Origin of the sequence: Chachezhania sediminis (assembly GCF_009765275.1) — a bacterium.
Lineage (GTDB): Bacteria > Pseudomonadota > Alphaproteobacteria > Rhodobacterales > Rhodobacteraceae > Chachezhania > Chachezhania sediminis.
On sequence record NZ_VOPH01000006.1, the window covers coordinates 173014 to 230684 of the forward strand.

A 57671-nucleotide genomic window follows, 5' to 3' on the forward strand; every position below is an offset into this window, starting at 1 on the left:
TCCCGGGGGGTGCTGTCGCCACGCTGGTCGTTTCTGGTCGGGTCGATCCTGGCCTCGCTGGGCGCAGCCGTGGTGCTGGTAGAGACCGGTTTCGTGCCCCAGAACACGGTCTGGTGGGCGCTTGCGGGCGGAAGTCCGACGGACACCGCGGCACGGGTCGCGCTGGCGGTCTGCGTGGTGCTGGCGGCAATCCTGATCTTCACCGGTCTGCGGGTGGCCCGCGCCACCACAGTCGCCCCGGACGAGGAGGCGTTGCAGCGCGCCGCGGCGATCATCGGCCAATTCGGCGACGGGTCCGACATGATCAAGGTGACCGGCGACAAGACCCTGATGTTCGGTCCCGCCGGCCAGTCGGTCCTGGCCTACGGGGTCAAGGGCGGATCCTGGATCGCCATGGGCGCCCCCGTCGGCGCGGCCGAGGACGTGGAAGACCTGTCCTGGGAATTCCGCGATGCAGCTCGCGCGGCCGGCGCGCGGCCCGTCTTCTACGAGGTGCCCGCGAACTATGCGCCGCAGGCCATCGACATGGGCCTGTCCCTGCACAAGATGGGAGAGGAGGCACTGATCCCGCTGGCCCAGTTCTCGCTGGACGGGCCGGACCGCAAGCGACTGCGCACCACGCATAACCGCGCGCAGCGGGACGGCCTGACCTTCGAACTGGTGACGCTGGATCGTGCGCCGGAACTGATCGAGGATCTGAGGCGCCTGTCCGATGCCTGGCTGTCCGAACAATCCGCGCGCGAAAAGAGCTTTTCCGTCGGTCGCTTCGATCCCGCCTGGCTGAACCGGACGCGGATCGCCGTGGTGCGACTGAACGGGGCGATCTGCGCCTTTGCGAACATCATGGAATCCGACCGCAGCGCCGCCATCGACCTGATGCGCTATGGCTCGCCCGCACCCACGGGGGCAATGGAGTTCCTGTTCATCGAATTGTTGTTGGCCATGAAGGCCGAAGGCAAGGCAGAGTTCAGCCTGGGCATGGTGCCCTTCGCCGGGCTGCCGGGCCGCAAGGGGGCGACGTTGTGGGCGCGGTTCGGGAACCTGATCTATGCCCACGGGCACCGGTTCTACAGCTTTGAAGGGCTGCGCCGCTTCAAGTCGAAATTCGACCCGGAATGGCACCCGCGCTACTTCTGCTGTCGCAGCACGCTGCCGCCCGTGGGGCCGTTGTCGGAAGCCGCCCGGCTGATCGCCGGGTCGGCCCGCGGGGTAATCGGGAAGTAGATGCGGTCAGCGCCAGCCAAGTGCCGGCGCGACATGGGTCAGGATGCTTTCCATCACGTGGACGTTGTATTCGACACCCAGCATGTTCGGCACCGTCAGCAGCAGCGTATCGGCTTCGGCAATTGCCTCGTCCTCTTTCAGCTGCTCGATCAGGCGGTCGGGTTCGTCGGCATAGCTGCGGCCGAAGATCCCGCGGAAGTTGTCGATATGGCCGACCTGGTCGCTGTCCTTGCCACCGCGGCCGAAATACATCCGGTCGGTGTCGTTCATCAGCGCGAAGATCGACCGGCTGACCGACACGCGCGGTTCGTGGGCGTGCCCGGCTTCGGCCCAGGCCTTGCGGAAGGCGTGGATCTGCTTTGCCTGCTGGACGTGGAACGGCTCGCCGGATTCGTCCACCTTCAGGGTCGAACTTTGCAGGTTCATCCCCATCTGGCCGGCCCAGACCGCCGTCGCGTTCGAGGCAGAGCCCCACCAGATGCGGTTCCTGAGGCCCGGCGAATGCGGCTCCAGCCGCAGAAGGCCGGGGGGATTGGGGAACATCGGGCTGGGATTCGGCTGGGCGAAGCCTTTGCCATCCAGGTGCTGCAGAAAGATTTCCGCATGGCGGCGGGCCATGTCGGAAGGATCCTCGCCTTCGGCCGGGCCATAGCCGAAGTAGCGCCAGCCTTCGATCACCTGTTCGGGCGAGCCGCGGCTGATCCCCAGCTGCAGCCGGCCCCCCGCGATCAGGTCGGCCGAGCCCGCGTCCTCGATCATGTAGAGCGGGTTTTCATAGCGCATGTCGATGACGCCGGTGCCGATCTCGATCTTCGAGGTCCGCGCGCCCACCGCCGCCAGAAGCGGGAAGGGCGAGGCAAGCTGCCGCGCGAAGTGATGGACCCGGTAATAAGCGCCGTCGACGCCAAGTTCCTCGGCCGCGACGGCCAGCTCGATGGATTGCTTCAGCGTCTCGCCCGCGGTCTGCAGGGGCGAACCCGGTTCGGGGTTCCAGTGCCCGAAGGACAGAAAACCGATCTTTTTCATAAATGTATCTCCGGTGACGCGGACAAACTTCGTTTCTCGTTGCCTTCCAGCTAGTCACCCGGACCGCCCACGGCAATCTCCGCCATCGCGCAGGACCCGTTCTTTCAAGCGCAGAGCCTGCACGGTTTTCGCGGCTGAACGCGACTCCAAGATTGACATGTGATATATCGCATTGCACATATCGTGTATCGACAAGGCCTGCGCCTTCGTGACCGGGCATGGGCCGGACCACAGGTCACAACACAGTGAGGGTGAAACCATGAGAATGCGTCTTCTGACGACGATGGCCGCCGTGGTCGGGCTGACCGCCACCGGTGCCGCGGCCGCGGACCTGCTGGACGAGATCAAGGACCGGGGCGAGCTGACCTGCGGCACGCTGGATTACCTGGCGGGCGTCGGCTACCTGGACGACAACGGCAACTGGAGCGGCTTCGACGTCGACTTCTGCAAGGCTGCATCGGCCGCGATCTTCGGCACGCCGGACAAGGTCAAGTTCGTCGCCGTGACCGGTGCACAGAAATTTCCGGTGCTGGCCTCGGGCGAAATCGACATCCTGTCGCGCAGCGTCACGGCTACCATTTCCCGCGATACCACGCTGGGCTTCGACTACATCGGGCCGAACATGCTGTCGGGGCAGGGGCTGATGGTCCACAAGGAAACCGGCGCCACCGACTATGACCAGATGGACGGTGCCACGATCTGCGTCCTGGCGGGCACGGTGACCGAACGCTACCTGGCCGATTACTTCGCGGCCCACAACATGTCCTTCACGCCGGTCGCGGCGGAAAACGGCGACCAGCTTTTCGCCATGTATTTCGACAACCGCTGCGACGCCGTCACGATGGAGCCGCCCTACCTGGCGATCCGTCGCAACAAGATGGCCGAAAACCCCGAGGACCATGTCATCTTCGAGGACGTGATCGCGAAAAGCTTCGAGGCACCGTTCATCCGCGAAGGATCGCCCCGGTTCTACAAGCTGCTGCAGTGGATGCACTATGGCATGGTCACGGCCGAGGAACTGGGCGTGACGAAGGAGAACGTGGACGACATGGTCGCCAATTCGACCGATCCGCGGGTCCAGCGCCTGCTGGGCGTGGATGGCAATATCGGGGCCGACATGGGCGTCGCCAACGACTGGATGGTCAACGTGATCAAGGCGGTCGGGAACTATGGCGAGTTCTACGACAACAACCTTGGGGCCAACAGCCCCCTGCAGGTTCCGCGCGGCCTGAACGCGCTGGTGCGTGACGGCGGTGCCATGACCGCCCCCGGCTGGCAGTAATGAAGGCCGGGGCCCTTCTCCTGGGCGCATCCAACGGGATGCGCCTGACCGCCCTCTTGCGGCAGCGCGACGTCCAGGCGCAACTGGCCTTCGTCGCGCTGGTCGTGTTGGTGGTCTGGGGGATGGTTCAGAACGCGGCGTCCGTCGAAGGACGCGACGCCGTGCAATCCGGGTTCGGCTTCCTGTGGGACCGGGCCAGTTTTCAGCTGGGCGAAAGCCTGATCCCCTATGGCGCGGGCGACACCTATGGCCGCGCCTTCCTGGTCGGGATTCTGAACACGGTGAAGGTCGCGATCTGCGGGATCGTCCTGTCGACCGTGCTGGGGCTGATGATCGCGCTGGGTCAGCTGTCGCCCAGCGTCCTGACCGCGCGTCTTTGCCGGCTGTATATCGAAATCTTCCGCAACATGCCGTTGCTGCTGCAGCTGATCTTCTGGCACACCTTCCTGATCCGCGGCCTGCCCGTTGTGCGGCAGGCGCTGTCGCCGGTCGATGGCGTGTACCTGACAAATCGCGGCCTTTTCATTCCCGGCATCGTGGGTCACGTCGCCTATGGCTGGATGGCGCTGGCCCTGGCCCTTGGCGTCGCCGCGGCCGTGATCGTCTCGCGCATCGCCCGCCAGCGCGATACGCAAATCTCCGCCGGCTGGCGCGCCGCGCTGGTGCTGGTTCCGCCGCTTGCCGTGTTCCTGGCCTTCGGTGCGCCGCTGAGTGTCGATCTTCCGCATCTGGCGGGCTTTAACTTCAAGGGCGGCTGGACGCTCAGCCCCGAATTCGCCGCCATGGTGATCGGCCTGACGCTCTATACTGCGGCCTTCAACGCGGAAATCATCCGCGCCGGCATCCAGGGCATCCCGAAGGGCCAGACAGAGGCTGCGCTGGCCCTGGGCCTGCACCGTCGCCAGATCATGCGGCTGGTGATCATCCCGCAGACCCTGCGGATCATCACCCCGCCGATGACCAATTCCTACCTGAACATTACCAAGGAAAGCTCGCTCGCCGTGGCCATCGGCTATCCGGAGGTGGTCCGTGTCGCCAACATCACGCTGGCCGAAACCAACCGGTCGATCGAATGCATCGCGCTGATCATGATCATCTACCTGACGCTCAGCCTGATCATCTCGGCGCTCCTGAACCTCGCCAATGCGCGCGTCCAGCTGGAGCAGCGATGATGCAACAGGTCCGGACCCATCCGCCGCTGATCGCAGGCCTGAAGGAACTGGTGAAGACGCCGACCGCGGCGCTGATGAACCTCGTGGCGCTGGTGGCCTTCATCGCGATCCTGAAGCCAATCGTCGAATGGGGCCTGATCGACGCGGTCTGGAGCGGCACCGACGGCAGCGCCTGCCCGCAGGGGTCGGGGGCCTGCTGGGCCTTCATCCGGGACAAGAGCCGGCTGATCTTCTTCGGCCGCTTCCCGCTGGACCAGCAATGGCGCGCGGGCGTGGCCACGGCGCTTCTGGTCCTGCTGGTCGCGGCTTCGCTGACGCCGACGTTCTGGGGGCGCAAGCTGGGCGTGGCCTGGGCAGTGGGCCTTGCCACCTACTTCCTGCTGATGGCGGGCGGTGTGCCTGGGCTGACGCCGGTCCCCAGCGCCGAATGGGGCGGTCTGCCGCTGACCATCCTGCTGACCGTCTTCGGGGTGGGCTTCGGTCTGGTCCTGTCGGTTCCCGTGGCGCTGGCCAAGACGTCGAAACTGCCGGTCTTCAAGGTGGCCGCCACGATCTATGTCGAAGCGATCCGCGGCGTTCCGCTGATTTCCGTCCTCTTCATGGCGTCGATCCTGCTGCCGGTGATCCTGCCCGAAGGGCTGACCCCCGGGGGCATCGGCCGGGCGCTGGCCGGCATCGTCGTCTTCTTTGCCGCCTACATGGCCGAGGTCCTGCGCGGCGGGCTGCAATCGCTGCCCAAGGGCCAGTACGAGGCCTGCGCATCGCTGGGCCTGCGCTATTGGCCGATGATGCTGAAGGTGATCCTGCCGCAGGCCTTCGTGATCGTGCTGCCGGCCATCGTGAACATGATCATCGCGGCGCTGAAGGGCACGTCGCTGGTGGTCATCGTGGCGATGATGGACTTCCTGGGCACCACCAAGGCCTCTCTCGCCGACCCGGACTGGATCGGTTTCTATGTCGAAGCCTATGTCTTTGCCGGTCTGGTCTACGGGATCATGTGCGGGGCCATTTCATGGTACGGCCGCCGGATCGAAAAGCGCTTTGTCGGTGCGCGCGAACACAAGAACTGAAGAAAAGGGGGCAGGAGTGATGGCGGAAAATCTGGAACAGATGCTGCGGTCCGTGATCGAGACGCCGGGGATGCAGACGGTGGACCGGGCGGCGACGCTAACGGAACAGGTCTATGACCGGCTGCGGCAGGGTCTTTTGATCGGCATCTGGGAGCCGGGCGAGAAGATCACCGCCCGCGGCGTCTGCAAGGACCTGGGCGTCAGCCTGACACCTGCGCGCGAGGCGATGATGCGATTGGGCAACGAAGGCGCGCTGGATGTCTCGGCCCACCGGACCTACACGGCGGCCACGCTCACGCTGGAGGAATACCGAGAGATCGCAAAGATCCGTCTGGCGCTGGAACCCATGGCGGTCGAGGCGGCGGTGCCCCTGATCACCGACGCCCAGATCGATGTGTTGGAAGAGATCAACGAGACGCTGGCCGAGGCCATCCGCGAGGACCGTCTGCGCGACGCGCTGCGGATGGATTCCAAGATCCACCTGACGGTCTATCGCGCGTCGGGCCTGCCCACGCTGATGGGGATCATCGATCGGTTGTGGTTGCGGGCCGGCCCCACTCGGAACCGGCTGTCGCCCACCTATCGCCGGACGCTGGCGGGCTATGACAACCACGCTGCCCTGTTGAAGGCCCTGCGGGCCCGCAATGCCGCCCAGGCCCGCGCCATCATCACCCGCGACCTGCAGGACGGCACGCAGCGGATCATCGAATACCTTTCCGACCGCGCCTGACGCGCGCCTTTCCCAAAAGACCAAGGACGACCGGACATGACCGACCGCACCCCCTTTCCCGCCACCGGCCGCAGCTGGGACGATCTTCAGGCCGAAATCCGCAGCCGCTCGGCCGGGGATCTTGCCTGGAAAGACGGGCGTTCGCCGGTCTTCGTGTTCCGCAACGACGAGGAAACCTACAACGTCGGCCGCGACGCCTTCTTCGAATGTTTCAGCGAAAACGCCCTGGGCCGGACGCGCGCCTTCTTCGGCATCGCGTCGATGGAAAAGGACGTGCTGGATTTCGGCCTTGGCCTGTTCAGCGCGCCGGACGGCGCGGCGGGGGCCTTTACCTCGGGCGGCAGCGAAAGCATCTTCATCGCCATGAAGGCGGCACGCGACGCATTCCGCGCCCGGACGGGCAAGGGGCGCGAGGCGGCGCTGAACATGGTGGTCCCAATCACCGTGCACCCGGCCTTCGACAAGGCCGCGAATGCCATGGATATCGAGATGCGCCGCGCCCCCCTGCGCGAGGACAAGCGCGTCGACGTCGCCGCCATGGCCGACCTGATCGACGAGAATACGATGACGCTGGTGGGCTCCGCCCCGTGTTTCCCGCATGGCGTCATCGACCCGATCGACGAACTCAGCGCGCTGGCGCTGAAGGCGGGCACATGGCTGCATGTCGACGCCTGCGTTGGCGGATGGATCGCGCCTTTCTTCACCCGAAACGGCCGCCCGACCCCGGATTTCGACTTTCGTTTCGAAGGGGTGCGGTCGCTGTCGGCGGACCTGCACAAGTTCGGGTTCTGCCCCAAGCCGGCCTCGACCGTCTTCTATCGCCGGGCCGAGGATCTGGACCGCGCGACCTTCAGGGCTGACGCCTGGCCCAGCGGTGCCTTCGCGACCCAGACGCTGGCCGGCACGCGGCCCGGCGGCGCCGTGGCCGGGGCTTGGGCGGTGCTGAATTTCCTGGGCGAGGACGGATACCGCGATGCCGCCCGCCGGCTGGCCGAGATGGTCGACGGCTATGTCGCCGGGATCACGGCCATCGAGGGGCTGGAGATGTGGGCGAAGCCCGACGTTTCGATCATCAACTACGGATCGACCGGCCTGAACATCCTGGCGGTAGCCGAGCGGATGTATGACATGGGCTGGCTGCCGGGTCTGACCAAGGCGCCGCGCGGCATGCATGCGATGCTGTCGATGATCCACGGCGGCCAGGCGCAACAGGATTATCTGCGGGACCTGCGGGTCTGCGTGGAAGAGGTCCGGAAGGATCCGATGCAGGCGTCCAAGCTGGAAGCCGTCTACTGATCCGGCATCGACCGGATCGTCACGTCCCTTGCATCCCCCCGGCAAATGCACCTGCCGGGGGGTGTTTCATGCCCGATCAGTGCTTGAAGGCCCTGATTTCGCCGCTCTTCAGGCGGGCGGAGTAGCTGTCGAGTTCCGCTTTCACGAGCTTCATCAGCGGGTAAAGTGCCGCGATGTTGACCACCGCCATGGCAAAGATCGCCGCGTCCGAGAAATCGATGACCGGACCAAGGCTGGCCGCCGCGCCGATCACGACGAAGACGCAGAAGATGATCTTGAAGAGCAGCTCCGTCGTCTTCCCTTCGCCGAACAGGTAGGTCCACGCCTTCAGGCCATAATAGCTCCACGAGATCATGGTCGAGAAGGCGAAGAGGATCACCGCGACGGCCAGCAGGTACGGGAACCAGCTGATCGACGATCCGAACGCGGCCGAGGTCAGCGCCACGCCGGTATTGCCGCCGACGGTGGCGATGCCGGTTCCGGCCTCGTTCATCAGGTAGTGGCCCGATGTCTCCTCCATGATCAGCTGCTGCGAGATGATGATTACCAGCGCGGTCATGGTGCAGATGACGACGGTATCGATCAGCGGTTCCAGCAGGGACACGAAACCTTCGGTGATCGGCTCCTTCGTCTTGACGGCCGAGTGCGCGATGGCGGCGGAACCGACCCCCGCCTCGTTCGAGAAGGCGGCCCGCCGGAAGCCCTGGATCAGCGCGCCGACCATGCCGCCGGCCACGCCCAGCCCGGTAAAGGCGCCGGCGAAGACCTGGCCGATGGCCCAGCCGATCAGGTGATAGTTCACGATCAGGATGACCAGTGCGGACCCGACATAAAGGATGCCCATGAAGGGCACGATCTTTTCGGTCACGTTGGCGATGGATTTGATCCCGCCCACGATCACCGCATAGACGATGGCGGCAAAGACGATGCCGGTGATCCAGCCGGGATAGTCGCCGACGATATTGGCGATCTGCGCATGGGCCTGGTTGGACTGGAACATGTTGCCGCCGCCCAGCGATCCCAGGATGCAGAAGATCGCGAACAGGACCGCCAGGATCTTGCCGCCCGGCAGTCCCAGCTGGGTGAAGCCTTTCGAGATATAGTACATCGGCCCGCCCGAAACCGACCCGTCGGCATATTCGTTGCGGAACTTCACGCCCAGGGTGCATTCGGTGAACTTGGACGCCATGCCCAATAGGCCCGCAAGGATCATCCAGAAGGTGGCACCGGGACCGCCGATGCCGACAGCCACGGCGACGCCCGCGATATTGCCCAGGCCCACGGTGCCCGACAGGGCGGTGGCCAGGGCCTGGAAATGGCTGACCTCGCCCGCATCGTTGGGATCGGAATAGTCGCCCTTCACCAGCCGGATCGCATGGCCGAAGAAGCGGAATTGCACGAAACCGAAATAGATGGAAAAGATCGTGGCGGCGGCCACCAGCCACAGCACGATCCAGGGAAAGCTGGTCCCCGGGATCGGGGCGAAGATGAAGTTGACGAAGGGCCCGGTGACGGTGGCGAAGGCCTCGTTCACCTTGGCATCGATGCCCTGGGCCATGGCGGCGGGTGCAAGAAGGGTGGTGGCGGCTGCCGTCGAAAAGATCTTGAAATGGTTCATGAAAGTCCCCTTACACCACGACCGTGACCGGCACCGAGGCCATCACGACCAGGTTCTGCGATGCGCTTCCGAAGATCCGCTTGGTGATGCTGCCGCTGGAAGTGCGGCCCACGACGATCTGCGAGGCATTGTTGTCCGCCGCGATCCGGTTCAGCGTCTCGGCCACGTCGCCATGCTTGACGACGCCGCTGGCGTTGAACCCCGCCTCTTTCAGTGCATCCACGGCCGGGGCCACGATCCGCGTTGTCGCGATGGATATCTCCTCTTCCCGCCGCTTGTGACGCTTTTCGTTTTCTTCCGCGGTCTGGAAGGTGAAGGGGGACCATTCGATGACATAGGCGACGGTGATCTCGCAGGCCTCGTAGTGGGACGCGAGGTCCCGGGCAAAGGCCAGGGCGCGTTCACCCGTCTCCGTGCCATCCAGTCCGACTATAATCCTGACTGACATGACAGTGGCTCCGTTCTGGAAGGTCTTTTGTTCAACATCGCCGGCCGTGCGGGGGCCAGGCCGGCGCTTATGGGTTCAAGGCAACGATCTTTCGCCGCGGGCCGGGCACGCGGCCCGGGTGTAATTCCCGGGAAAGACAGTTGGGGGGTCGAAATCTGCGCATTTCATTTCATGATGATACGCATTCAGGGTTGTGATGCAAAACTTATGGGTCCGATTGGCGTAACCTTTCGGACGAGTGACCCTGAAATCACCCTATGGGCGAATATCTGTGCGGATGCTCACTTTGCGGACAGTGCATCGTATGTCGAGACAGGGCGTGGTGGTACCGTCCGCTTTACGGTCCAAGGAGGGTGAAATCGTTGGAAACAACAGGAAACAGGGACAATTTGCCCCGGGACGGTTTACATTCCGGGTCGGAGTTGCCAGCTTGTGGGCCGAAGCACCGAGCAACCCGTGCGCTGCGCGACCTCGGCAAATTCACGCTATTCCCGAAAGGACACCACTCTATGACCCAGGCAAAGCCGGGCGATACGCTGCATCTTCACTACAAGGGCTCTCTCGACGACGGGTCCGTCTTCGACAGTTCCGAAGGGCGCGATCCGCTGACGTTCCAGCTGGGATCGGGCCAGATCATTCCGGGGCTGGATTCCGGCGTGACCGGAATGACCGTGGGCGAAAAGCGCACTGTCCGGGTCGAGGCGACAGAGGCCTATGGCGCGCATCAGCCCGACCGTGTCCATGCCGTTCCCCGGGACAGCGTGCCCGATCACATCCCGACCGATCCGGGCACCCAGCTGCAGGTCCAGACGCAGGACGGTCAGGCCATGAACGTCGTCGTGGCCGATGTGACGGAACAGGAGGTCATCCTGGATGCCAACCATCCGCTGGCCGGCAAGGACCTGACCTTCGAGGTCGAACTGGTCGCGATCGCCTGACAGGCGACAGCTCCGGCCCGTTGGGGCCGGGGCCCTTCAGGCCGGGTGCCAGCCATCCGCATCCCGCGTGAAACGCACGGTGCGGTCCAGCTGGTAGCCGCTGCCATCCGGTCGGCTGGTGTGCCGGTCGATCCGCGCCTTGTTTCCGTCCAGCGTCAGCAGGTTGAAATCGTTCGGTTCGCCGCGCAGGCGGTCGGACAGGACGGTGCCGGCGTGCAGTTGCAGGACCGATCGGGGCCCCGGATCGTTATCAGCGTCCGCCCGGAAGATATCGGCGCGCCAGCTGTGCAGGTGACCCGACAGCACGACATCCGTCTTTAGATCCGCCAGTGCGGTCCGCGCGGCGCGCGCCCCGCGGGTCAGGGCCTTGTCGTCCTCGGGCCGCTGGTCCAGCGGGTGATGCGCCACGACGATGCGGAATGCATCCGGCGGGGTATCGGCAAAGCCCGCCTCCACCAGCTTGATCGCGTGATGGCCGAAGTGGCCCCGCTGCCAGCTGAGATGGTCGACCGAGTTCACACCGATCACGGACCAGTCCGCGTCATGCACCTGCGGTTCCAGGTCCCGCGCGATCCACTTGCGATAGCGGCGCCAGGGGCGGAAGACCCGTTCGACCAGGTGGTCCAGCGGTGTATCGTGGTTGCCGGGCACGATTAGGCAGGGCGCGGCGATCCGGTCGATCAGTTCGCGCGCGCGCATGAACTGCCAGTTCCGGGCGCGCTGGGTCAGGTCACCGGACACGGCGACAAGATCGGGGTCCAGGCCGTTGACTTCCTCGATCAGCGGGTCGAGCAATTCGGGCCTTGTGCGGCCGAAATGCAGGTCGGAAAGGTGCAGCAGTCGTTTCAACGTACGGTATTTCCGAAGTCCCCGGGCACGATCACGTCCAGCGGTTCCCGGCTTAGCGTCAGGCGGAACGGCCCCGGCATCCGTGTCCGTTCGCCGTCCCTCGCCACCAGAAGTTTCTTGCCGCCCGCGCGCAATTCGATGTCGTCGCCGCAGATCATGTGGAAATCGCGGTCGCGTTCGGCCTTGCCCGTCAGCACCGCCAGGGCGCTGCGGATCATGCCCAGCCGGCCGCAGTTGGGGGCGATCATCAGGACCATCTTGCCGTCCTCGATACAGTCCACGCCGTCCAGCCCCATTTCGTTCAGTTGGAAGGCATTGTTGATGGCGAAGACCAGCGGCGTCCGGACGGATGCGGGCTGGCCGTTCGCGATGATCTCCATTTCCAGCGGGCGGGGCCAGCGGAAAAGAACCTTGATCGCCGACCAGTAGGCGGCGGCGCGGCTGCGGCCCCAGAATTGATAGATCTCCTCGCGCGAGCGGAGGATGTGGGGGTAAAGTCCAAAATTCGCGTTGTTCAGGAAGACCTTGTCGTTCAGCATCGCGACCCGCAGGGCATGGGTGTGGCCCGCGGCGATGATTTCTGCGGCCTCTTCCACGTCTTGGGGGATGCCAAGCGACCGGGCGAAATAGTTGAAGGTCCCGCAGGGCAGGATACCCATGCGCGTCTTGGTCCCCTTCAGGGCCTGTGCCACGCCGCAGATCGTCCCGTCGCCGCCGGCCGCGACCACGGTATCGTACCCCTTTCCGACGACCTCGCGCACCGTGGCGGACAGGTCGATGTCGGGGTCCAGCTCCACCATGTCGGGGCTCAGGCCGCGGGCCTCGAACATCCGGGCCAGCCCGTCGCAGGCGGACCTGGCGTCCTTCTTGCCGGACTGCGGATTGCACAGGACGCACATGCTGGCAGTCCCGGGGTCGCTTGCGGTCGGGGTCTTGGCGTCGAACATCTGCTTCTTTTCCCAGTGGGGCGTACCATCGCGCCCATTCGGGACAACCGCCCCGCCCGGGGAAAGTTCCATCCGGTGAGGCGGATCAGGACCGCGCAGGCGGGGGCGGGCCGGCACTGCCGCCGGGGATGAACTCGACCTCGATCACCTCGGACGGGCCGGTGCGGGTGCCGGTTTCGATCATGGACAGCAGCAGTTCTGCCGCGCGGACACCGATATGGGTGCGCGGCTGGCGGATCGTGGTCAGCGCGGGGCTGAGGTGCTGGGCGATCTCGATATTGTCGAAGCCCACGATGGACAGGTCCTGTGGCACGCGAATGCCTGCCCGCTGCACTAGGCCCATGAACCCCGCCGCCATCTCGTCCGAGGCGAAGAAAAGGGCCGTCGGCCGATCCTCCATCGTCAGCCAGGCGCGGGCGGCGGCGGCGCCGGAATCCATGGTAAAGTCGCCTTCCAGGATCCACTCCTCGTGCAGGGGCAGGCCAATGGCTTCCATCGCACCGCGGAACCCCTTCAACCGGGTTTCGGCCAGAACATTGCCCTGCGGCCCGGTGACATGGCCGATGGCCCGGTGGCCGAGGCGTGCCAGGTGGCCCACGGCCATCGCGGCGCCCCGGCCGTTTTCCACGCGGACAGACGGCAGGTCGCGCCCCATCCATTCGCAAGCCATGACCACGGGGGGCCGGCCCGGGATCTCCAGCGCTTCGGGCGACAAGGTGCCGTCCAGCAGCACCAGCCCGTCCGCCTGGCCCGAGGTCAGGTAATGCGTCAGCCGTTCGTCCGGGTCGGGACCCGACTGGGTGTCGGCGATCAGCATCCCGTATTGCGCTGGCGTCAGGACCGAGGCGAGGCCCGCGAGGATCTGGGCAAAGAACGGGTTGGCGATGTTGGGCAGCAGCACGATCACCGATCCGGTCCGCTGCCGGCGCAGGTTCGATGCCGTCGCATTCACGCGATAGCCGGTTTCGGCCACGGCGGTCAGAACGGCTTCCCGAGTCGTCTTTGCAACCACGGATGGCTTTGCAAGGGTCCTGCTAACCGTAGCAGTTGAAACCCCCGCGGCCCGCGCAACATCCTGAATCGTAGTGACTTTCCGGTCCATGCAGCTCCCTTTCCGGGGCGCAGAATGGCCCGTGAAAAATTCCTTGTAAACGATTTCATTCTTTGCCACCTTCCCATGCAAACGATTACATGCTGGTCCGGCGCAGAAACGGGCACGCAGGGAGGATGCTGTGAAGACCATCAAGGGACCCGCGCTGTTCCTCGCGCAGTTTGTCGGTGCGGACGCTCCGTTCGACAGCTGGGACGGGATCACCGCCTGGGCCGCGCGGACCGGCTATGCCGGCGTGCAGGTGCCCAGCTGGGAATCCAGGCTGATCGACCTTCGGCAGGCTGCGGAAAGCCGGGATTATTGTCAGGACTGGGCCGGCCGCGCGGCGGAAAACGGTGTGGCTGTCACGGAACTGTCCTGCCACCTTCAGGGCCAGCTGGTCGCGGTCCACCCCGCCTATGACGCGGCCTTCGACGGGTTCGCAGACGCATCGGTCCGCGGCAATCCCGCGGCGCGGCAGGCCTGGGCTGTGGAACAGGTCCAGCTTGCCATCCGCGCTTCGGCCAATCTGGGTCTGACGGCGCTGCCGACCTTTTCGGGCGCGCTGGCCTGGCCCTATGTCTACCCCTGGCCGCAGCGCCCCGCGGGCCTTGTCGAAATGGCCTTCGACGAACTGGCGGCCCGCTGGCGGCCGCTCTTGGACATGGCGGACGCGCACGGTGTCGACCTCTGCTATGAAATCCACCCGGGCGAGGACCTGCACGACGGCGCCAGTTTCGAGATGTTCCTGGACCGCGTCGATCAACATGCGCGCGCCAGGATGCTTTACGATCCCAGCCACTATGTCCTGCAGTGCCTGGATTACCTTCAGAACCTCGACATTTATGCCGACCGGATCGGCGCCTTCCACGTGAAGGACGCGGAATTCAACCCGACGGGGCGGCAGGGTGTCTATGGCGGCTTCCAGTCCTGGGTCGACCGTGCTGGGCGGTTTCGGTCGCTGGGCGACGGGCAGGTGGATTTCGGGGCAATCTTCTCGAAACTTGCAGCGATGGATTTCGACGGCTGGGCCGTGGTCGAATGGGAATGTGCGCTGAAGCACCCCGAAGACGGCGCCCGCGAAGGCGCGGCTTTCGTCAAGGACCACATCATCCGCGTTACCCCCCATGCCTTCGACGATTTCGCCGATGGCGGCGCGGACGAGGCCGCCAACCGCCGGATGTTGGGGCTGGCGGGATGAGCCGGTTTGCCGACCGCACGGGGCCGATCCGCCTGGGCATGGTCGGCGGCGGGCAGGGGGCCATGATCGGGTCCGTCCACCGCATCGCCGCGCGACTGGACGGACAGTTCCGGCTGGTCGCGGGGGCGCTGTCCTCGACCCCGGACAGGGCGCAGGCCTCGGCCGCCGAGGTCGGGCTGGACCCGGACCGGACCTATTCCGACTTCGTCGAGATGGCGAAACGAGAGGCGCGGCTGAAGGACGGGATCGAGGCGGTATCGGTCGTGGTGCCGAACCACATGCATCTTCCGGTCGCGCGGGAATTCCTGAAGCGCGGGATCCACGTGATCTGCGACAAGCCGGTGACCGGCACGCTGGCCGATGCGAAGAAGATGAAGGCGGCGGTGGACAGGTCCGATGCACTGTTCTTCCTAACCCACAACTACACGGGCTATCCCTTGGTGCGCGAGGCGCGGGAAAGAGTCGCCCGCGGCGATCTGGGCGACATCCGCCTGGTCCAGGTCGAATATGCACAGGACTGGCTGGCCGAAGTGCCGGCCCGGGACAACAAGCAGGCCGCCTGGCGGACCGATCCGACGAAAAGCGGGGCAGGCGGTGCCACGGGCGACATCGGCACCCACGCCTGGAATCTGATGCGCTTCGTGACCGGTCTGGTGCCGCAGGCCATAGCTGCCGATCTCCAGAGCTTCGTTCTCGGCCGGGCGCTGGACGACAATGCCCATGTGATGATCCGCTTCGACGGGGGCGCGCGCGGGACGCTGTGGTGCAGCCAGGTGGCGGCGGGCGAAGAGAACGGGCTGCGGCTGCGGGTCTACGGCACCAAGGCCGGGCTGGAATGGCGGCAGGAAAATCCGAACCAGCTGTTCGTGACGCCGCTGGGCGGGGCGAAAGCCATCGTCACCCGCGCCTCGGCCGTGACAACCGATGTCGCGCGCGCCCTGACCCGGATGCCGCCGGGCCACCCCGAAGGGTTCTTCGAGGCCTTCGCCAATATCTATGGGGCGGCAGCGAAGGCGATCCGTGCCGCGCGCGCCGGCACGGGGGTCGCGGATTTTCTGGTTCCGGGCATCGATGACGGCGTCGAAGGCGTGGCCTTTGTCGAGGCCTGCGTCCGGTCGTCGTCGCGCAACGCCGCATGGGTGCAACTGTGACCGCGATTCTGGAAGCCCGCGGCGTCACCCGCAGCTTCGGCCCGATCGAGGTGTTGCACGGCATCGACTTCGCGCTGGTCCCCGGCGAGGTGCACGCCCTGATCGGCGAAAACGGTGCCGGCAAGTCGACGACGATGAAGATTCTGGCCGGCTATCTGCCGCCCTCGGGGGGCGAGTTGCTGCTGGACGGCCAACCTGTGACCTTTGCCGACCAGAGGCAGGCGGAAGAGGCCGGGATCCTGATGATACATCAGGAATTCAACCTGGCCCTGCAGCTGACGGTCGAGGAAAACCTGTTCCTGGGCCGCGAGAAGCGGCGCGGCCTGTTCCTGGATCGCAAGGCCATGGAGGCCGACGCGCGCGAATGGCTGGGCCGGCTGGATTGCCGTGTCGACCCGCGGGCGCGGATCCGCGACCTGTCGGTTCCGGATCGCCAGATGGTCGAAATCGCCCGGGCGCTGGGGCGGAAGGCACGGGTCCTGATCATGGATGAACCGACCGCTGTGCTGACGGGGCGCGAAACGGACGTGCTGCTGGACCAGATTGCCCGGCTGAAGGCACACGGGACCGCGATCCTTTATACCTCGCACAAGCTGGACGAGATCGCGCGGATCGCCGACCGCGTTACCGTCCTGCGCGACGGCAGCCATATCACCACCCGTCCGGCCAAAGGGTTCAGCGAACACGCGATGGCCGAGACGATGGTCGGCCGCGAACTGACCGACCTGTTCCCCGACAAGCCGCCCCATGCCGACGACGTGGTTCTGGAGGTCCGCGGCATGACCGTTCCGGGCAAGGTCCGCGATGCCAGCTTCACCCTTCGCAAGGGCGAGGTGCTGGGCTTTGCCGGGCTTGTGGGTGCGGGGCGGACCGAACTGATGGAAGGTGTCGTGGGCTTGCGCCCCGCATCGGGCACCGTGACGGTGAACGGCAAGGCCATCCGGACCGGATCGGTCCTGGCCGCGCGTCAGGCGGGGCTGGTCTATCTGACCGAGGATCGGAAGGACAAGGGCCTGCTTCTGGGCAAATCCCTGACGGAAAACCTGACCCTGCTGGCCTTGGACAAATTCGGAACCGTCACCATCGACAAACGGGCCGAAGACGACGCTCTGACCCAGGCCATCGAAGATTTCGACATCCGCGTGAAGGACCGGGACATGGTCGCGGGCTCGCTGTCGGGGGGCAACCAGCAGAAGCTGCTTCTGGCCAAGACCATGCTGGCGGACCCGCAGATCGTCATCATCGACGAACCGACCCGTGGCATCGACATCGGCACCAAGCAACAGATCTACGATTTCATCGCCGCCCTTGCCCGGGCCGGCAAGAGCGTCATCGTCATCTCTTCCGAACTGCCCGAAGTGATCGGCCTCGCCTCGCGCGTGGTGGTCATGGGGCGGGGCCATATCGCCGGCGAACTGACCGGGGACGAGATCACCGAAGACGCGATCCTGCGCCGCGCCATGGGCGTGGGCGAACTGACCGGAGCCAGTTCATGACCGACACCAGCGCCAATGCAACCCGAACCCGGGGGCGGCCGCGGATCAGCCTGCACGCGCTTGGCCCCGTGCTCGCGCTGATCGCGCTGGTCATCCTGGGCGCCTCGCTGAATTCGAACTTCCTGGGCTATGGCAACGTGACCAACGTGCTGGCCCGGTCGGCCTTCATCGGCATCATCGCCGTGGGCATGACTTTCGTCATCACGGCAGGCGGCATCGACCTGTCGGTCGGATCCATGGCGGCCTTCGTGGCCGGCGTCATGATCCTGGCCATGAACGCCCTGATCCCCGTCCTTGGCATCGGCGTGCCGCTGGTCCTGGCCGGCATGGCCGTGGCCCTTGTCGCGGGGCTGGCGGCGGGGATGATCAACGGCGTCCTGATCGCCAAGGTCGGGATCGAACCTTTCATCGTCACCCTCGGGTCCATGGGCATCTACCGTTCGCTGATCACATGGCTGGCGGATGGTGGCACCCTTTCCCTGAACTTCGAGGCGCGGGGCTTCTACCGACCGGTCTACTACGACGGGATCCTGGGCATCTCGTGGCCGATCATCGTCTTCGCGGCCGTTGCCATCCTGGGCGAGCTGGCCATGCGCAAGACGCCCTTCGGCCGTCACTGTTCCGCCCTGGGCGCGAACGAACAGGTGGCGAAGTATTCCGCCGTCAAGGTCGACCGGGTGCGCATTGCCACCTATGTCCTTCTGGGCATGCTGGTGGGTCTGGCGACCATCATGTACGTGCCGCGGCTGGGCTCTGCCTCGGGCTCCACCGGGGTCTTGTGGGAGCTGGAGGCCATCGCCGCGGTGATCATCGGCGGCACGGTCCTGAAGGGTGGCTTCGGCCGGGTCTGGGGCACCGTGATCGGCGTCCTGATCCTGAGCCTGATCGACAACATCCTGAACCTTGCCTCGATCGTGTCGCCCTATCTGAACGGCGCGATTCAGGGCGTCATCGTCATCCTGGCTGTGGTCCTGCAGCGGGAAGGCAAATCCGCCGACTAGGCGGCAATACCGGGAGGAACGTATCAAATGAAACGCAGAGACATCTTCAAGGGCGCAGCCCTGGCCGCCGGCATGGGCCTGACCCTGGCCGCCGCGCCCGCCGTTGCGCAGGAAAGCTATACCATCGGTGTGGCGATCCCTTCGGCCACCCATGGCTTCATGGGCGGGCTGAACTATCACGCGCAGGCCGCCATCGAGCGGCTGGAAAAGACCTATCCCCAGCTGTCCTTCGTCCTTGCCACGGCGGGTGACGCGGGCAAGATGGTCAATGACATCGAGGACATGGTCGCCACCCGCAACATCGACGCGCTGGTCGTCCTGCCCTTCGAGAGCGAGCCGCTGACCTCGCCCGTGATGGCGGTGAAAGAGGCCGGGATCTGGGTGACGGTCGTCGACCGCGGTCTGTCGGTTCCGGGGATCGAGGATCTGTACGTCGCCGGCGACAACACCGGGTTCGGCCGCGTGGCGGGCGAGTACTTTGCCGAAACGCTGAAGGAAGGCGACAATATCGTCGTCCTGCGGGGCATTCCCACGACGCTCGACAACGAACGGGTCGATGCCTTTCAGGCCGCGATCAAGGGGTCCGGCATCAACGTGCTGGACATGCAGCACGGCAACTGGAACCGCGACGACGCTTTCAACGTGATGCAGGACTATCTGTCCAAGTATCCGGATATCGACGCCGTCTGGGCCGCGGATGACGACATGGCCATCGGCGTGCTGGAGGCGATCAGCCAGGCCGGCCGCGAAAAGGAAATGTGGGTCGTCGGCGGCGCCGGTATGAAGGAAATCGTCAAGCGCATCATGGACGGCGACCCGCAGCTGCCGGTCAACGTCACCTACCCGCCCGCCCAGATTGCCACAGCGATCGAGCTGACGGCCCTGGGACTGGTGTCGCCGACCCCGGTGTCGGGCCGCTTCATCATCGGCAGCCAGCGCATCACCAGCGAAAACGCGGCGCAGTTCTATTTCCCCGAAAGCCCGTTCTAGGGGCATCCGCCACCCGGGTGCCGCTGTCGGTGGCGCCCCGGCCGGAATGTGCCGATGCAGGCACGGACCGTTCCACCCATGCCGGGGGCGAGAGATCGCCCCCGAACGCGTTCCGGGACCGCCCGTGCAAAGGCTCCGCGGGCGGTCCGGCGCTTCCTGTGCGTGGTGCTGGGACGGACGGGGTTCCAGGCAACCTTGCGGAAGCGCGAAGGGATCCGCCTGGTTTCCACCTTGACACGTAATTTGATCAGATGATCAAATGCCGGATGAAATCCGGAATAGCGGATCAGGTCGCCCCAATGGGTGACGCCCAACCCTGACAGAGAGGTCCACGTGATGTTCCATAGCCGTCTTCTGGCGAGTGCCGCCCTTGGTGCGCTGCTGCTGGGTGCCACGCCCGCAGTCACCTTTGCCGAAACCCCGCCCGACACCCTGATCCAGGCCTGGTCGATCGACGACATCATTTCTCTCGATCCCGCCGAGATCTTCGAATTCACCCCGGCCGAGATGGCCGGCAACAGCTATGAAACGCTGATCGGCTATGACCCGATGAACGTGTCCGACGTCTTCGGCAAGGCCGCCGAAAGCTGGACCGTGTCGGACGACGGCAAGACCCTGTCCTTCACCATGAAGCCCGACCGCACCTTTGCCTCCGGCAACCCGATCACGGCCGAAGACGCCGTGTTCTCGCTGGTGCGTGCGGTGAAGCTCGACAAGTCGCCGGCCTTCATCATCGGCCAACTGGGCATCACGCCCGACAATGTCGAGGACATGATCGTCCAGACCGGCCCGATGACCTTCGACTTCAAGATGGACAAGGCCTATTCGCCGTCGCTGGTCCTGTACTGCCTGACCGCGACCATCGCGTCGGTCGTCGACAAGCAACTGGTGATGCAGCACGAGGTCGACGGCGACTATGGCTATGGCTGGCTGAAGACGAACTATGCGGGATCCGGCCCCTTCACGATCAAGGACTGGCGCCCGAACGAAGCCGTCATCATGGAGCGGAACCCGAACTATTCCGGTGATGCCCCCGCGATGGCGCGGATCATCTATCGCCACATCCCGGAAACCGCGACCCAGCGCCTGCTGCTGGAAAAGGGCGACATCGACATCGCGCGGAACCTGACGGCCGTCGACATCGCGGCGCTGGAAGACAATGCCGACATCAAGATCGAGAACGGCGTCAAGGGTTCGCTCTATTACCTGGGTCTGAACCAGAAGAACGAATACCTGTCCAAGCCCGAAGTCCGTCAGGCGATGAAGTACCTGATCGACTATGACACCATTGCCAACACGATCATGGCCGGCAAGGTGAAGGTCCACCAGGCGTTCCTGCCCGAAGGTTTCCTGGGCGCGGTGAACGACAACCCGTTCTCGCTGGACGTGGAAAAGGCAAAGGCCCTGCTGGCCGAGGCCGGGCTGGCCGACGGTTTCACCGTCACGATGGACACCCGCAACACGCCGGAAATCACCGCCATGGCGCAGGCCATGCAGCAGACCCTGGCGCAGGCCGGCATCAAGCTGGAAATCATCCCCGGCGACGGCAAGCAGACGCTGACCAAGTACCGCGCGCGGAACCACGACATCTATATCGGCCGCTGGGGCCCGGATTTCCAGGACCCGCACACCAACGCGTCGACCTTTGCCTACAACCCGGACAACGCGGACGATGCCGCGTCCAAGCCGCTGGCCTGGCGGAACGCCTGGGATATCCCCGAGCTGACCGCGGAAACCGATGCGGCCATGCTGGAGGCAGATGCCGACAAGCGCGCGGACATGTACGTGGACGAACAGAAATACGTCATGGAAAACGGCCCCTTCGTGATCTACGCGCAAGAGATCGAGGTCGCGGGCCAGCGGGCGAACGTGAACGGCATGATCATCGGGCCGTCGTTCAACGACAACAACTTTGCCGGCGTGACAAAGTAAGGTGGCCGCGCAGACAATCAGGGGGCGCCGCGGCGCCCTCTGGACCCGCAAGGCAGCATCGGTCCTGGGAACGGTGGCGATCACCTTCCTGGGACTGCTGTTCGTGACGTTCCTGATCGGCCGCGTGGTCCCGGTGGACCCGGTCCTGTCGGTCGTGGGCGACCGCGCGACCCAGGCACAGTACGATGCCGCCTACAGGGCGCTGGGTCTGGACAAGTCGCTGATCGAACAGTTCTGGATCTGGCTGACCAAGGTCTTCCAGGGTGATCTCGGCACGTCCAACCTGACGACCCGTCCGATCACGCAAGACATCGCCCGCGTGTTCCCGGCGACGCTGGAACTGGCAACCGTGTCGATCATCATCGGCACCGTGGTCGGCATCCCGCTGGGCGTCTGGTCCGCCGTACGTCAGGGCCGGCCCATCGACCATATCGTCCGCGTCATCGGCCTGGTCGGCTATTCCGCGCCGGTCTTCTGGCTGGGGCTGATGGGCCTCTTGCTCTTCTACTTCAAGCTGGACCTGATCTCGGGCCCCGGGCGTGTCGATATCGCCTATGAATATTCCTTCACGCCGAAGACGGGCCTGTTTCTGATCGACACGGCGACACAGGGCGCATGGGATGCCTTCGGCAATGTCCTGTCCCACATCATCCTTCCCGCGTCCTTGCTGGGCTATCTGTCGCTGGCCTATATCAGCCGGATGACCCGCAGCTTCATGCTGAACGAACTGGCGCAGGAGTACATCACAACCGCCCGTGTGAAGGGTGTGCCGGAATGGCGGATCATCTGGGTTCAGGCGATGCGCAACGCCGCCGTGCCGCTGGTGACCGTCGTGGCGCTGAGTTACGCGAACCTTCTGGAAGGATCCGTCCTGACCGAAACCGTCTTTGCCTGGCCGGGGCTGGGTATGTACCTGACGAATTCGCTTCAGAACGCCGACATGAACGCGGTGCTGGGCGGCACGCTGGTCATCGGCGCGATCTTCGTCGGCCTGAACATGTTTTCGGACCTTCTCTATACCCTGCTCGACGCCCGCACGAGGAAACGGTCATGACCACCACGCGCGACTGGCTGCTAAGCGACCGACCGGCATCCCGCCGGCAGGCCAAACTGGGGCAAAGCTACCGGACATGGCTGGATTTCCGCACCAATGCGCTGGCCTTCCTGGGTCTTCTGATCGTGGTGGCGCTGGTGCTGATGGCGATCTTTGCACCCTGGCTGGCGCCGCACGATCCGCTGGTGGGCGACCTGAACCACACCCGCCTGCTGCCGCCGCTGACCGAAGGCTACTGGCTGGGGACCGACGATCAGGGGCGCGATATCCTTTCGCGGCTGATCTACGGGTCCCGCATCACGCTGGCGGTCGTGGCCCTTGTGGCCGTCATCGCGACGCCGGTGGGGCTGCTGGTCGGCACGACCGCGGGATATTTCGGCGGCTGGGTCGATACGGTCCTGATGCGGATCACCGATATCGTGCTGGCCTTCCCCAAGCTGATCCTGGCGCTGGCCTTCGTCGCGGCGCTTGGCCCGGGGATCGAGAACGCGATCATCGCGATTTCGATCACCGCCTGGCCGCCCTATGCCCGCCTTGCGCGGGCGGAAACGCTGACCATCCGCAATTCCGACTTCATCGCGGCGACGAAGCTTCAGGGCGCCTCGTCGCTTCGGATCATCTGGAAGCACATCGTGCCGCTTTGCATGTCGTCGGTGATCATCCGGGTGACGCTGGACATGGCGGGCATCATCCTGACGGCCGCGGGGTTGGGTTTCCTGGGCCTGGGCGCACAGCCGCCGCAACCCGAATGGGGCGCCATGATCGCGGGCGGGCGGAACTTCCTGGTCGATTACTGGTGGGTCGCCGCCATGCCGGGGATGGCGATCTTCATCGTGTCCCTTGGCTTCAACCTGCTGGGCGACGGCCTGCGCGACGTCCTTGATCCGAAGAGGCAGAAATGAGCCTGCTGGAAGTCGAGAACCTGCGCATCACCTTTCCGACCCGTACCGGTCCGGCCGAGGTCGTGCGCGGCGTGAACTTCACGCTGGGCCATGAACGGCTGGCCATCGTGGGCGAAAGCGGATCGGGCAAGTCCCAGACCGGCCGCGCGATCCTGGGCCTGACGCCCCAGCCGGGGCAGGCCACGGCCGACCGGCTGTCCTTCGACGGGACCGACCTGCGGTCGCTGTCGGCGCGCAACTGGCGCCGCCTGCGGGGCACCCGGATGTCGATGGTCATGCAGGACCCCAAGTTCTCGCTGAACCCGGTCATGCCCGTCGGCAAGCAGCTGATGGAGCCCCTGACCACCCACGGCACCCCCAAGCGCGAGGCGAAGCGCCGCGCGCTGGAGATGCTGGAGGCGGTGCAGATGCGCGACCCCGAACGCGTCTTCCGGGCCTATCCGCACGAACTGTCGGGCGGCATGGGCCAGAGGGCGATGATCGCCATGATGCTGGTGTCGGAACCCGACCTGCTGATCGCGGACGAGCCGACCTCGGCGCTGGACGTGACCATCCAGATCGAGGTGCTGCGCATCCTGGACCGGCTGGTGGCGGACCGGGGCATGGGGCTGATCTTCATCAGCCACGACCTTCGGCTGGTGTCGTCCTTCTGCGACCGGGTGCTGGTCATGTATGCGGGCCGCGTGGTCGAGGAACTGAATGCCGCCGACCTGCACAAGGCCCAGCATCCCTATACCCAGGGACTGCTGAACTGCCTGCCCCAGATCGACGAGGACCGCCACCCGCTGCCGACACTGGACCGCGACGCGGCATGGGCGGGGTAGGAACATGCTGAAAATCGAGAACCTCGAAGTTTCCTTCGACAACGGAGAGACCGTCGTGAACGCCGTCCGCGGCGTCAGCTTCGACGTGAAACAGGGCGAAAGCTACGGGATCGTGGGGGAGTCCGGGTCGGGCAAGTCCACCGTCCTGCGGGCGATCTGCGGCATGGCGCCGACCACCGGGGGCCGGATCCTGCTGGACGGCAAGCCCCTGCCGGACCCGCGCACGCCGGATTTCTATCGCCGGGTGCAGATGGTGTTCCAGGACCCCTATGCGTCCCTTCACCCCCGGCACACGATCGATTCCGTGCTGTCCGAACCGCTGTCGATCCAGCGCTTCGACCGGCGGGACCAGCGGATCGCGCAGGCGCTGGACGATGTCGGGCTGGGGCAGGGCTTCCGCTTCCGCTATCCGCACCAGCTGTCGGGCGGGCAGCGCCAGCGCGTCGCAGTGGCCCGCGCGCTGATCCTTGAACCGCAGATCATCCTTCTGGACGAACCGACCTCGGCCCTCGATGCCTCGATCCAGGCAGAGGTCCTGAACCTTCTGGAACGCCTTCGGTCGGAACGGGGCCTGACCTATGTCATGGTCTCGCACGATCTTGCCGTCATCTCGCACATGTGCGAGCGGTTGCTGGTGATGGAACAGGGTCTGGCGGTCGAGGAACTGACCCGCGCCGATCTTCGTGCCCGCCGCGCGCGCACCGACTATACCACCAAGCTTCTGAAGGCTTCGGCCGGCTATACAGCAACGGAATGAACGACATGACGGATCTGATCCCGGTTTTCGACGGGCACAACGACGTGCTTCTGCGCCTGCTGCGCGATCCCGACAATCGCGCCACCACCTGGCTGACCGATACCGGCAAGGGCCACCTGGACGTGCCGCGCATCAAGGCGGGCGGTTTCGCGGGCGGGTTCTTCGCGGTCTACATCCCCTCGCCGCAGGCGCATGACGATGCGGATTTCGAGGCGATGATGAGCAATCCGCCCTACACGCTGCCGCTGCCCGACCTGATCCCGTTCGAAGACGCGGTGCCCGTCGCCATGAAGATGGTGGGCCACCTGCAATGGATGGAACGGCAGGGGTCGCTGAAGATCTGCCGGTCGGTTGCAGACATCCGCACCGCGATGGCGGCCGGCCAGATCGCGGCGATCATGCATTTCGAAGGGGCCGAACCGATCGGTCCGGATCTGGATGCGCTTCATGTCTGGCACGCGGCGGGCCTTCGGTCGCTGGGGCCGGTCTGGTCGCGGCCGACGGCCTTCGGCAACGGCGTGCCCTTCGCCTTCCCGTCCTCGCCCGATACCGGCGACGGCCTGACCGAGGCCGGCAAGCGGCTGGTAGCCGAGTGCAACAAGCTGAAGATCATGATCGACCTCAGCCACCTGAACGAAAAGGGCTTCGACGATGTCGCGGCGCTGTCGGACGCGCCGCTGGTCGCGACCCATTCGAACGTCCACGCGATCTGTCCGTCGTCGCGGAACCTGACCGACCGGCAGCTGAAGGTAATCGCCGAAACCGGCGGGATGGTCGGCCTGAATTATGCCGTAGGCTTCCTGCGGGACGACGGTCAGAAGACCGATACCGGCGGTTTCGACCCGCTGATCCGCCATCTGGACCACATGATGGGCATCCTGGGCGAGGACGGCGTGGGCCTGGGGTCCGATTTCGACGGGGCCGAGATCCCGGAGGACCTGCACGACGCCGCGGGCCTGCCGCGCCTGATCGACGCGATGCGCAGCCATCAATATGGCGAGGCGCTGATCGCCAAGCTGGCGCAGGGCAACTGGCTGTCGGTGCTGGAACGGACCTGGGGCGGCTAGGCCACCCTTTCCCGTCGTCCGGACATGAAAACACCCCCGCGCCGCCGCGCGAGGGTGTCTTTTTCAGTCGATGCGCTCGGTTTCAGCGGTAGGGATAGCCCGCGGCTTCCATCGTGGCCGCGTACTTCTTGAACGCGTCGACGACCCGTTTCGGACGGTCGCCCTGTTCGGCGATCTGGTCCCAGAAGACCTGGGCATCCTTGACGACCTGGTTCCATTCCTCGGGCGGGATCGAGGTCAGCTCCATTTTCTCGCCTTCGACGCGCAGCTTGGCCTCGCCACCCCAGTACCAGCCGGCCCGGTAGTAATGCGACTGGTCGATGGACATCAGGTACAGCTCCTTCAGGTGGGGCGGCACCTTTTCCCAGCTTTCGGTGTTGGCGAAATAGGATCCGAACCATGCCCCGGTGACCGAGTTCGTCAGGGCATAGTTGCACAGGTCGGCCCAGCCCACCTCGTAGGCTTCGGTGAAGCCGCACCAGGCGACGCCGTCCAGTTCGCCGGTCTGCAGCGCGACTTCCACGTCGTCCCACGGGATGGTGACCGGGATCAGGCCGTATTGCGACAGGAATCGGCCGGCGGTCGGCACGCCGAAGACGCGCTTGCCCTTCATGTCGGCCAGCGACCGGATCGGATCCTTGGTGAAGATATGCAGCGGGTCCCACGCCCCGGCGGACAGCCAGGTCACGTTGTCGACTTCGCCATAGGCCTCTTCCCAGATTTCCTTCAGGCCGTAATAGCGGAACAGCGCCGGCACATCGAGAGAGTAGCGCGTAGCGAAGGGGAAGTAGCCGCCGAAGACCGCGATATCGACGGGTGAGGCCATGGTGGCTTCGTCCGACTGGACCGCGTCGATGGTGCCGTTCTGCAGCGCGCGGAACAGTTCCGCGGTCGGGACCAGCTGGTCGGCGTAATAGAGTTCAATCTCCATCTCGCCGTTCGCGGCCTCATTGAAGGCGTCGATCTGCGGCTTGATCACGTGGGCGCCCAGCGGTGCACCGGAATAGGACTGAAGGCGCCACTTGATCGGGCCCTGCTGGGCGATGGCGGCCGGGGCGGCCAGCGTGGATGCGGCACCGATGGCCGAACCCGCCAGGAATTTCCGGCGCGTGCTCAGGATCTTCTCGGAAGGTGTCTGTTTCTTGTCGTCCGTCATTGCTTACACTCTCTGCTGAATTTGTTTTTGGTTGGGTCGTCGGGTCATCGCGTGGCCTGCGGCAGCCACAGGGCGATCTGGGGGAAGAACATCACCAGCGCGATCGACAGCGCCATCATCGCCGCGAAGGGCCAGATGGAACGGTAGATGTCGGGCAGGGTGATGTCCTTCGGCGCCATCGAGCGCATGAGGAACAGGTTATAGCCGAAGGGCGGCGTGATATAGGCGATCTGGCAGGTCATCGTGTACAGCACGCCGAACCAGATCAGCTGGGCGCTGCCGCCGCCCATGCCAAGATCCAGCGTCTTGACCAGCGGCACGTAAAGCGGTGCGACGATCACCAGCATGGCGGTGTCGTCCAGGAACATGCCCATCACGATGAAGGACAGCTGCATCATGATGATGACCTGCCAGGGCGTCAGTTCCCACCGGGTGATGAAGAGGCTTTCAATGGCCCGGACCGCGCCGATCCCGTCGAAGACCGCGCCAAATGCCAGCGCCGCCAGGATCAGCCAAAGGAACATGCAGGACACGCCCAGCGTCTTGCGTGCCGTGTCGTGCATCATCCTGAAGGAAAACCGTCCCTTGACGATCGCAGCCAGCGTCGCCGCGGTGGCCCCCACGGCCGAACTTTCGACCAGGCTGGTATAGCCCATGATGAAAAGGCCGGTCATGGCAAAGAAGATCAGGAAGGGGATGATGCCGAAGCGCAGAAGCTTCAGCTTCTCGGACAGGGGCATGTTCAGCTCTTCTTCCGACACGGTCGGGGCCAGGCTGGGGTTCCGCCTGGTCCGGATCACGACGTAGATCACGAACATCGCCGCCATCATCAGCCCCGGCAGGACGCCCGCCAGCCACAGCTGCGACACCGGCTGGCGTGCGATCATGCCGTAAAGGACCATCACGACCGACGGCGGCACCAGGATGCCAAGCGACGACCCGCCCTGCACCACGCCGGTGATCAGCACCTTGTCGTAGCCCCGCCGAAGCATTTCCGGCAGGGCGATGGTGGCGCCGATGGCCATGCCCGCCACCGAAAGCCCGTTCATGGCCGAGATGATGACCATCAGAAAGATCGTGCCGATGGCCAGCCCGCCTGCTACGCGCCCGAAGAAAACGTGCAGCATCCTGTAGAGGTCTTCGGCGATCCCCGCCTCGGACAGGACATAGCCCATGTAGATGAACAGGGGCAGCGTCAGCATCGGGAACCAGTTGAACAGCTTGAACGCGGCCGAGAACGGGATTTCGATCCCGCCGGTGCCGTAGAGCGTCAGCACCATGGCCGCACCCACGGCGCCGATGGCGGCAAAGACCCGCTGGCCGGTCAGCAACAGCACCATCGTGGTGCCGAACATGGTCAGGGCGATCAGTTCGGGGTTCACGACCACACCTCCCCGCGGAGCGCGGCAATGTGCTTGAAGAACTCCGATACCGTCTGGGCGATCATCAGGAAGATGCAGCCCACCATCAGCGACTTGATCGGGATCATCGACGGATTCCACATGGAAAACCGGTGTTCGTTCGTCTGGATCGCGTATTCCAGGGACGAGATCGAACCGATCATCAGGACCACAAGGTAGAACATCAGGCAGGACAGGGTGACGATGTCCATCTTGTGCTTGCCGCGTTCCGACAGGCGGTCATACAGCAGGTCCATCCGGACATGGTCGCCGTCCTTCATCGTCTTGGCGCCGCCCATGAAGTAATAGGCGGCCAGCGTGAACTGGGCCGCCTCGATGCACCAATGCAGCGGGATGTCGATGACGTTCCGGGTGATGGCGTCCAGCAGCAGGATGCCGACCATCAGGAAGATCAGGTACATGGCGATCACGCCGATCCAATCGGCGATCCGGTCGATGACCTGGCAATAAAGGCGGATGGGCTTTGGCATGCGGTCCTTCGTAAATGCATTGGTGCGCCCCGATCCGGTCAGAGCAGCGTGACTCCGGCGGCTTTCAGGGCGGAATAGTGGGTCGACGGCGGCGTTCCTTCGGTCAGCACCACCGATACGTCCTCCAGGTCGCAAACATGGAAGCCCGCGCAGCGCCCGAATTTCGACGGAACGGTCAGGAAGCAGACGCTCTGCGCGCCCTTGATCATCGCACGCGCGACTTCTGCCTCGTCCGGGTCGGCATCGGTGACGCCCATTTCGGCATCGACGCCCGTGGGGGTCAGAATCGCATGGTCCGCCCGGAAGCGGCCGATCTGTTCGACGACCATGGGCCCGACGGTCTGGCTGTTGGACTGCCCATAGGCGCCGCCCAGCAGATAGACCCGGGTGTTGCCAGTTGTCGTCAGCGCATCGGCCGCCGCGACCGAATTGGTGATCACGGTCAGGCCCGGGATGCCTGTCAGCACGGAACAGGCGATCAGGGTGGTCGATCCGGTATCCAGAAAGATCGTCTCGCCCGGGGTGACGACCTGCGTCAACTTCTGCGCCAGGTGTTCCTTGGCCTCGCGTTCCTCGTCCATCCGGGCCTCGAACGGGGCCTCGACATGCAGGCGCTGGCGGCCGGGGATGTGGCGTGCGCCGCCGTGGACCTTTCGCAGGACGCCCTGTTCTTCCAGCTTGGTCAGGTCGCGCCGGATCGTCTCGACCGAGACCCCGGAACGCAGGGCAAGGTCGTCGACGCTGACGTCGCCCTCTGCCGCCACCAGATCGGCAATCTTTTCCCTGCGGACCGAGCCTTTCACGGAATCCTGCATCCCTTACGTCTGAATTTGCGCCATTTGCACAAGTGTGAAGCGGGTCTGTCAAACAAAATGTGACTGATCGGGCAAAAATGACGATCTAAATTGACTGATCAGGCATTTATTGGCTACAAAAGATGCAGAATGTGACCGCAACGGGCCGTCGGCGGCCGGGATCCCTTGATGAACCAGGACTATGATGCAGCCATCATCGGCGCCGGCGTGGTCGGCTGCGCGATCGCGCGCCGGCTGACGCTGGACGGCGCGCGGGTCGTGGTGCTGGAAAAGGGCGCCGACATCCTGGACGGCGCGTCCAAGGCCAACAGCGCCATCCTGCACACCGGCTTCGACGCGCCCGAAGGATCGCTGGAACTGGCCTGCGTGCAGGAAGGATACCGCGAATACGAGGCGCTGCATGCACAGATGAACCTGCCGCTGGACCGTTGCGGCGCGCTGGTTCTGGCCTGGACGGACGAGCAGGAGGCGCGCCTGCCCGCCCTGATCGCCCAGGCGCAGGCCAACGCGGTGACCGACGTGGAGCTGTTGTCCCGCGACCGGGTCCTGACGCTGGAGCCGAACCTGAACCCCGCCTTGCGTGCCGGGTTCCGGGTGCCCCGCGAAAGCCTGATCGACCCGTGGTCGGCGCCCCACGGTTACCTTCTGCAGGCGCTGCTGAACGGGGCAGAGTTGCGGCGGTCCTGCGAGGTGACGGGCGGCAGCTTCGACGGGTCGCAATGGACGCTGACGACCTCGCAGGGGCCGGTCAGCGCCGGCCGAGTGGTGAACGCCGCCGGCAACTACGGCGATCTGATCGACAAGATGCTGCTGGGCCGGACCGATTTCCGCATTCGTCCCCGCAAGGGGCAGTTCCTGGTCTATGACAAGACCGCCGCCGCGCTGGCCCGGCACATCCTGCTGCCAGTCCCGACCGACAAGACCAAGGGCATCGTCGTCTGCCGCACCATCTGGGGCAACCTGCTGGTCGGCCCCACGGCCGAGGATCAGGACGACCGTGTCACCGCCAGCCTGGAAGAAGCGACGCTTCGGATGCTGGAACAGAAGGGGGCAGAGATCCTGCCGGCGCTTGCGGGCGAGGAGATCACGACGATCTATGCGGGCCTGCGCCCTGCCTGCGAATTCAAGGACTACCAGATCCGCGAACACGCGGAGAACATGATCACCGTCGGCGCGATCCGGTCCACGGGGCTGAGCGCGGCGCTTGGCATCGCGGCCCATGTCGGGCGCATGATCGGCGCCACCGCGCCCTTGGCCAGCCCGGCAGTCCCCCGGATGGCCATGCTGGCCGAGGAACGGACACGCGACTGGCAACTTGCGGGCAACGAAGGGATGCTGTGTCACTGCGAACGTGTGACCTTGCGAGAGGCCAAGGCCGCCCTGACCGGCCCGCTGGCCCCGCATAGCTTTGCCGGTTTCAAGCGGCGGACGCGCGCGGCGATGGGCCGGTGCCAGGGCTTCTATTGTGGCCAGGCGGTGCAGGGCCTGCTGGACAAGGCGGGTGCGGACCGTGGCTGATGTCGATGTCATCATCGTCGGTGCGGGCCCTGCGGGCCTGTCGGCGGCAACCGAGCTGAAGCGCCTGGGCGTGGCCCGCGTGCTGGTCCTGGATCGCGAAGCCGCCGCCGGCGGCATTCCCCGCCACTGCCTGCATTCCCCCTATGGCATGCGCGAATGGCACCGCGTGATGTTCGGCCCCGCCTATGCGCGCCGCCTGACCGATGAAGCGCAGGCCGCGGGGGCAGAGATCCGTTGCCGCACCACGGTCACCGCCCTGCGTCCGGGGGGAAAGGTCGAGGTATCCACGCCCGACGGCCTGCAGGTCCTGCAGGGCCGCGCGGTCCTTCTGGCCACCGGCGCGCGGGAAACGTCGCGGGCGGCGCGGCTGGTTGGCGGGACGAAGCCCGGCGGGGTCATGAACACCGCGACGCTGCAAGGCTTTGCCGCCTTTGCGGATCATCTGCCGTTCCGACGCCCCGTGATCGTGGGGACGGAGCTTGTATCCTTTTCGGCCATGATCACCTGCCTGACCCATGGCGCGCGGCCCGTGGCGATGATCGACGCAGGCCCGGGCCCCACGGCGCGGGCGATCATGACGCTGGCCCCGCGGATGCTGGGCATTCCCCTGCGCTTCGGCACGAAGATTGCCGCCATCCACGGGCGTTCCCGGGTGGACGGGATCACCGTCGAAGCGCCGGAAGGCCCGCAGGACATCGCCTGCGACGGCGTCGTCTTCACCGGGGGCTTCCGGCCGGAAAACGCGCTGCTGCGAACCTCTGCGCTGCAGGTCGATCCGGGCAGTCTTGGGCCCTCCATCGACCAGTACGGCCGCCTGTCCGACCCGGCCTATTTCGCCGCCGGCAACGTGCTGCACGCCATCGAGACGGCAGGCTGGTGCTGGGACGAAGGCCGCAAGGTCGCCAGAACCATCGACGCCGCCCTGCACGGCGCCCTTCCGCCGCGGGCGGAGGTCGGGATACGGACAGAGGGCGCGGCGATCAAGTATGCCCTGCCGCAGGTGATCAGCCCCGTCGGTGAAACGCCCCCGGCCTTCGACCGGATGCAGCTGCGCCTGACCCGGCCCTACAGCGGGGACGTCGGGATCGGCGGCACGTCCCACCGGATCGATTCCCGTCCCGAACGCCGCATCCTGCTGCCGCTGCCGTTATCGGGGCAGGGCGCATGAAGATCCTGGCCGTCGACCAGAGCACCAGCGCCACCACGGCCTTCGTATTTTCCGCCGACGCGCCCCCGGTCGAGGTCTTCCGCCGTCCGCACCGCCAGATCTTCCCGCAAGAGGGCTGGGTCGAACACGACCCGGCAGAGATCCTGCAGAACATCCGTACTGCCATCGCCGCCGGCAAAACTGCCGGGGCGACGGTCATGGGGCTGGCCAACCAGGGCGAAAGCTGCCTGGCTTGGGATACGGAGACCAAGCAGCCCCTGACCCCGATCATCGTCTGGCAGGACAACCGCACGGCCGATACCTGCCGTGCGCTTGCCGCAATGGGACACGAAGCGCTGGTGCTGGACCGAAGCCGGTTGCGCCTGTCGCCCTATTTCTCGGCCACGAAACTGGCGTGGTGCTATCGCAACGTCCCCGATGCCACGGCCCTCCTGGCCGCCGGGCGCCTGCGGCTGGGCACGACCGACGCCTTCTTCCGCGATGCCCTGACCGGACGGTGCGAAACGGATGTGGCCACGGCCTCGCGCACCTCGCTGATGAACCTTCAGACCTGCGCGTGGGATGCGGAACTGTGCGACATCTTCGGTGTGCCGATGGCGGCCCTGCCGCCCATTGGCGACTGCAACGGGGACATGGGAACCGTGGACGGCCTGACGCTGGCCAGCAGCATCGTCGACCAGCAGGCGGCCCTTTATGGCCACGGGATCCGCAATCCCGGCGGAACCAAGATCACCGTGGGCACGGGGGCGTTCGTCCTGACCCTGACGGGCGGTGAGGTGCCGGCGTCAGGTCATGCGACGGTTCCTTCGGTCGCGTGGCGCCGGAAGGGAGAGCCCGTGCAGTACGTCGTCGAAGGCGGGGTCTTCACTGCCTCGGCCGCGCTGAATTGGGCGAAGGACCTGCGTCTGATCGACGATTTTTCCGATATCGCGACCTTTCTGGAACCCGCGATGATCGACCGGGGGCTGGCCTTTGTCCCGGCATTGTCGGGCCTGGGCTGCCCGCACTGGAATGATGCGGCGCGGGGCGGGTGGCTGGGGCTGGGCCTGTCCCATGGCCGGGCCGAGCTGGTGCAGGCGGTCTGCGAAGGCGTGGCCTTGCGGCTGGCCGAGGTGGTGGGCGAGATCGGGCAAGGCTGTGACGTGGCCGATCCGGTCCATGTCGATGGCGGAATGACCCGCAGCCCGGGCTTCTGCCAGTTCCTGGCGGAGGTTCTGGACAAGCCGCTGCGCCTGTCGGCTTTCGATGAACGCACCAGTCTGGGCACCGCGGGTCTGGCCGCCGATGCGCTGGGGACGGACCTGAAAGCGGTGGAGCCGGGCCGCGACATGATCCCGGCCCGGGACCGTCGCGAAAGCCTGCAGGCCTTCCGCCATGCCGTCCGTCTGGTCGAAAGCTGGGCCGGAATGCGGGACTGACGCCGGACCTGCGTTCCGACGGCTGAACGCCCTGCATCAGGGACGGATTTCGGCACGGCCAAGGCCACGACCCCGGGGCGACCGCCGCCGTATTGCCGGGCGGGGGGCAGGCCCCGTGCCGGGATCCGATTGCAAGGTTTGCGCAGAATTGGTCTGAATTCATCTGTGGACCGGGAAATCGGGAAGTTCCTAATAATCCGGATGTAGGTCCGCCGGGTTTCCGGACGTTCGTCGTGCCCGGCACCGCAGAAGGACACCGGTCGCGTTGCGGCATGATCGGACAGACCCCGGAGGAAAGCCCATGTCGATCCGCCCCGAACGGAGCGCCGCGCGCGTCCCCACCGCCCTGCCGACCCGCCCCCGGATCGGCACGCTGTGCGGATCGACCTCGGTCTTGGCGATCGCACTGGCGGTTCCGGCCCTTCTGGTCGGATCCAACGCCCGGGCGCAGAACATCTACAGTTGCCCGACCCCGACGGAAATCTTCACTGGCCTCGTCTACTACGAAGGCAGCTGCACGGTGCCGGAGAGCGAAGGCTATACTGGCGCCAGGGCCGATTTCACCCTTGGCCTGCCGGCTGAATACACGGTCACCAACGGCGCATCGTTGACCGGGACCGCGCCGAACCAGACAACGGGCCTTTACGTCTACTTCCAGGGCACGAACGGCAGCAGCGACGGAAACAGCTTCGGTCAGGCCGGCGCTGAGGTGACGGTCACCAATACCGGAAACATCCACCTGGAGGGCGGCAGCAGCGCGTCGGAAAATGGCGCGGCGGCCCTGATCGACGTGCAGTCCAAGGGCGGCACCGGCGTGAACGGCAGCCGCTATGACAACGGTGGCAACGGCGGCGGCGGCGGGCCGGTGACGGTCACCAACAGCGGCTATATCCAGATCGACGGGTCCGTCGGCGCCTCCCTGCCGGGCGAGGCGGTCTTCGGCATCCGCGCCCGCAGCCTGGGCTCGGACGGGGGCGACCAGGGCGACGCCAATGTCGGCGATCAGAACGGCGGGGCCGGGGGGGCCGGTGGCGACGTGACCGTTACCAACGAGGCCGCGATCGCCATCGGCGCGTCGAACTCGCTTTATGCCGCCAAGGGCAATGCGCTGGCGATCACGGCGCAAAGCTATGGCGCGACGGGCGGCAACAACAATGGCGCTGGCGGGACGGGCGGCACGATCACGGTTACCAATACCGATGACATCAGCGTTTATGTCGACGTGGAATCCGGCATGACGGGCTTCGTGTCCGGCATCAACGCGCGCAGCATCGGCGGCGACGGGATCTTGTCCCAGGACAATTCCAATAACGGTGGCGCCGGGGCCAATGCCAACACCATCACCATCACCCATACTGGCACGCTGACCATCGGCGGCGATATCGAGGCTGCGAACCTGACCGAAGCCGGCGACTATTCCGCGGGGATCTACGCCATTTCGCAGGGCGGCGTCGGCGGCCAGGGCAATACCAAGAGCAACGGCGGCGTCGGTGGCAGCGCCTCGGTCGACAGCACGACCACGGTGACGCTGGACGGCAGCGCGGCCGCGTCGGTGATCAACGTGTCGGGCGACACCGTGATGGGTGTCCTGGTGCGGAACCTGGGCGGGAATGGCGGTGCAGGCGACGGCGACAAGTCCGATTACGGCGGCGCGGGCGGCCATGGCAATGCCATCAAGGTCTCGATGATTGGCGATGCCTCGATCACCACGGATGGCGAGGCGGCCTATGGCGTGGTCGGGCAGTCGGTAGGCGGTATCGGCGGCGGCAATGCCGACCAGGCCGGAGCCGGTGGCACGGGCGGTGCCGTGACCTTCGACGCGGATGCCGGCACCTCGATCAAAACGACGGGCGATTTCGCCGGCGGTGTCACGCTGCACACGGTCGGTGGCGGCGGCGGCGTGGGTGCCGATTTCACCCGCGTCCTGGCCGGGGCCCAGGGCGGGGACGGCGGCAATGGCGGCAATGCCGGTGCGGCCGAGATCACGTCGGGCGCGACGGTGATCACCAGCGGGAAATATGCGCACGGTCTGCTTGGCCAGTCGGTGGGCGGCGGTGGCGGGGCCGGGGGCATCGGCACCTCGCTGACCGTGGCCCTGGGTGGCAATGGCGGCGAAGGCGGCGCCGGCGGCAACATCACCATCAACCATACCGGTGTCGTAAACACCTCGGGCTATGGCGCGATGGGCATCGTGGCCCAGACGCTGTCGGGCGGCGGCGGTGCGGCGGGCATGTCGGGCGGCATCCTGTCGGTCGGCGGCGATGCGGGCAGTGCCAGCAACAACAGCGGTAGCGCCAACGTGAACCTGGACGGTGACGTGATCACCGAAGGCGATGCCGCGACCGGTGTCCTGGCGCAGTCGATCGGCGGTGGCGGGGGATCTGCCGCCGGATCGGCCGGCGTCATCGCGATCGGCGGCAGCGGCTCGGCCGGGGGCGGCGCGGGCGTGGTCGACGTCTACCAGGTCGGCGGTCTGATCCAGACGTCCGGCACCCATGCCCCCGGCATCCAGGCGCAGTCCATCGGTGGCGGTGGCGGATCCGGCGGCGATGTCATCGACGCCTCGGTCGGGCTGGGCGTGGGCGTGGGCGGCACCAGCTCCTCTGGCGGCAATGGCAACGCGGTCTGCATCGCGAACAATTACGAGAATTGCGGGGCAGGCCCGACCGACAGCAGCAACGCGCCCACGGGGACCAGCCTGCCCATCGTCGCGACCGAGGGCGACCATTCCATCGGGATCCTGGCCCAGTCCGTCGGCGGCGGCGGCGGGTCGGGCGGCAGCGCGTCCGGCGCCAGTGCGGGCGAGATCATCAACATGCAGGTCGGGGGCAGCGCCTCCACCGGTGGCAGTTCCGGCTATGTCGACGTCTCCTATGTCGGGCTGACGGCCATGACCGCGGGCGACAATGCCCACGGGATCGTGGCGCAATCCATCGGCGGCGGCGGCGGCACCGGGGGCGACGCTTCTTCGGTCGGCGTCCTGGACATCGTGCCGCTGCAGGTCGGGGGCTCCGGCGGGTCGGGCGGCTTTGCCGCGGGCGTGATGGTGGACCTGTCGACTAGTTCGGTCACGACCACGGGCGCGCAGTCGGCCGGGATCGTGGCCCAGTCCATCGGCGGCGGCGGCGGCACAGGCGGATCGGCGTCGGGCTTCGATGCCAGTGCGGGCCTGGCCATGGACGTGGCGGTGGGCGCCAATGGCGGGTCGGGCGGCAATGGCGGTTTCACCAACGGCGCGGGCGACGACAGCGTGACCGAGGTCACCCTGACCGACAGCACGGTCCTGACCGGGTTCAACACGGACCAGACCCCGAACTATGACGCCACCACCAGCTTTGGCCTTCTGGTCCAGTCGGTCGGTGGTGGCGGCGGCATGGGCGGGTCGTCCTCGGCCCGGGCGATTGCCGTGGCGGTCCCGGATTTCGAAGGCCAGTCCTTTGCCTTCACGGCCACCGCATCGGTCGGTGGGTCCGGCGGGGCCGCGGGCGCGGGCTATGACGCCAAGGCCACGCTGAACGGTACGTCGATGGTCGCGACCGGCGGCGACGGGTCCCACGGGATCGTCGTGCAGTCCATCGCCCACGGCGGTGGCACGGGCGGCGATGCTTCCGCTATGGGTGGAACCATCGGCGACATGGATACGGTGTCGGCCACGGTCAACGCGGCCATCGGCAACAGCGGCGGTGCCGGCGGCACGTCGCGCGATGTCACGGTGGAAATCAACGACACCGCCCGGGTGGCGACCATGGGCGATCATGCGAATGCCATCGTGGCGCAGTCGATTTCCGGCGGCGGCGGCGACGGCGGCATGGGCAGCACCAGCCACAACCAGATCGGCGGCGGCTTCAACCTGACCGCGGGCCTGGGTCTGGGCGGCACCGGCGGCAGCGGTGGGACTACCGGCGCGGTCGCCGTCTATACCGAAGGGAGCACAACGCTGACCACCACCGGATCGGGGTCGCGCGGTATCGTCGCGCAGGCCATCGGCGGCGGCGGCGGCACCGGACAGGGCGGCACGGTCGGCCTGACGGCCAGCGATTCCACCGCAGGCGGCGGCGATGACGGCGAGGACTTGGCCGACGATCCGGATGACAGCGGTGATGATGATGACGACGGCCTGTCGGCCAAGGTCACCGTCGGCGTGGGTTCTACCCCGGGGGCCGGTTCGGTCGGCGGCAACGTGACGGTCGGGGCCGATGGCGACATCATCACCTCGGGCGACGATGCGGACGGGATCCTGGCCCAGTCCATCGGCGGGTCGGGCGGCCTGGCGGGGTCGGTCGGCAATGACGCCGGCGATCACGACAGCAGCTTCGGCGGCGATGACGAGGATACCGGATACGAGCTGACGGCGACCATCGGTGGCGCCGGGGGCCAGGGCAGCAACGGCGCCACGGTCAACCTGTCCTTCACCGGCAGCACCATCACCACGCGGGGCGACTATGCCGACGGGATCATCGGCCAGTCCATCGGCGGCGGCGGCGGGGCTGGCGGCACCTCGACCGCCGACGGCAGCGAGGCCGAGGCCTCGATCACGCTGGGTGTTGGCGGTCAGGGGGGGCAGGGCGGCAATGGCGGCGCCGTTGCCGGCTACTTCGCGACAAACACGGTCCAGACCGGAGGCTATGCGGCCCATGGCGTGCTGCTCCAGTCGATCGGCGGCGGCGGCGGCCAGGGCGGTGACGGGTCGGAACAATCGGCCGGCCATATCACCGTCGGCGCGGCCGTGGGCGGCGCCAGCGGCGACGGCGGCAATGGCGGCACGGTCACCTTCGGGTCCGACACGCAGGGCGTTGTCGCGATGCCCATGATCCAGACGCTGGGCAAGGATGCCTATGGCCTTCTGGCGCAGTCCATCGGCGGCGGCGGGGGCATCGGCGGGGCAGGTACGGCCGAAACCGACGATGGCGACCTGTCGCTGGAGGTCACCGTGGGTGGCAGCGGCGGCGCCTCGGGCAACGGGGGGGCGGTCGCCGTCGACACGGCCGGCACCTGGACGACCGACGGCGACCGCGCCTTTGCCATGGTGGCGCAGTCCATCGGTGGCGGGGGCGGGATCGGCGGTGCGTCCGATGCCGACAACATTTCCAGCATCACGCTGGGCGGGCGCGGCGGCAATGGCGGCAATGGCGGCCAGGTCGACGTGACGGTGGAAGAAGGCATCGTCGTGGCGACCACCGGCGCCGGAAGCCATGCCATCGTCGCGCAGTCGATCGGCGGCGGCGGCGGCATCGCGGGCGATGCCTCGGGCGTGCTTCTGGGCAGCGTCTTCGACCCGATCAGCGACGGATCCAATGGCAGTGGGGGCGAGGTCACGGTCACGATGAACGGTGGGTCGGTCACCACGACGGGCGCCAATGCCTACGGGATCCTGGCGCAGTCCATCGGTGGCGGCGGCGGCATCGCGGGCACCGCGGACGGGGTGACCATTGGGTCCTTCGGAACGGGAACTTCGGGGTCGGGCAACGTGACCGTGACCCAGATCAGCAGGATCAGCGCGACCGGCGAAGGGTCCATAGGGATCTTTGCCCAAAGCGACAGCGGTGGTAGCGACGGCATCGTCAAGGTCCAGGTCAATGGCCATGTGACGGGCGGCTACGGCGCCGGTGCCTACGGTGTGATGGTCGCGGGGGACAATACCTCGAACGTGCTCATGGTCGGCAGCAACGGGGAACTCGTCGGCGGGTACACCGGGGCCAATCTGGGCGCCGAGTCGAACGCCGCGTCGGCGGATGCAGGGGCGAATACGCCGGGTACTGGGGCCGTGTCCTATCGCGGCGACGGGCGGCTTCTGGTCGACAACCGTGGAACGGTCACCGGCGACATCCGGCGCGAGGACAAGAAGACGGGCCTGGGCGTCGCGGGCGATCCGGCGATCCGGGTTCGCAACCGCGGGACGGGAACGCTGGCCGCGGCGCTGAACTACGACGCGGACATCGTCAACGAGGGCCGCGTGATCCTGGGCTTCGGCACGGGGTCCAGCACGGTGCGCGTGCGGGGCGACTATGACCAGCGTTCCGGAGGAGAAACCACGCTGGCCGCCGATTTCAACCTGGGCCGGGCCGATGCGCTGAAGATCGACGGCACCGCCACCCTGGCGGGCCGGCTGACGATCGAACCGCTGACCGCGATCAAGGGGCGGCGGATCTCGATCCTGTCGGCCGATGGCGGGATCGTGGGCGGTTTCGACAGAGTGTCCTCGTCGCTGTTTTCATTCGAGCACGGGGCGAGTGCCGGTGGTTACACCATCACCATGGCGGGGCAGAGCTTTGCCGATCCCGGACGCGGGCTGGACTCGCAGCAGTCCGGCGTCGCGGGTTATCTGGGCCAGCTTTACGATCTGGGCGACACGGGCATGGCGGCGGCCTTCGGGGCGCTGGATACGGCCGCGTCGAACGGGACCTATACGCAGACCCTGACGGGGCTGACCCCGGGGGCCGCGCTGGCGGGCGAAGCCGCGACCTTCCAGCTGGCGCAGGACCGTCTGGCGACGCTTCTGAACTGCACCGTCACGCGGACCGCCGTCAGCAACGGGCAGACCTGTCTTCAGATGCTGGGGTCGGGCCGCTGGATCGACCAGTCTGGCGGATCGAACGGCGCGGGTTATGACGGGCATGCCTACACGATCGGCCTGGCGGGCGAGATCGCCAGCGAAAGCGGCTGGCGCTTCGGCGGCATGGCCGGATACGAGAACAGCAGCTATTCCGGGCAGGGCACCTCGACCACCACGGCGAAGGGCGGCACGGCTTTCGTGGGCCTCTCGGCCTCGCGCGACTACGGGGCGATGACCTTGTCGGGCGCTGCGGTCTACAGCCAGGGCCGCTTTGACACGGCCCGCACGCCGGGCCTGACGGCGGGCACGGCGCAGGCCACGGCCAGCCATGACGTATCGAGCCTGGCCGCCCGGATCCAGGCCAGCTGGCGGCGCGACTACGGCGTGTCCTATGTGCTGCCGTCGGTGGCGCTGGACGTGATCGACACCCGGTCGGACGGCTATACCGAAACCGGCGCGGGCAACCTGTCGCTGGACGTCGCCGGATCGGACGAGACGGCGGTGATCCTGACCCCGGCGGTGGAGCTGGGCCGGATCTTCGCGCTGAACGGGGGCCAGCAGATGCGGCTTTACGGCCGGGCGGGCGTGAGCCTGTCGTCCATCGACCAATACACCACCACGGCCGCCTTTGTCGGCGCCAATCCGGGGGCCACGCCGTTCCTCAGCGCCATCGCGGTGCCGGAAACGGTCGGGCTGGTCTCGGCCGGGGTGCAGATCTTGGGGACCGAGGCGTTCGAGATGGACCTGCGCTATGACGGCGCCTTCGGCGACGGGCTGAAAAGCCAGCAGGCCAGCCTGAACCTGACCTTCCGGTTCTGATCGCGAGGCCGCGCCGGGCGGGTGTCACCCCGCCGCAGCCATTGTGGATCCGAACGGCGGGGCAGACCCCGCCCTACCGGATGCTGACCGGCGCGGTGAAGGTATAGCCCACGCCATAGACCGACCGGATCGGCGCCTCGCGCCCGGTGCCGTCGCCGATCTTGCGCCTGAGGCGGCTGACCACCGCATCGAGGTGGCGGTTGTCGAACTGCACCTTGGGCCGGGCCAGCCGCGCCACCAGATCCTCGCGGCGCGAGACGTCCTCGGTCGAGGTGCAGAGCGCGTTGAGGAAGGCGAATTCCGTGGCCGTCAGCTTCAGCGCCTGCCGGTCAGGGTCGAACAGCAGCCATCCCCGGCTGTCCAGGATCCAGACCGGTTCCTCGATCGCGGCCGCCGGCATCGTGGCGGCCGGCGGGGTTTCGCCCGTCCGGCGCAGCAGGCTGCGGACGCAGGCCTCGATTTCCCGCAGGGGCGTGTCCTTGACCAGATAGACATCGGCGCCGCTGTCGAAGCCGCGGATCCGGTTTTCCGTCCCTTCCAGGCCCGTCAGCATGACGATGCCGCAGGAATGGCTGGCCCGGATCTCGGTCGCCAGGTCGAAGCCGTTGTCGTCGGGCAGGCCCACGTCCAGGATCAGCACCCGCGGCGGGGCCTCGCCCGCCATTTCCTGCCGCAGTTCGGCGGCGCTGCCCACGCCGGTCGCGTTCAGCCCGGTCAGGCACAGGAAATCTACGATGTCCATGCGCAGGCGGTCCTCGTCCTCGACGACCAGTATCGGGCTTAGGGACATGCGGTGGCCTTTCGGTCTTCGGGCAGGGCGTCGATGGGTAGCGGCAGCCGGATTTCCGCCAGTGTCCCCCCTTCGGGCAGGGGTTCAAGGACCAGTTCGCCGTCGTGGTAGGCGACCAGCCGCCGGGCCGCGTAAAGGCCCATGCCGGTGCCGGTCCCGGGTTTGGTGTTCGACGCCCGGAAGTAGCGCCGGCCGACCAGCGCGCGGTCGGCTTCGGGAATGCCGATCCCCCGGTCCGCCACACGGATCGCAACATGGTCGCCCCGGGCCGCCACGGTCAGGGTCACGGGGCTGTCCTCGGGCGAGTATTTCAGGGCGTTGTCGACCAGATTGATGATGGCGGTCAGCAGCATGTCGGAATCGGCCACGATGAAACCGCGCCTTTCGCGCAGGTCGACATTCAGCCGATGGCCGCCCACGGTCATGTCGAAATGCAGCATCACGTCGGCCATCAGGTTCGACAGGGGCAGCGGTTCTGGGTGAAAGGCGCCTTCGCGGTCGCCGGCCAGAAAGCGGTCGATCAGCGACGACAGCCGGTCCAGCGCCTGACCGATGGCCGACAGCCTTTCGCGCGCCGCCGGGTCGATTCCGTGGCCGGTCAGAACGATCATCTCGGCCGCGTTGCGGATCGTCGCCAGGGGGGTGCGGAATTCATGGCTGACGAAACGGGTGAAATCCGACTGTTCCTCGCGCAGCAGCTTTTCCGCTTCCAGGCTGGCGCTCAGCTTGCGTTCCAGGCGCTTGCGTTCCTCGACCTCCTGCCGCAGGGCGGCGTTGTTGGCCTGAAGGTCCGCGGACAGGCGCCAGCTGACCATCAGGATCAGGCTGGCGAAAAGCCCGGTCAGGAAGATGTTGCCCTGCATCAGGAACCAGGCGTTGCGGTCGCCCAGCGTGGCCAGCCCGTCGATCCGGAGAGGAAGCCCCAGCCCCTGCACGACCGATACGATGGCCGCGATCATGTAGAAGCACAGGACCCCGATGGTGACCCCGCGCATCAGCCGCGGCACGCTGCCGTCGCGCAGCAGGGCCAGGCTCATCAGCGACATCATCACCACGGTGAAGACGGCCGAGGCCAGCAAGCGCGGGTACAGGTCCCCCGGTGCGGTCGCCACCGCGGCGCCCCAGCCGGCCATGACCAGGGCCAGCAGCCCAAGCATCAGCCGGGCGCGCCGCGGTTGGCCCAGAAAGCGGGCCAGCCCGGCGGCGATCAGGACCAGGCCCAGCTTGACCAGGACGTTGTCGACGGTGATCCACCAGATCGCGGGCTCCGCGCCGCGCAGCATCATCATGCACAGGCCCGCCGAGATGATGGCAAAGCCCCCCGCGAAGTACTTCAGCGCATCCATCCGGCGCCAGGCCAGCCAGAACAGCAGCCAGGTGATCGCCTCCAGCCCGGCGCCGGCCACGCCCAGGGCGAAGATCGTCCGCAGGTCCAGCATCTGGGTCATGGCGTCACCGCCCGGGGCCCCGGGTCTGGCTTGCGTCTCGCCTCACGTCGGTCCCCCGTTCATGCAATGGCCTCGTTTCGTCGTCGATCATACTGTCCGGCGTGGCAGGTTCCAACGGGCATGGCGGCCTTTGCCGGGGGGCCGCACCCGATCCTGAAACCTGTCTCGCGGGTCCGGCGCCCCGGGTCGCGCGGTCTCTTGGCCAGAGGGTCTTGTTGGCATATATTGCCATGAACCGATGGAGGCCCGCGATGACCACCCGCAATGTCGTGCTGACCGGAGAGCAGGACGAGCTGTTGAAGCAGCTTGTCGCCTCTGGCCGCTACCAGAACGCCAGCGAGGCGATGCGCGCCGGCCTGCGTCTGCTGGAACAGGAAGAGGCGCGGTTCCGCGATCTGGGTGCCCGCCTGACGGCCGGGCTGGAGGAAGCCCGCGCCGGTGAACGTGCGCCGGGCAGCGGAGCCGACGCGGTGCGCGCGGCCTTTGCCGAGGCGCGGCGGCGCCACGGCGCGGGATGAAACCCTGGCGACTGACGCCGCGTGCGCAGGACAGTCTGGTCGATATCGCGCTCTGGACCATCCAGACCTTCGGGCCGGCACAGGCCGAGGCCTACGAGGCCGAGGTGCTGGACCGGTGTCAGGCGGTGGCGGCGGGCCATGCCCTGTTGCGCGACTGTTCGGTCTTCGTGGGCGAGGCCGGGGCCCTGTCCTATGCCCGCGCGGGGGAACATTTCCTGATCGTGCACGAGATGGCGGACGAGATCGTGATCGTCGACATCCTGCATTCCCGTAGCGACCTGCCACGCCGGATCGCAGCCCTGCACGCGATGCGGCAGGCCTGAGATCGGGTCACAGCCGGGAAACGGGGGCCTGTTGCTGCACCCCGCCCGAAGCTGGCAGATCATCAAGTCCAGACCTGTGCCGCGCCCCCGGGCGGGCTTGTCGGCTTGCGCCCGTCCATGCGGTTTCCGGATCGTATCCGAATATAATAGTTCTTGCTTGTAACTAATTTTCGGTCTCTTGTGGCGGCAGGAGGAATCACCATGCAGGATCGGCACAAGGCCGCAGTGCGGGCGACGTCGGCGGACATGTCCGAAGGCGGCGCTGACACCGACGACATCATGCGCAGCTTCATCGGCTACAGCCTGAAACGGGCCTATCTGGTGGTGCACCGGGTCGCGCAGGGCGCGTTGCAGCCCTTCGATCTGAAGATCCGCTCGTTCTCGGCCCTGTCGCTGATCGTCGGCCGGCCCGGCATCACGCTGACCGAACTGGCAGAGGTGCTGCAGGTCGAACGGTCGAACCTCGTTCTGATCATGGACGAACTGGAACAGCGGGACCTGATCGCCCGTGTGCGCGATCCAAAGGACCGGCGCCGCTATTCGCTGCATGCCACGATCCGCGGGCGGCGCCTGCTGGAAAAGGCATCCGCCGCCACGTCCGCCGAAGAAGGCCGGCTGACCGCCAACCTGACCGATGACGAACTGGACACGCTGCTGAAGCTGCTGCGCAAGCTGGAAACCGGCGCCTAGGGCTGAGATCCGTCGCACCAATGCAGGGGCCGACAAGCCCGCTACCGGACGAAGAAGAAGGAACGACCATGTCGAAAGGCATCTATACCGAAGCCTCCTATGACGGCCAGATCGCCGAGCTGGAGATGATCCGCGAGGACAAGCGCAACGCGATGTCCGAAGGGCTGATGAACGAGATCGAGCAGTTCTACATCTCGCTGCCGAAGGAGATCCGCGTCGTGATCCTGCACGGGCGGGGCGGGCACTATTGTTCGGGTCTCGACCTGGCGGAACATGCGGAACGCACGGCCGAGGAGGGCGTCTATCACTCGCGCAACTGGCACCGGGTGATGGACCTGATCCAGTTCGGAGGCCCGGTCACGATCAGTGCCATGACCGGTGCGGTGATCGGCGGCGGGCTGGAACTGGCGACCGCGACCCATGTGCGGATCGCCGAACCGTCGGTGATCTTCCAGCTGCCCGAAGGCCGCCGCGGCATCTTCGTGGGCGGGGGAGCGACGGTGCGGGTGGGCCGCATCCTGGGAGCCGACCGCATGACCGAGATGATGCTGACGGGGCGCAAGTACAACGCCGAACAGGGCGAACGGCTGGGTCTGGCGCATTACGCCGTGGGCGAGGGCGAGGCGCTGCCGATGGCCCGGGACCTTGCCCGCAAGATCGCGGCCAACGCGCCCATGTCCAATTACTTCATGGTCCAGGCCCTGGCCCGGATCGAGGACATGTCGAAGGCCGACGGGCTTTTCACCGAAAGCCTGGCTGCCTCGCTGGTCCAGACCACGCCCGACGCCAAGGAAGGGCTTCATGCCTTCCTTGAGAAACGACAGCCCAAGTTCCGCTGACAGAGATGACAGAAATGGAGGGAGGAGCCATGATCGCCGATACCGTCGCACCCGTGCCCGAAGCAGCACCGGCGGACCCTACTGCCCGTGCAGACTGGGCGCGCCGCCACACGCTGACGCGCTATGCGCCCCACAAGGTGATCCGCGAGGATCGCGCCGACGGCACGATCCTGCTGCGTTCGGGCTACGACCTGCCCGAACCCGTCGCCAACACCGGCGTCTGGCTGCACAAGTGGGCCGAACGGGAACCTTACCGTGTGGCGCTGTCGGAACGGCCCCAGGAAGGCCCCGGCTGGCGCAACGTGACCTATCTGGAACTGTTGCAGCAGGTCCGCGCCATAGGCTCCGCCCTTCTGGCCCGCGGGCTGGGGCAGGGCGACACCATCGCCATGCTGTCCGGCAACGGGCTGGACCACCTGCTTCTGTCCCTGGCCGCGCAATATGTCGGCGTGCCGGTCGTGCCGCTGGCGGAACAGTATTCCCTGATCCCCGAGGCCCATGGCCGCCTGATCTATGTCCTGGACAAGGTGAAGCCGAAACTGGCCTTCGTCGATGATGCGACCCGCTATGCCCCGGCCATCGCGCTGCCGGAACTGGCAGGGGTGGAGGTGGTGGCGGCCCGGGGTACGGCGGACCGGCCGTTGACCATGATGGCCGAACTGCTGGAAGGGGCCGACACGGATGTCGACGCGGCCCATGCGGCGGTGGGGCCGGATACGCTGGCCAAGATCCTGTTCACCTCGGGCTCGTCCTCGGACCCGAAGGGCGTGCTGACCACCCACCGCATGATGTGCGTGAACCAGGCGCAGATGGGCGTGGCGCTGCCGTTCCTGTCGGACCACGCGCCCAGGATCACCGACTGGCTGCCCTGGAACCACGTCTTCGGCGGCAGCCATAACGTGAACATGATGCTGTGCCATGGCGGCACGCTGACCATCGACAGCGGCAAGCCCACGGGCCCCGCCTTCAAGACCACGCTGAAGAACCGGTCCGACCGTCCCGGCACGCTGGCTTTCAACGTGCCGGTGGGCTGGAACATGCTGGTCGAGGCGATCAAGGACGATCCCGCCCTGCAGCGCCACCTGTTCAAGGACCAGCAGCTGCTGTTCTATGCCGGCGCCTCGCTGCCGCAGGACGTGTGGGAGGCGCTGGAGCAGATCTGCTTCGAAGCCCGCGGCGGGCTGCCCATGATGATTTCGTCCTGGGGTCTGACCGAAACCGCGCCGGCCTGCCTGATGGTCCACGAACCCATCGGCCGTTCGGGCGTGATCGGCGTGCCGCTGCCCGGGGTCGAGGTGAAGCTGATCCCGGACGAGGACATGCGCTGCGAGGTCCGGGTGAAGGGTCCGAACGTCATGACCGGTTACTTCGGCGATCCGCAGAAGACGGCCGAAGCCTTCGACGACGAAGGGTATTTCATCACCGGGGACGCCGTGCGTTTCGTGGACCCCGCGGATGCCGATCGCGGCCTGGTCTTCGATGGCCGCGTGTCCGAGGATTTCAAGCTGGACACCGGCACCTGGGTCCAGGCGGGGAATCTTAGGATGACCGCCCTGAAGGACCTGAAGGGCCTGGCGCAGGACGTGGTGATCTGTGGCCACGACCGGGGCGAGGTCGGTCTGTTCATCTTCCCGCCGGCGGGCACCGTGGGCGACAACGTCACCCGCGGCGCCGTCACCGATCCCGACCTGATGACCCGGATCGAACTACGCCTGCGCGAGATGAACGCCCATGTCACTGGATCCGCCAAGCGGATCACGCGGGCCATGGTGCTGGCGGAACCGCCTTCGCTGGAACATCACGAGATCACCGACAAGGGCTCGCTGAACATCAAGAAGATCCTGACCCGACGGGCCGACCTGCTGGAACGGCTCTACGACAACGAAGACCCGGCGCTGATCCGCGTCTGAAGGAGGCTGCAATGGTCGATTTTACCAAGGTCCGCGCGATCGACATCCACACCCATGCCGAAGAACCCTGCGGTTGCCATGCCGATGACGGCTATGACGAACTGCAGACGACGATGGCCAAGTACTTCGGCGCGCCCTGGTCGCACCCGCCCACGATCGAGGCAACGGCGGCGCATTATCGCGAACAGAACATCGCCGCGGTCATCTTCCCGGTCGATGCGGAACGCGAGACGGGCTATCGCCGCTATTCCAACGACGAGGTCCTGGCCGAGGTCGCGAAACACGACGACGTCCTGATCCCGTTTGCCTCCATCGATCCGTGGAAGGGAAAGATGGCCGTGCGCGAGGCGCGCCGCCTGATCGAGGAGCACGGCGTCAAGGGCTTCAAGTTCCATCCCACGATGCAGGGCTTCTACCCGAACGACCGGATGGCTTATCCATTCTACGAGGTGCTGGCTGAACATGGCTGCGTCGGCCTTTTCCACACCGGCCAGACTGGCGTGGGATCGGGCATGCGGGCCGGCAACGGAATGCGGCTGAAATATTCGAACCCGATGTACCTGGACGACGTGGCGGTGGATTTCCCCGACATGAACATCATCGCGGCGCATCCCAGCTTTCCCTGGCAGGAAGAGGCGCTGTCGGTCGCCCAGCACAAGCCCAATGTCTATATCGACCTGTCGGGCTGGTCGCCGAAGTACTTCCCGCCGATCCTGGTGCGCTATGCCAACACGATGCTGAAGAAGAAGATGCTCTTCGGGTCCGACTGGCCGATGATCGCGCCGGAAAAATGGCTGGACGCCTTCGACAAGGCCGAGTTCCGGGATGAGGTCAAGCCACTGATCCTGAAGGAAAACGCAATGCGGCTGCTGGGCGTGTCATGACCGCATTCCGTGCCCCTGTCGACGATATCCTGTTTTCCCTGCGCTACGTGGCGCGGGCCGACCGCCTGCCCGACTGGGACGACGACCTGGCGGCCGAGATCATCGGCCACTTCGCGTCCTTCGCCGAAGGCCGGCTGGCGCCGCTGGACGCGGTGGGCGACGTGCAGGGGTGCCGGCTTGAAGACGGTCGGGTGCGGATGCCGGACGGTTTCGGCGCGGTCTACAGGGAACTGGCCGAACAGGGCTGGCAGGGCCTGACCATCCCCGAAGAACACGGTGGCCAGGGCCTTGGCGCCGCCGTGCAGGCCGGCGTGTCCGAAATCTTTTCGGGGGCCAACCATTCGCTGCAGATGATCTGTTCGTTGGTGCCGGGTGCGGCAGGGGTGATCCGCCGCTTCGGCACCGACGCGCAGAAGGTGGCACTGCTGCCGCCGCTGGCCTCTGGCCAGTGGGTGTCGACCATGGCGCTGACCGAACCCGGCGCGGGATCGGATCTGTCGGCGATCCGCACGAAGGCAGTGCCCGACGGCGACCTGTGGCGGATCAGCGGCGAGAAGATCTTCATCTCCGGCGGCGATCAGGACATGAGCGAGGGGATCCTGCACCTTGTCCTGGCCCGGACAGGCGATGCGGCCTCCGGCGTGCGGGGCCTGTCCCTTTTCGTTTGCCTGTCGCATCTGCCGGATGGGTCGCGGAACAGTGTCAGCGTCGCCCGGATCGAAGAGAAGATGGGCCTTCACGCCTCGCCCACCTGCCAGCTGGTCTTCGACGGCGCCCGGGCGCAGCTGATCGGTGAGGAAGGCGGCGGGCTGAAGGCGATGTTCACGATGATGAACCACGCACGGCTGGACGTGTCGCTTCAGGGCGTGGCCCATGCGGCGCGGGCGGCCGATCTGGCCCGGACCTATGCAGCCGAACGCAGCCAGGGCCGGGACGTTGCCGGGCAGCCCGTCACCATCGACCGCCACGCCGACGTGGCGCGGATGATCGACACCTGCGACCGGCTGGCGCGCGGCGCCCGGGCGCTGTGCCATATCACGCTGGTGGCCGAGGCGCTGGGGACGGACCGCGATTTCGTCGATTTCATGACCCCGGTCTGCAAGTACTTCTGCACCGATGCGGGGATCCGGGCGGCCGACCTCGCCATCCAGGTGATGGGGGGCTATGGCTACCTGCGGGAATACGGAGCCGAACAGAACTGGCGCGATGCCCGGATCTGCGCGATCTACGAAGGCACCAACGGGATTCATGCCCGCACCACCGTTACCCGCGGGCTGACCGCCAATGGCGGCGCCGGGGCAAGGGCCTTCGTGGCCTTCCTGAACGACAGCGGGCCGGAGCTGCAGGAGGCCGCGGTCGATTGGGGCGCCGCCGCCCGCATGGTGGCCGAAGCCGGGGATCCGTCGGATCACGCCCACGATTTCATGGAACTGACCTGCAACCTGGCCTTCCGCGCCGCGCTGGTGCGCCTTCACGCGGCCGAGGCCGCGCTGGCCGGTGCCGGCGCCGAACGGATGTCGGCCGCGGGAGTTTGACAAACGCAAATGCCCGGCCGGGGGGAGAAGCCGGCCGGGCATCGCGTCACGCCGGGGCGCTTACTGCAGCAGCCAGCTGTTCCAGCGTTCGCGCAACTCGTCCCGGTGCGCGCCGATCCAGGCGAAGTCGGGATCTACCAATTGTTCGTAGTTGGCCGGGTAGGTGGCATAGAGCTTCTGCTCGTCCTCCGGCAGCTGGCTGAGCCCGATGGTCGACGACGTGGCATACCCCACGGTCCGGATGAAGCCCGGATGGCCGTCGGCCTTGCCATAGAAGAAGTTCAGGAACTTCAGTGCGCCGTCGAGATCGGGGGCGTCCTTCATCACGGCAAAGTACCCGGTGTCGCGGATCGCGCCGTCCCAGGCCATGGCGAACGGGCGGCCTTCCTGCACGACCTTCAGAGCCCGGCCGGAATAGGCCATGGCCAGCGCTACCTCGTCATCGCGCAGGATCTGCTGCACCTGGTTGCCGGTCTTCCACCAGACGTCGATATGGGGCTTGATCTCGTCCAGCTTGGCATAGGCGCGGTCCAGGTCCAGCGGGAACAGGTCTGCCTTCGGAACGCCATCGGCCAGCAGGGCCACGACCGGCAGCCACCAGTCGCGGTCGCCGGTATCGGGCAGGCCGCGCGGGCCGGGATAGGCCTCGACATCCCAGAAATCGGCCCAGGTCGTGGGCGGATTGTCCCCGAAGAGGTCGGTATTGTAGGTCAGCACCATGCCGCCGGTGGTCCGCGCCAGGCCCTTGGGCTGGCAGGCGCCGGGCAGGGCGTATTCCTTGACGTTCGCCATCTCGTCGCAGGGGATGGTCAGCAGGATGTCGGCCTTGTCGACAAGGTCCGGGCCCGTGGCGGTGACGATGTCGAATTCCATATTGCCGGTGCGCGCCATGCCTTCGGCCCGGGCCCACTGGTCGGGGACCTCGATGTCGAAGGGGATGACCTCGATCCCGGTTTCCTCTGCGAAGGGCGTATAAAAGTACTCTTCCATGGTGTTGCGCATCTGGCCGCCGGTGGTGGCGATGACGATCTCGTCCGCATGGGCGGCCGTGATGGTCGTGGTGGCCATGGCGAGCGCAAGCACGCCCCCGGCCGGACGAAGGAATGTTCGAAGATTCATTGCGGGTCTCCTGTTGATTGCTCTGTTGTCGTTTTCCGTCTTGAAGGCCGCGCGCGTCAGGACCTGCGCCGCGCCTCCACCCGCCGCAGCAGACCTGCCGCGACAAGAACAAGGACTGCCATCGCGGTCAGCAGCACCGCGATGGCGGGAATGGTGGGCGTCAGGCTTTGTTCGATATTGTCGAACATCATCCGGGGCAGGGTCTTCTGCCGGATGCCGGCCAGGAAGAAGGTGATCACCGGTTCGTCGAAGGACAGGATAAAGGCGAAAAGGCCCCCCGACAGCACGTTGGGCAGGATCAGCGGCAGCGTCACCAGCCGGAAGGCCGAAAAGCGGCTGGCGCCGCAGCTCATCGCCGCGTCTTCCAGCGTCGGGTCGACTGCGCTCATCGCCGCGGCGATGGTGAAGACGGCGAAGGGCATGGCGATGACCGAATGGGCCATGACATAGCCCGCGACGGTATTGGCCAGCCCGGTCCGCTGGAAGAAAAGGTAAAGCGCCACGGCCAGCGCGATATGCGGCACCACGATCGGCATGATCAGAAAGCCCTGGAACAGTGCGCCCAGCCGCCCGGCGCCCCGGACCAGCGCATAGGTCGCGGCGGTGGCGATGGCGGCGGTGATCACCGCCGTCAGGGCCGCGATCTTCAGCGAAAAGCCGGTGGCCTTCATCCAGCGGGAATTGCCGAAGTAGTCCCCGAACCAGTGCAGGGTGAAGCCTTGGGGCGGGAAAGTCAGATAATCGGTGTCGCTGAAGGCCATCGGCAGGATGATCAGGATCGGCAGGATCAGGAAGGCCAGGATCAGCGCCACATAGGCGTTCATCAGCAGCTTGGCCGGATCGAGTGCGGGTTTCACAGCTGGCCCCCCATCATGCGGTCGAAGCGGAAGACCTTGGAAAAGGCCAGGGTGATTGCGGTGACGAAGACGGTCAGCACGCCCACCAGCGCCGCGGCAAAGGGCCAGTCCAGGAACTCGCGCAGCTGCTGCGAGATCAGGGTGGCAATCATCTGTTCCTTGGGCGAACCCAGCAGGGCGGGGGTGATGAAGTACCCAAGTGCCGTCAGGAAGACGAGGATCGCGCCGCCCATGACGCCTGGCAGGGCCAGGGGAAAGGTCACCTCGAAAAAGCGCCGGATCGGGCCTGCACCGCAGATCGCGGCCGCGCGGCCGTAATCGGGCGGGATGTTCCGAAGCGCGCCATAGATCGGCAGCACCATGAAGGGCATCAGCACATGGGTCATCGCGATCACGACGGCCCCTTCGGTATAAAGAAGGCGCACGGGTTCAGATGTCAGCCCGACCCATTGCAGCAGCCCGTTCACGATGCCGTTGCGTTGCAGCAGCACCGACCAGGCCGCGGTGCGCACAAGAACAGAGGACCAGAAGGGCAGAAGCACGCAGGCCGTCAGCAGAAGCGCCATCGCGCCCCGGGCCTGTGCCATCGCCATGGCCAGGGGAAAGGCCAGAAGCAGCGAACAGACCGTCACCACGACCGCGATCCACAGGGTGCGCATCAGGACGGTGGCGTAAAGCGGATTCTCGACGATCTTGGCATAGTTGCCCAGGCCCGGCTGCGGTTCGGTGACCGACAGCGACAGCAGGCTGAGGATCGGATAGAGGAACGCGAAGACGATCAGCATGAAGAACGGCGCCATCAGAAGTGCCACGACAGGCGGCGGCAGGTGACGCCCGCGCCAGGCGAAGAACCCGGCCATCACGCGGCCCCCCCGGCATAGACCAGCATCGCGTCCGGCGGACAGACCAGCGCGATGGCGGTGCCGCCCGCGATGTCCCGCGATCCGGCAGACGGCACGCGCGCGCGGATTTCCGTCCCGTCGGGCATGGCGGCGATGATCAGCGTGTCGGCCCCGGCATAGACGACCTCGCGGACCGTGGCGGGCAGGGCGCCCGGCGTGCCCGCCGGTGCCAGCGCCAGCCGTTCGGGCCGGAAGGCCAGAAGGGCCGCGCCCGGGGCCACCGGTTGGGGGAAGGCCTGCGGCGGCGGCACCAGACTGTCCCCCGAGGCAAGCGTTATCGTCGCGCCGTCCCATTGGCCGGGGATCAGGTTCATCTCTCCCACGAAGCTGGCGGCAAACAGATTGGCGGGGCGTTCGTACAGCTCGCGCGACGGCGACAGCTGCTGGATCTTCCCGTCCCGCAGGACCGCGACCCGGTCGGCCATGGTCAGCGCCTCGCCCTGGTCGTGGGTCACGAAAACGATGGTGATGCCCAGTTCCGAATGCAGCCGCTTGATTTCCAGCTGCATCTCCTCGCGCAGGTTCTTGTCCAGCGCGGACAGCGGTTCGTCCATCAGCAGAAGCTTGGGTTCGTAGACAATGGCGCGGGCCAGGGCGACGCGCTGCTGCTGGCCGCCCGACAGCTGTTTCGGGCTTCGGTCGCCGTAACCGCCCAGCCGGACAACTTCCAGCGCCGCATCGGCCCGGCGGCGGCGTTCGGCGGCCCCGATTCCGCGCATCTTCAGCGGAAAGGCCACGTTGTCGCGCACGTTCATGTGGGGGAACAGGGAATAGTGCTGGAACACCATGCCGATATCCCGCTTCTGCGGCGGCAGGCGGGTGCAGTCGCGCCCGTCGATCAGGATCTCTCCGCCCGTGGGCAGCTCGAATCCGGCCAGCATCATCAGGACGGTGGTCTTGCCCGACCCCGACGGGCCGAGCAGCGCCACGAACTCACCGCTTTCGATGTCCATCGAAACGTCGGTGACCGCTGTCACGGATCCATAGGACTTGCCCAGCCCCCGTATCGATACACGCGCGCCTGTGGCCGAGTCCGAGGTCCGTGCGGGTGAGGCTGCTTCTGCAATCATCAATCGGTCCGTTGATCTGGTGGTGGTGTCGAGCGACATGGCCGCAAGCTATCTGATATACCGAATAGCGCAAATCTTTCTGTGCTCCGCCAGAAAAAAATCGAATAATTTGGGCAAAATTTTGGTTGCTCCGCCTAAAATACAGCGGATTCCGCGGTCCGGAAACAAGAAAATCGCCCTTTTGTTTATGATCAAAACCCGATTCTTAGGTGAATCTTGAGGTTACTGGCAGGCGGCTGCGAAAATTGAGGTCAATCGATCATGTCTACTTGACGAAGGGGTCTGAACGCGTGTTCTGGTATATCAAGTATGCAGTGCGCCGCTTCCGGCCCTGCCACACGACACAGGAGATTCTGGATGACGGCCTCGATTCCCGGCTTGGTCCTGCACAAGGACGCCGCGCTGCGCCAACGGGCGGCACATGTGATTCCGGGCGGGATGTGGGGGCACATGCGCGCGGCGGCGGTGCCGGCGGGCTATCCCCAGTTCTTTGCCGGGGGCTACGGCGCGATCGTCACCGACGTGGACGGCAACGATTACATCGATTTCATGTGCAGCTGGGGTCCGATCATCCTGGGCCACAACCGGCCAGAGGTGGACGCGGCCGCCCGCGCGGCGATGGACGCGGGCGACATCCTGAACGGGCCCAGCGAACATGCGGTCGAACTGGCGGAACTTATGGTCGACACCGTGGCCCATGCCGACTGGGCGCTGTTCCAGAAGAACGGATCGGACGCGATGACCACCTGCGTGACGCTGGCGCGCGCGGGCACCGGCCGGCGCAAGGTGCTGGTGGCGCGCGGCGCTTATCACGGGGCGGTGCCCTGGTGTTCGCCTTCCGTGCTTGGCGTCACGGCCGAAGATCGGGCCCACCTGGACTATTTCGACTATAACGACGCCGCCAGCCTGGAAGCCGCGGTCGAAAAGGCGGGCGACGACCTAGCTGCTATCGTTGTGTCGTCCTTCCGCCATGATCTGGGAAAGCGGCAGGAACTGCCGGCACCCGATTTCGCCGCCGCCGCCCGCCGGCTGGCCACGGGAAGGGACGCGGCGCTGATTTTGGACGACGTGCGCGCAGGGTTCCGCCTGAACCTGGCCGGCAGCTGGGAGGGCGTGGGCATCCGCCCCGACCTGACCGCTTTTTCCAAGGCCATCGCAAATGGTTATGCGCTGGCCGCCGTCACCGGCAACGAAAGGTTCCGCATGGCCGGAGCCGAGGCGTTCTTTACCGGGTCGTTCTGGTACGGCGCGGCCTCGATGGCGGCAGCGGTCAAGACTATCGATATCCTGAAACGCGAAGACGGCCCCGCGCGGATAAACGCCGCCGGTATCCGCTTTCGCGACGGGCTGATCGCCGCCGGGGCGCGGAACGGGTACACCGTGGACATGTCCGGCCCGCCGGCCATGCCGATGATGCAGATCGCGGGCGACACCGATCACCGGATGGCCGAGGCGCTGTGCCAAGCGGCCCTGGCCCGCGGCGTCTATCTGCATCACAAGCATAACATGTTCCTGTCGCTTGCGCATGACGACGCGGTGATCGACCGTGCGCTGGCCGCCATCGACGACGCATTCGCAACCCTGGCCCGCGACGGACTTGCCATCGCCTGACCTCCAGCCCCGAGGGATTTGACCGCCATGCCCAAGACCACTTTCCCCTACCCCGAAAACGGCCCCCACGCGATCCGGCCCTGGGCCGTCCGCAAGGGCCACGGGGACGAACATTTCCTGTCGGACTACCGCTATATGGGGCCGCGCGAGGACCCGGACCTGCCGGAGGCCTTCGTCTACACGACGGCGATGTCCTTCGACCCGGGCGAAACGGTGGAGTTCCACGGATCGTCCACGGCCAAGACCTGGAACCTGCAGATCTACCGTGACGGCCATGTGCCGGAAATGGTGCACGAGGCCTTCGACCTGCCGGGCCGGTTCACGCCGACTTCTCCCACGGCCTACATGGACGGCTGCGACTGGCCGGTGGTGCACAGCTGGACGATCCCGAAGGACCAGAGGCCGGGTTTCTACCTAGTCGTGACGTCCTGCGTGCGTCCGTCGGGTGAACGCTTCCTGTCGCACCATTTCGTTGTCGTGCGGGCCACGCCGGAGACACAGCGGGGAAAGATCCTGCTGATGCTGTGTACCGGGACCTGGACGTCCTACAACGACTGGGGCGGCGCGAACCATTACTTCGGGACCTGGGGGCCGAACGGCAACGAACCGTCGCCGCACCTGTCGCTGCACCGGCCGTGGACCCGGGGCTTGCTGTGGTTGCCCAAAGGCGCCGCGCGGGTGGCCCAGCCCCACGCGCCTGCGATGAACGACCTGACCGGTTATCCGTCGAAGGAATGGGGCTATTCCCAGGGCTTCGGCCAGTACTACGCCGCCGCCGGCTGGGCCCAGTTCGACCGTCACTTCGCGGTCTGGGCGGAAAAGGAAGGGTACGATTTCGACATCATCACCCAGACCGACCTGCACTACCGGCCGGAAATCCTGGACCGTTACAGCTGTCTGGTGACGGTGGGCCATGACGAATACTGGTCCTGGGAAATGCGTCAGACGGTAGAGGACTTCGTCGAGAAGGGCGGCAATTTCAGCCGCTTCGGCGGCAACTTCCTGTGGCAGATCCGGCTGGAGGATGACGGCGCAAGGCAGGTCTGCTGGAAGGTCAAGGCGCCAGAGCACGACCCGATGGCGAAGGACCCGGCGACGAAACACCTGGCGACGGCTTCTTGGGAAAGCGGCATCGTGAACTGGCCCGGGGCGTCGACCACGGGCGTGAACGGCTGCCACGGCATGTATGCCAGCTGGGGCGGGTTCGCGCCGCGCGGATCGCGCGGGTTCACCGTCTACCGGCCCGACCACTGGGCCTTCGACGGGACCGACCTGCGCTATGCCGACGTCTTCGGGGCCGAAGCCGGGATCTTCGGCTACGAGGTCGACGGTCTGGATTACACCGTCACCAAGGGCTTGCCGTACCCCGTGGCGGCCCCCGGCGTGCCGGACAATATCGAGATCCTGGCGATGAGCCCCGCGACCCTGTTCGAATACGAGCACATGGGCCCGGGCTATCGCTATTATGTCCGGGATTCCGATCTGGTGGGCCTGGCCGAACTGGCGGAACCGCCCTACGAGGAGGCGCGGCGCAACTTCCAGTACGGCGCTGGCATGGTGGTCAGCATGACCCGCGGCAAGGGGGAAGTCTTCTGTGCCGGGACCTGCGAATGGGTCATGGGCCTGACGCGGCGGGACAGTTTCACGGAAGAGATCACCCGAAATGCGCTGGACCGCTTTTCGGCGTCCTGATCGAAGACATCCGCCCTTCCGCGACCGGGCGGGAGGGTGGGCGCTCCGGCCGAACGGGCAGCGGCCGCCCGCAGTCCTGA

General features: G+C 66.2%; 47 protein-coding genes (1 of these 47 running past the window's edge). 31 read left to right on the forward strand and 16 right to left on the reverse strand.

The genetic code is table 11. The features are described from left to right. On the forward strand, window positions 1–1224 hold the 3' end of the coding sequence (gene mprF / locus FQK05_RS18290; RefSeq protein WP_158969533.1) for a bifunctional lysylphosphatidylglycerol flippase/synthetase MprF. It extends 1404 nt beyond the left edge of the window; 1224 of the gene's 2628 nt are visible here — the last part of the coding sequence; the start codon falls outside the window, past its left edge; its stop codon occupies window positions 1222–1224. 6 nt (window positions 1225–1230) lie between these two features. Here mprF and FQK05_RS18295 read toward each other — a convergent pair whose 3' ends face one another. Continuing rightward, the gene (locus tag FQK05_RS18295; protein WP_158969535.1) at window positions 1231–2250 is read right to left on the reverse strand and encodes an LLM class flavin-dependent oxidoreductase; all 1020 of its coding nucleotides are present in this window, start codon (window positions 2248–2250) and stop codon (window positions 1231–1233) included. 259 nt (window positions 2251–2509) lie between these two features. On the opposite strand from FQK05_RS18295, the gene FQK05_RS18300 reads away from it, so the two are divergent. Genes FQK05_RS18300 through FQK05_RS18320 form a run of 5 tightly spaced genes read left to right on the forward strand, consistent with a single transcriptional unit; the run spans window position 2510 to window position 7800 of the window. Next, the gene (locus FQK05_RS18300; protein ID WP_158969537.1) at window positions 2510–3532 is read left to right on the forward strand and encodes an amino acid ABC transporter substrate-binding protein; all 1023 of its coding nucleotides are present in this window, start codon (window positions 2510–2512) and stop codon (window positions 3530–3532) included. Window positions 3533–3570: 38 nt separating this feature from the next. Further along, entirely contained in the window at window positions 3571–4704 is a 1134-nt protein-coding gene (locus tag FQK05_RS18305; RefSeq protein ID WP_158969539.1) for an amino acid ABC transporter permease, read from the forward strand. After that, window positions 4701–5774, forward strand: coding sequence for an amino acid ABC transporter permease (locus FQK05_RS18310; RefSeq protein WP_158969556.1), 1074 nt, complete (start codon window positions 4701–4703; stop codon window positions 5772–5774). The genes FQK05_RS18305 and FQK05_RS18310 overlap by 4 nt, the downstream gene beginning before the upstream one ends. A 19-nt stretch (window positions 5775–5793) precedes the next feature. Continuing rightward, window positions 5794–6504, forward strand: a complete 711-nt coding sequence (locus FQK05_RS18315; RefSeq protein ID WP_158969558.1) for a GntR family transcriptional regulator — start codon at window positions 5794–5796, stop codon at window positions 6502–6504. 36 nt (window positions 6505–6540) lie between these two features. Beyond that, the gene (locus FQK05_RS18320) at window positions 6541–7800 is read left to right on the forward strand and encodes a pyridoxal phosphate-dependent decarboxylase family protein (RefSeq protein WP_158969560.1); all 1260 of its coding nucleotides are present in this window, start codon (window positions 6541–6543) and stop codon (window positions 7798–7800) included. A gap of 76 nt (window positions 7801–7876) precedes the next feature. Here FQK05_RS18320 and FQK05_RS18325 read toward each other — a convergent pair whose 3' ends face one another. Then, window positions 7877–9418 (reverse strand): alanine/glycine:cation symporter family protein, encoded by a 1542-nt coding sequence (locus tag FQK05_RS18325; protein WP_158969562.1) that lies wholly within the window; start codon window positions 9416–9418, stop codon window positions 7877–7879. A gap of 10 nt (window positions 9419–9428) precedes the next feature. Then, window positions 9429–9866 (reverse strand): universal stress protein, encoded by a 438-nt coding sequence (locus FQK05_RS18330; protein WP_158969564.1) that lies wholly within the window; start codon window positions 9864–9866, stop codon window positions 9429–9431. Between the two features lie 509 nt (window positions 9867–10375). On the opposite strand from FQK05_RS18330, the gene FQK05_RS18335 reads away from it, so the two are divergent. Beyond that, entirely contained in the window at window positions 10376–10804 is a 429-nt protein-coding gene (locus tag FQK05_RS18335) for an FKBP-type peptidyl-prolyl cis-trans isomerase (protein WP_158969567.1), read from the forward strand. A gap of 36 nt (window positions 10805–10840) precedes the next feature. Here FQK05_RS18335 and FQK05_RS18340 read toward each other — a convergent pair whose 3' ends face one another. From FQK05_RS18340 to FQK05_RS18350, 3 genes are all read right to left on the reverse strand, one after another. Further along, window positions 10841–11653: a metallophosphoesterase family protein gene (locus FQK05_RS18340; protein WP_158969569.1), complete on the reverse strand. Its 813-nt coding sequence runs from the start codon at window positions 11651–11653 to the stop codon at window positions 10841–10843. Beyond that, on the reverse strand, window positions 11650–12600 hold the full coding sequence (locus FQK05_RS18345) for a diacylglycerol/lipid kinase family protein (RefSeq protein ID WP_158969571.1): 951 nt from the start codon (window positions 12598–12600) through the stop codon (window positions 11650–11652). The genes FQK05_RS18340 and FQK05_RS18345 overlap by 4 nt, the downstream gene beginning before the upstream one ends. 85 nt (window positions 12601–12685) lie before the next feature. Beyond that, window positions 12686–13702, reverse strand: a complete 1017-nt coding sequence (locus FQK05_RS18350) for a LacI family DNA-binding transcriptional regulator (protein ID WP_158969573.1) — start codon at window positions 13700–13702, stop codon at window positions 12686–12688. A gap of 130 nt (window positions 13703–13832) precedes the next feature. Here FQK05_RS18350 and FQK05_RS18355 point away from each other — a divergent pair, with 130 nt between their 5' ends. The 11 genes from FQK05_RS18355 to FQK05_RS18405 all read left to right on the forward strand — a co-directional run bounded on the left by FQK05_RS18355 (window position 13833) and on the right by FQK05_RS18405 (window position 26065). Next, window positions 13833–14891, forward strand: coding sequence for a sugar phosphate isomerase/epimerase family protein (locus FQK05_RS18355; protein ID WP_158969575.1), 1059 nt, complete (start codon window positions 13833–13835; stop codon window positions 14889–14891). Continuing rightward, on the forward strand, window positions 14888–16042 hold the full coding sequence (locus FQK05_RS18360) for a Gfo/Idh/MocA family protein (protein WP_158969577.1): 1155 nt from the start codon (window positions 14888–14890) through the stop codon (window positions 16040–16042). The genes FQK05_RS18355 and FQK05_RS18360 overlap by 4 nt, the downstream gene beginning before the upstream one ends. Further along, entirely contained in the window at window positions 16027–17538 is a 1512-nt protein-coding gene (locus FQK05_RS18365) for a sugar ABC transporter ATP-binding protein (RefSeq protein ID WP_158969579.1), read from the forward strand. Before FQK05_RS18360 ends, FQK05_RS18365 begins: the two co-directional genes overlap by 16 nt. Beyond that, window positions 17535–18539, forward strand: a complete 1005-nt coding sequence (locus tag FQK05_RS18370; RefSeq protein WP_158969581.1) for an ABC transporter permease — start codon at window positions 17535–17537, stop codon at window positions 18537–18539. The genes FQK05_RS18365 and FQK05_RS18370 overlap by 4 nt, the downstream gene beginning before the upstream one ends. A gap of 27 nt (window positions 18540–18566) precedes the next feature. After that, window positions 18567–19529: an ABC transporter substrate-binding protein gene (locus tag FQK05_RS18375; RefSeq protein WP_158969583.1), complete on the forward strand. Its 963-nt coding sequence runs from the start codon at window positions 18567–18569 to the stop codon at window positions 19527–19529. 336 nt (window positions 19530–19865) lie between these two features. Beyond that, the gene (locus FQK05_RS18380) at window positions 19866–21461 is read left to right on the forward strand and encodes an ABC transporter substrate-binding protein (RefSeq protein ID WP_158969585.1); all 1596 of its coding nucleotides are present in this window, start codon (window positions 19866–19868) and stop codon (window positions 21459–21461) included. 1 nt (window position 21462) lies between these two features. Continuing rightward, window positions 21463–22515 (forward strand): ABC transporter permease, encoded by a 1053-nt coding sequence (locus FQK05_RS18385; protein ID WP_158969587.1) that lies wholly within the window; start codon window positions 21463–21465, stop codon window positions 22513–22515. Further along, the gene (gene nikC / locus FQK05_RS18390; protein ID WP_158969589.1) at window positions 22512–23417 is read left to right on the forward strand and encodes a nickel transporter permease; all 906 of its coding nucleotides are present in this window, start codon (window positions 22512–22514) and stop codon (window positions 23415–23417) included. The genes FQK05_RS18385 and nikC overlap by 4 nt, the downstream gene beginning before the upstream one ends. Next, on the forward strand, window positions 23414–24241 hold the full coding sequence (locus FQK05_RS18395; RefSeq protein ID WP_158969591.1) for an ABC transporter ATP-binding protein: 828 nt from the start codon (window positions 23414–23416) through the stop codon (window positions 24239–24241). Before nikC ends, FQK05_RS18395 begins: the two co-directional genes overlap by 4 nt. Window positions 24242–24245: 4 nt before the next feature. Beyond that, on the forward strand, window positions 24246–24998 hold the full coding sequence (locus FQK05_RS18400; protein ID WP_158969593.1) for an ABC transporter ATP-binding protein: 753 nt from the start codon (window positions 24246–24248) through the stop codon (window positions 24996–24998). A 5-nt stretch (window positions 24999–25003) separates the two neighbouring features. Then, on the forward strand, window positions 25004–26065 hold the full coding sequence (locus tag FQK05_RS18405; RefSeq protein ID WP_158969595.1) for a dipeptidase: 1062 nt from the start codon (window positions 25004–25006) through the stop codon (window positions 26063–26065). 82 nt (window positions 26066–26147) lie between these two features. On the opposite strand, the gene dctP is transcribed toward FQK05_RS18405, so the two are convergent. From dctP to FQK05_RS18425, 4 genes are all read right to left on the reverse strand, one after another. Continuing rightward, window positions 26148–27182 carry a TRAP transporter substrate-binding protein DctP gene (dctP, locus tag FQK05_RS18410; protein ID WP_233270572.1) on the reverse strand — a complete coding sequence of 345 codons (1035 nt, stop codon included), beginning with the start codon at window positions 27180–27182 and terminating at the stop codon, window positions 26148–26150. Between the two features lie 83 nt (window positions 27183–27265). Continuing rightward, entirely contained in the window at window positions 27266–28603 is a 1338-nt protein-coding gene (locus tag FQK05_RS18415) for a TRAP transporter large permease (protein WP_158969599.1), read from the reverse strand. Continuing rightward, window positions 28600–29112, reverse strand: a complete 513-nt coding sequence (locus tag FQK05_RS18420; protein ID WP_158969601.1) for a TRAP transporter small permease subunit — start codon at window positions 29110–29112, stop codon at window positions 28600–28602. The genes FQK05_RS18415 and FQK05_RS18420 overlap by 4 nt, the downstream gene beginning before the upstream one ends. Before the next feature lie 38 nt (window positions 29113–29150). After that, the gene (locus FQK05_RS18425) at window positions 29151–29927 is read right to left on the reverse strand and encodes a DeoR/GlpR family DNA-binding transcription regulator (protein ID WP_233270568.1); all 777 of its coding nucleotides are present in this window, start codon (window positions 29925–29927) and stop codon (window positions 29151–29153) included. 168 nt (window positions 29928–30095) lie between these two features. Between FQK05_RS18425 and FQK05_RS18430 the strand changes: the two genes are divergently transcribed. The 4 genes from FQK05_RS18430 to FQK05_RS18445 all read left to right on the forward strand — a co-directional run bounded on the left by FQK05_RS18430 (window position 30096) and on the right by FQK05_RS18445 (window position 41403). Continuing rightward, the gene (locus tag FQK05_RS18430) at window positions 30096–31445 is read left to right on the forward strand and encodes an NAD(P)/FAD-dependent oxidoreductase (protein ID WP_158969605.1); all 1350 of its coding nucleotides are present in this window, start codon (window positions 30096–30098) and stop codon (window positions 31443–31445) included. Then, a complete protein-coding gene (locus FQK05_RS18435; protein ID WP_158969607.1) occupies window positions 31438–32613 on the forward strand; it encodes an NAD(P)/FAD-dependent oxidoreductase in 1176 nt (391 codons plus the stop codon). The genes FQK05_RS18430 and FQK05_RS18435 overlap by 8 nt, the downstream gene beginning before the upstream one ends. Continuing rightward, entirely contained in the window at window positions 32610–34031 is a 1422-nt protein-coding gene (locus tag FQK05_RS18440) for an FGGY family carbohydrate kinase (protein WP_158969609.1), read from the forward strand. The genes FQK05_RS18435 and FQK05_RS18440 overlap by 4 nt, the downstream gene beginning before the upstream one ends. 301 nt (window positions 34032–34332) lie before the next feature. Further along, complete coding sequence (locus FQK05_RS18445; RefSeq protein ID WP_158969611.1) at window positions 34333–41403, forward strand: autotransporter outer membrane beta-barrel domain-containing protein; 7071 nt, start codon at window positions 34333–34335, stop codon at window positions 41401–41403. 73 nt (window positions 41404–41476) lie between these two features. On the opposite strand, the gene FQK05_RS18450 is transcribed toward FQK05_RS18445, so the two are convergent. Continuing rightward, window positions 41477–42193 (reverse strand): response regulator transcription factor, encoded by a 717-nt coding sequence (locus FQK05_RS18450; RefSeq protein ID WP_158969613.1) that lies wholly within the window; start codon window positions 42191–42193, stop codon window positions 41477–41479. Continuing rightward, window positions 42184–43641 carry a sensor histidine kinase gene (locus FQK05_RS18455; protein ID WP_158969615.1) on the reverse strand — a complete coding sequence of 486 codons (1458 nt, stop codon included), beginning with the start codon at window positions 43639–43641 and terminating at the stop codon, window positions 42184–42186. Before FQK05_RS18455 ends, FQK05_RS18450 begins: the two co-directional genes overlap by 10 nt. A 251-nt stretch (window positions 43642–43892) precedes the next feature. Between FQK05_RS18455 and FQK05_RS18460 the strand changes: the two genes are divergently transcribed. From FQK05_RS18460 to FQK05_RS18490, 7 genes are all read left to right on the forward strand, one after another. Continuing rightward, window positions 43893–44159 carry a type II toxin-antitoxin system ParD family antitoxin gene (locus tag FQK05_RS18460; RefSeq protein ID WP_158969617.1) on the forward strand — a complete coding sequence of 89 codons (267 nt, stop codon included), beginning with the start codon at window positions 43893–43895 and terminating at the stop codon, window positions 44157–44159. Continuing rightward, window positions 44156–44482 (forward strand): type II toxin-antitoxin system RelE/ParE family toxin, encoded by a 327-nt coding sequence (locus FQK05_RS18465; protein WP_158969619.1) that lies wholly within the window; start codon window positions 44156–44158, stop codon window positions 44480–44482. Before FQK05_RS18460 ends, FQK05_RS18465 begins: the two co-directional genes overlap by 4 nt. Window positions 44483–44683: 201 nt before the next feature. Then, complete coding sequence (locus FQK05_RS18470; RefSeq protein WP_233270569.1) at window positions 44684–45172, forward strand: MarR family winged helix-turn-helix transcriptional regulator; 489 nt, start codon at window positions 44684–44686, stop codon at window positions 45170–45172. A gap of 68 nt (window positions 45173–45240) precedes the next feature. Next, window positions 45241–46011, forward strand: a complete 771-nt coding sequence (locus tag FQK05_RS18475; protein ID WP_158969621.1) for a crotonase/enoyl-CoA hydratase family protein — start codon at window positions 45241–45243, stop codon at window positions 46009–46011. 29 nt (window positions 46012–46040) lie between these two features. Next, the gene (locus FQK05_RS18480; RefSeq protein ID WP_158969623.1) at window positions 46041–47921 is read left to right on the forward strand and encodes a feruloyl-CoA synthase; all 1881 of its coding nucleotides are present in this window, start codon (window positions 46041–46043) and stop codon (window positions 47919–47921) included. A gap of 11 nt (window positions 47922–47932) precedes the next feature. Further along, on the forward strand, window positions 47933–48805 hold the full coding sequence (locus FQK05_RS18485; protein WP_158969625.1) for an amidohydrolase family protein: 873 nt from the start codon (window positions 47933–47935) through the stop codon (window positions 48803–48805). Then, on the forward strand, window positions 48802–50340 hold the full coding sequence (locus tag FQK05_RS18490; RefSeq protein WP_158969627.1) for an acyl-CoA dehydrogenase family protein: 1539 nt from the start codon (window positions 48802–48804) through the stop codon (window positions 50338–50340). Before FQK05_RS18485 ends, FQK05_RS18490 begins: the two co-directional genes overlap by 4 nt. Window positions 50341–50400: 60 nt before the next feature. Here FQK05_RS18490 and FQK05_RS18495 read toward each other — a convergent pair whose 3' ends face one another. From FQK05_RS18495 to FQK05_RS18510, 4 genes are read right to left on the reverse strand one after another with little or no spacing between them, the layout of a single operon-like run. Further along, window positions 50401–51459: an extracellular solute-binding protein gene (locus FQK05_RS18495; protein WP_158969629.1), complete on the reverse strand. Its 1059-nt coding sequence runs from the start codon at window positions 51457–51459 to the stop codon at window positions 50401–50403. Window positions 51460–51515: 56 nt separating this feature from the next. Further along, window positions 51516–52316 (reverse strand): ABC transporter permease, encoded by an 801-nt coding sequence (locus FQK05_RS18500; RefSeq protein ID WP_199252706.1) that lies wholly within the window; start codon window positions 52314–52316, stop codon window positions 51516–51518. After that, window positions 52313–53176 carry an ABC transporter permease gene (locus tag FQK05_RS18505; protein ID WP_158969631.1) on the reverse strand — a complete coding sequence of 288 codons (864 nt, stop codon included), beginning with the start codon at window positions 53174–53176 and terminating at the stop codon, window positions 52313–52315. Before FQK05_RS18505 ends, FQK05_RS18500 begins: the two co-directional genes overlap by 4 nt. Beyond that, window positions 53176–54288, reverse strand: coding sequence for an ABC transporter ATP-binding protein (locus FQK05_RS18510; RefSeq protein ID WP_158969633.1), 1113 nt, complete (start codon window positions 54286–54288; stop codon window positions 53176–53178). The genes FQK05_RS18505 and FQK05_RS18510 overlap by 1 nt, the downstream gene beginning before the upstream one ends. 357 nt (window positions 54289–54645) lie before the next feature. Here FQK05_RS18510 and FQK05_RS18515 point away from each other — a divergent pair, with 357 nt between their 5' ends. Together FQK05_RS18515 and FQK05_RS18520 are read left to right on the forward strand one after the other, a co-directional pair. After that, entirely contained in the window at window positions 54646–55899 is a 1254-nt protein-coding gene (locus FQK05_RS18515) for an aminotransferase class III-fold pyridoxal phosphate-dependent enzyme (protein ID WP_158969635.1), read from the forward strand. A 27-nt stretch (window positions 55900–55926) separates the two neighbouring features. After that, window positions 55927–57591 (forward strand): N,N-dimethylformamidase beta subunit family domain-containing protein, encoded by a 1665-nt coding sequence (locus FQK05_RS18520; RefSeq protein WP_158969637.1) that lies wholly within the window; start codon window positions 55927–55929, stop codon window positions 57589–57591. Window positions 57592–57671: the final 80 nt, after the last annotated feature.

What these genes read in the sequence shown, in the direction of transcription:
- FQK05_RS18455 (WP_158969615.1), bottom strand. Translation starts at nt 43,641, where the DNA reads ATGACCCAGATGCTGGACCTGCGGACGATCTTCGCCCTGGGCGTGGCC.
- FQK05_RS18365 (WP_158969579.1), top strand. Translation starts at nt 16,027, where the DNA reads ATGGGTGCAACTGTGACCGCGATTCTGGAAGCCCGCGGCGTCACCCGC.
- FQK05_RS18515 (WP_158969635.1), top strand. Translation starts at nt 54,646, where the DNA reads ATGACGGCCTCGATTCCCGGCTTGGTCCTGCACAAGGACGCCGCGCTG.
- FQK05_RS18470 (WP_233270569.1), top strand. Translation starts at nt 44,684, where the DNA reads ATGCAGGATCGGCACAAGGCCGCAGTGCGGGCGACGTCGGCGGACATG.
- FQK05_RS18510 (WP_158969633.1), bottom strand. Translation starts at nt 54,288, where the DNA reads ATGATTGCAGAAGCAGCCTCACCCGCACGGACCTCGGACTCGGCCACA.
- FQK05_RS18440 (WP_158969609.1), top strand. Translation starts at nt 32,610, where the DNA reads ATGAAGATCCTGGCCGTCGACCAGAGCACCAGCGCCACCACGGCCTTC.
- FQK05_RS18400 (WP_158969593.1), top strand. Translation starts at nt 24,246, where the DNA reads ATGCTGAAAATCGAGAACCTCGAAGTTTCCTTCGACAACGGAGAGACC.
- FQK05_RS18345 (WP_158969571.1), bottom strand. Translation starts at nt 12,600, where the DNA reads ATGTTCGACGCCAAGACCCCGACCGCAAGCGACCCCGGGACTGCCAGC.
- FQK05_RS18320 (WP_158969560.1), top strand. Translation starts at nt 6,541, where the DNA reads ATGACCGACCGCACCCCCTTTCCCGCCACCGGCCGCAGCTGGGACGAT.
- FQK05_RS18505 (WP_158969631.1), bottom strand. Translation starts at nt 53,176, where the DNA reads ATGGCCGGGTTCTTCGCCTGGCGCGGGCGTCACCTGCCGCCGCCTGTC.
- nikC (WP_158969589.1), top strand. Translation starts at nt 22,512, where the DNA reads ATGACCACCACGCGCGACTGGCTGCTAAGCGACCGACCGGCATCCCGC.
- FQK05_RS18475 (WP_158969621.1), top strand. Translation starts at nt 45,241, where the DNA reads ATGTCGAAAGGCATCTATACCGAAGCCTCCTATGACGGCCAGATCGCC.
- FQK05_RS18395 (WP_158969591.1), top strand. Translation starts at nt 23,414, where the DNA reads ATGAGCCTGCTGGAAGTCGAGAACCTGCGCATCACCTTTCCGACCCGT.
- FQK05_RS18430 (WP_158969605.1), top strand. Translation starts at nt 30,096, where the DNA reads ATGAACCAGGACTATGATGCAGCCATCATCGGCGCCGGCGTGGTCGGC.
- FQK05_RS18460 (WP_158969617.1), top strand. Translation starts at nt 43,893, where the DNA reads ATGACCACCCGCAATGTCGTGCTGACCGGAGAGCAGGACGAGCTGTTG.
- FQK05_RS18425 (WP_233270568.1), bottom strand. Translation starts at nt 29,927, where the DNA reads ATGCAGGATTCCGTGAAAGGCTCGGTCCGCAGGGAAAAGATTGCCGAT.
- FQK05_RS18380 (WP_158969585.1), top strand. Translation starts at nt 19,866, where the DNA reads ATGTTCCATAGCCGTCTTCTGGCGAGTGCCGCCCTTGGTGCGCTGCTG.
- FQK05_RS18325 (WP_158969562.1), bottom strand. Translation starts at nt 9,418, where the DNA reads ATGAACCATTTCAAGATCTTTTCGACGGCAGCCGCCACCACCCTTCTT.
- FQK05_RS18315 (WP_158969558.1), top strand. Translation starts at nt 5,794, where the DNA reads ATGGCGGAAAATCTGGAACAGATGCTGCGGTCCGTGATCGAGACGCCG.
- FQK05_RS18445 (WP_158969611.1), top strand. Translation starts at nt 34,333, where the DNA reads ATGTCGATCCGCCCCGAACGGAGCGCCGCGCGCGTCCCCACCGCCCTG.
- FQK05_RS18375 (WP_158969583.1), top strand. Translation starts at nt 18,567, where the DNA reads ATGAAACGCAGAGACATCTTCAAGGGCGCAGCCCTGGCCGCCGGCATG.
- FQK05_RS18350 (WP_158969573.1), bottom strand. Translation starts at nt 13,702, where the DNA reads ATGGACCGGAAAGTCACTACGATTCAGGATGTTGCGCGGGCCGCGGGG.
- FQK05_RS18300 (WP_158969537.1), top strand. Translation starts at nt 2,510, where the DNA reads ATGAGAATGCGTCTTCTGACGACGATGGCCGCCGTGGTCGGGCTGACC.
- FQK05_RS18360 (WP_158969577.1), top strand. Translation starts at nt 14,888, where the DNA reads ATGAGCCGGTTTGCCGACCGCACGGGGCCGATCCGCCTGGGCATGGTC.
- FQK05_RS18490 (WP_158969627.1), top strand. Translation starts at nt 48,802, where the DNA reads ATGACCGCATTCCGTGCCCCTGTCGACGATATCCTGTTTTCCCTGCGC.
- FQK05_RS18335 (WP_158969567.1), top strand. Translation starts at nt 10,376, where the DNA reads ATGACCCAGGCAAAGCCGGGCGATACGCTGCATCTTCACTACAAGGGC.
- FQK05_RS18465 (WP_158969619.1), top strand. Translation starts at nt 44,156, where the DNA reads ATGAAACCCTGGCGACTGACGCCGCGTGCGCAGGACAGTCTGGTCGAT.
- FQK05_RS18495 (WP_158969629.1), bottom strand. Translation starts at nt 51,459, where the DNA reads ATGAATCTTCGAACATTCCTTCGTCCGGCCGGGGGCGTGCTTGCGCTC.
- FQK05_RS18480 (WP_158969623.1), top strand. Translation starts at nt 46,041, where the DNA reads ATGATCGCCGATACCGTCGCACCCGTGCCCGAAGCAGCACCGGCGGAC.
- FQK05_RS18520 (WP_158969637.1), top strand. Translation starts at nt 55,927, where the DNA reads ATGCCCAAGACCACTTTCCCCTACCCCGAAAACGGCCCCCACGCGATC.
- FQK05_RS18295 (WP_158969535.1), bottom strand. Translation starts at nt 2,250, where the DNA reads ATGAAAAAGATCGGTTTTCTGTCCTTCGGGCACTGGAACCCCGAACCG.
- FQK05_RS18330 (WP_158969564.1), bottom strand. Translation starts at nt 9,866, where the DNA reads ATGTCAGTCAGGATTATAGTCGGACTGGATGGCACGGAGACGGGTGAA.
- FQK05_RS18405 (WP_158969595.1), top strand. Translation starts at nt 25,004, where the DNA reads ATGACGGATCTGATCCCGGTTTTCGACGGGCACAACGACGTGCTTCTG.
- FQK05_RS18420 (WP_158969601.1), bottom strand. Translation starts at nt 29,112, where the DNA reads ATGCCAAAGCCCATCCGCCTTTATTGCCAGGTCATCGACCGGATCGCC.
- FQK05_RS18450 (WP_158969613.1), bottom strand. Translation starts at nt 42,193, where the DNA reads ATGTCCCTAAGCCCGATACTGGTCGTCGAGGACGAGGACCGCCTGCGC.
- FQK05_RS18305 (WP_158969539.1), top strand. Translation starts at nt 3,571, where the DNA reads ATGCGCCTGACCGCCCTCTTGCGGCAGCGCGACGTCCAGGCGCAACTG.
- FQK05_RS18310 (WP_158969556.1), top strand. Translation starts at nt 4,701, where the DNA reads ATGATGCAACAGGTCCGGACCCATCCGCCGCTGATCGCAGGCCTGAAG.
- FQK05_RS18370 (WP_158969581.1), top strand. Translation starts at nt 17,535, where the DNA reads ATGACCGACACCAGCGCCAATGCAACCCGAACCCGGGGGCGGCCGCGG.
- FQK05_RS18485 (WP_158969625.1), top strand. Translation starts at nt 47,933, where the DNA reads ATGGTCGATTTTACCAAGGTCCGCGCGATCGACATCCACACCCATGCC.